Here is a 57,671-nt window from a genome sequence, read left to right on the forward strand (position 1 = left end):
CACTGGGGCAGGTCGGCCAGTTCATTGTTGCGGCCAATCCCGATTTTGATGCACGCAATTACGGCTGCGCGAAACTAAGCGAGTTGGTTGCCAGATCGGGCGCGTTTGAATTGCGGAAATCGTCAGGCAACAGTATGCAGTTGCGCCTGAAACCCTAGACATGGGGACACCGGCCCCTTATCTGCACTGACATGGCCAAGAAATCAGACCCGAATTACCGTATCATTGCTGAAAACCGCCGCGCGCGGTATGATTACGCCATTGAAGAAGACCTTGAATGCGGGATCATGCTGCACGGTTCCGAGGTGAAATCCCTGCGCGAAGGCAAGGCCAATATTGCCGAAAGCTATGCAAGTGTGGATGAAGGTGAATTGTGGTTGGTGAATTCCTACATCGCACCCTACAAGCAGGCCACCATCTGGGGCCATGAGGAACGCCGCCGCCGCAAGCTTTTGGTCAGCAAGCGCGAGATGGCACGACTTTGGGCGGCCACGGCCAAGGACGGCATGACGCTGGTGCCGCTGGTGATGTATTTCAACCATCGCGGGTTGGTGAAGATCAAGATTGCCATAGCCAAGGGCAAGAAACTTGCCGACAAGCGCGCGACCGAGGCCAAGCGCGATTGGGACAAGCAAAAGCGCCGCCTGATGAAGGAGTTGGGGTAACGCAGGTTACTGGAACAGCCCCAGTGCCCAAGGGGCCAGCAGCGCGGTCAGCATGGCGTTCAGCCCCATACCGATGCCCGCAAATGCGCCCGCCTGCGGATTGACCTGAAATGCGCGCGCTGTCCCGATGCCATGCGCTGCCACCCCCACGGCGAAGCCGCGCGCACGCCAGTCACGGATGCCCATCATGTTCATCATGGGCGTTATGACAATTGCCCCGATCATGCCCGTCAGGATAACCAGAACAGCCGTCAATGTGGGCGATCCGCCAAGGTTCTGGCTGATGCCCAGCGCCACGGGCGCGGTTGTGCCCTTGGGCGCAAGTGTGGCCAACAATTCGGGCGACAGGCCCATGGCATGGCCGATTGCCAGTGCCGACAACACCGCCATGCCGGACCCCGCCAGCAACGCAGCAACAATCGGTAGCGCCGCGCGGCGTACAGTTGGCCAGTTCAGCCAAAGGGGCACGGCAAGTGCGACCGTGGCAGGGCCAAGCAGGAAATGGACAAATTGCGCCCCCTCGAAATAGGTCGCATAGGTGGTATCCGTGACCCATAGCAGCGCTGCCAACAAGATAACGGCCACCAGAACCGGATTAACCAAGGGTGCGCGCCCTGCGCGCTGCGCCATATAATCCCCCGCCAGATAGGCAATGAGCGTTGCACTCAGCCAGATCAGGGGGGACTCGGCCAGATAGGACCATATTTCGGCGAAATCACGCATCTTCGCCCCCTTTCGCGCCAGTCAGCCGTGCCACCAGCACGAATGTCAGCACACCCGCCCCAATCGCCAGCACGGTTGAGGCAACAAGAGCCACCCCCAATGCCAGACCGTTTTCCCCCAACTGGCGCAAATGCCCGACCACGCCCACACCCGCAGGCACGAACAGAAGCGACAGGTGGCGCAAAATCCCCTCGCCCGTGGGGCGCATGAAATCGCCCAGCCGCGGCACTGTCAGCATCAGGACGAATAACAGCACCATCCCCAGCACAGGGCCGGGGGCGGGCAGTGCGAACAAACGCGACAGGGCTTCGCCCGCCAGTTGGCACAGCAGAATCAGGGCAAGGGCGTGAATCATTGGAAAACCTTTTTGTTGGCCTGCCCATTAGGCCCGATCCGCGCAAAAATAAAAGGGCCGCGTGATGCGGCCCTTTTTATCGGTCATGACGCGGGGTTATTCTGCCGGCACAGCGGTGGCATTCTTCGGTGTGCCGAAATGGCGGCGGTTCAACTGCCAGACCAGCCAGATCATTGCGAACTGCGATACCAGCGCGACAGCCGTGATGGCCCAATATCCTGCACCGAATTTCACGACCAAGCCCGCATCAACAAGCCCCTTGTTCAGCCAGAAATGGGTCAGCACCGCAAACCCCACGCCAGGGCAGACCAGTGCATAGGACCCCGGCGAATTTTCAGCCCCGAAGATGAACCGCTGCGCATAGCCCTGACGGATGAGCACCAGACCCGCAAACAGCAAGAACAGGATCTGCACCGACAGGAATTTTGTCAGCATGGCCAGCGTTTCGCCTGTCATCTCGGGCGACCCGAAATGCGCACTAAGACCGTGGCTTTGGCGCAAGCCCAGAATGCCCAGCACCGCAAGCAGGGGCACGATGATGGACAATGTCGGCGCAGTTTCGGGATTTGCGCCATGCTCCATCATGGACCGCAGACCCAGCACCATGGCAACAACTGCGATAATGCCCGCTGTCATCAGAAAGAATGTGGACAGCACAAGGCCCAGTCCCGCCACCGCGGGCAGCGTGCTCATGGCAGCAGGTGCGGCCAGTCCGACACCGACCATGGCGAAGGCGAAAGCGGGCAATATCTGGCCAAAATTGTTATTGGCCGCACAGTTGAAACCGCCCTCGGTCAGGACACGGCCCAGAAAACCACCATAGAGTTTGAACGCATAGGCCCCGATGGCCACAAACGCGATCAATGCCAGCGGAAACAGGTATTCCACCACCGACCACAACCCCGGCACGAAGACCATGCCCAGAATGAACATGACATTTATCGACATGGCCAGCGCCAGCGGCAGTGCCAGAACCTGACTTTGGGCATTGGTTTTGGCAAATTTGGTATATGCCTCGGTTCTCGTCCAGCCCCTGAAACTGCGCAGGTTCCAGACCAGAAGTTTCAGGTTCAGGAAGGCAAAGATTGCAATACCAGCCATTGCCAGAACGATCATGCCTTGGGTTACTGCGCCACCAGTGGTGAAGGCGGCGGAGATATCCTCGAACACCGGCACCGTTTTGCCAGGATGTGGCAGCCAATGCATAAGCCACATGAAAAAGGTGACCGCCAGCCCACCGGCCCCAAGCGAGGCAAGAAAGTAAAGCGGCGAATAGGTGTCTGCCGGACGTGCGGGAGTATGGGACATGGGTGTCTCCTTTCTTTCATATACACAATCATGAATATGATTATATGTTTGCAAAATACACTGTGGTGCAATGTCGCAGGCGGCGCGCACCAGACTCAACATCTTGTGGATAACTTCCGGCCAAGGGCGACATGCAGCGCAACGGCCTTGACTCTGGGCTGGGCTTGCGGCCAGACTGGACCGGATTGACCCAAAGGTTCACCCACTCGTGCAATTTACCCGCCTGCGCCTGAACGGCTTCAAAAGCTTCGTAGACCCTACGGATCTGGTGATCCAGCAGGGCCTGACAGGCGTGGTTGGCCCAAACGGTTGCGGCAAGTCCAACCTGCTGGAAGCGTTGCGCTGGGTCATGGGTGAAAACCGCCCCACAGCCATGCGCGGCGCGGGCATGGAAGATGTGATCTTTGCCGGAACCGACCAGCGACCTGCCCGCCATTTTGCCGAAGTCACCCTGCAACTTGACAACCGCGACCGCGTGGCGCCTGCTGCGTTCAATGATGCCGACACACTGGACGTTGTGCGGCGGATCACACGCGATGCGGGCAGCGCCTACAAGATTAATGGCAAGGAAGCGCGCGCGCGAGATGTGCAGATGCTGTTTGCCGATGCATCCACCGGCGCGCACAGCCCCGCACTGGTGCGGCAAGGCCAGATTTCAGAACTTATCAACGCCAAGCCCAAGGCCCGCCGCCGCATACTGGAAGAAGCTGCCGGGATTTCCGGCCTGTATCAGCGCCGCCACGAAGCCGAATTGCGTTTGCGCGCGACCGAAACGAACCTTGAACGCGTCAGTGATGTGATCGACCAGCTTGCCCAGCAACTGGCGCAACTGTCCCGACAGGCACGGCAGGCCGAACGCTATCGCCAGATCGGCACACGGTTGCGTCAGGTGGAAGGGCTGCTGCTGTACCGGCGCTGGCGCGAGGCGGATCAGACCCGACTTGACGCCGAGACGGCATTGCATGCCGCCCTGATCACCAGCGCCCAGACAGAAACGGACGCGCAGCAAGCCAGCCGCGCCCGTCAGACCGCCGAGGACAGCCTGCCCCCCTTGCGCGAAGAAGACGCCATCGCAGGTGCCGTGCTGCAACGCTTGCAGGTCAGCCGTGACACCCTGACCGCCGAGGAATCGCGCGCACAGGAAACAATCCGCACGCTACAGTCCCGCGTGCTTCAACTGGCGCAGGATATTGACCGCGAATCCGGCCTGAACCGCGATGCGTCCGAAACGATCGGACAACTGGAATGGGAACAGGAACAGCTTGCCCGTGCCGCGGACGGGCATGAGGAAAAGCTTGAAGCCGCGGCAGCCACCGCCGCCGAGGCAGCACAGCTTCTGGCAGACCACGAAGCAGACCTGACGAGTGCCACCGAAGATGTGGCGCGTCTGGCCGCGCGGCACCAATCCGCCGAACGCCAGATCAGCGAACTGGAAGGCGCGCTTGCCAAAGCGCAGAACGCGAGCCTGCAAGCGGCAGATGCCCATGCACAGGCGCAAGCCGCCCTGCAAGCTGCCGAGGATGAGCTGGCACAGGCCCAAGAGGAACTGGACGCAACGCAATCGCTGACCGAAGACGCCGAATCCACCCTGCAAGAGGCCGAGGAGGCCCGCCAGCACGCCCAGTCCGAAGAAGCCAATGCCCGCGGCGCCCTGTCCGAGGCCGAGGGCGAGGCAGGCACCTTGCGCGCGGAAACGGCAGCCTTGTCGCGACTGATCGACCGTGACAGCGGCGACGGCACCCAGCTTCTGGACCTGTTGCGCGTGGCAGACGGGCATGAACTGGCAATCGGCGCGGCATTGGCCGACGATCTGCGCGCGCCCCTGTCAGATGGCGGTTCAGGCTGGGTGGCATTGCCGGGCTATGATGATGCAGCCCCCCTGCCCCATGGCGCGGCAGCCTTGGTGCCCCATGTGCAGGGACCGGATGCCCTGTCGCGCAGGCTGTCACAGACGGGCTTGATTGATGCCGCCGACGGCGCCCGATTGCAGCCTGCGCTGCGCCCCGGTCAACGACTTGTCACATTGACAGGCGATCTGTGGCGTTGGGACGGGTTGCATGTTGCCGCACAGGACGCACCCAGCACCGCTGCGCTGCGGTTGCAGCAAATCAACCGTCTGGACAGGCTGAAGCGGGATCTGGAACAGGCCGAGGCACGCCTGCACAGCGCCCGCGACGCGCATGGCGCATTGAAGACACGCCTCGACGCCCTGACCGCCGCCGAACGACAGGCGCGCGATGCCCGTCGCGCCGCCGACCAGCGCCTGACGGAAATGGGCCGTGCATTGTCGCGCGCGGAAGCTGCACGCGATAGTGCACAGGTCCGGCTGGAAAATACAGCGGCCCAGATGGCGCGTTTCGCCGATGATGTCGAGGACTTGTCGGACACATTGTCTGCCGCGCGCGAACAGCTTGACGAACTGCCGGATCTTGATCAGGCACGCAGGGCAACCGACACATTGCGCCTGACTGTCGAAGCGGCGCGCATTACCATGATGTCGCATCGTGCGCAGGCGGATGAGTTGCGACGTGACGCAAAAGCGCGCATGACACGCGGGCAAGAGATCACGAAATCCCTAAGCGGATGGCGCCACAGGTTGGAAACTGCCGAAACGCGGATTCGTGATCTGGAAACCCGCAAAGATACGACCGAGGACGAGTTGGCAGAGGCCAGCGCCGCCCCCGAGGAACTGGCCGAGAAACGCGCCGAGCTTGCCGATGAAATCACCCGCGCCGAAGCCCGCCACGCGGCAGCGCGCGACCAGCTGGCCGCCGCAGAAACCGCCGCGCGCGATGCCGCAGACAGGGAACGCGCCACCGAACGGGCCGCATCCGATGCCCGAGAGGCGCGCGCGCGCATCGAAGCGCGTCGTGACGCGGCCCGCGAGACTGTGAAACTGGCCGAAACCCGCATCGCCGAGGAGATGGAGACAACCCCGCAGGCGCTGCTGGAACAGCTGGACACCGACCCCGACACCATGCCGGATGCAACCGCACTGGACGAGGAACTGACCCGCCTGCGTCGCGCCCGTGATGCGTTGGGGGCCGTGAACCTGCGCGCCGAGGAGGACGCCCGCGAGGTGCAGACCGAACATGATCTGCTGGTTCAGGAAAAAGCGGATCTGGAAGCGGCCATTGCAAAATTGCGGTCCGGCATAAACGCATTGAACCGCGAAGGGCGCGAACGCTTGCTGATCGCGTTTGACAAGGTGAATGCCAGCTTCTCGACGCTGTTTACCCATCTGTTCACGGGTGGCGAGGCGAAACTTGTGCTGGTTGAAAGTGACGATCCGCTGGATGCAGGGCTTGAAATCATGTGCCAGCCACCGGGCAAGAAACTGTCCATCCTGTCACTGCTGTCGGGGGGCGAGCAGACCTTGACCGCGCTGGCGCTGATTTTCGCGGTCTTTCTGGCCAATCCTGCGCCGATCTGCGTGCTGGACGAAGTGGACGCGCCGCTTGATGATGCCAATGTCGCGCGGTTCTGCGACCTGCTGGATGAAATGTGTCGCCGGACCGAAACCCGCTATCTGATCATCACCCATAACGCACTGTCGATGGCGCGGATGGACCGTTTGTTCGGGGTCACGATGGGCGAACGCGGCGTCAGCCAGCTGGTCAGTGTGGACCTGAAACACGCCGAGGCACTGGTCGCGTAACCGCTTGACGCAGCTTTCGGAATTGAACATGTTAAGCGCATATTTCTGAGAGCACCCGCCATGTCCCATGCCCCCCGCGCGCCGCTGATGACCCCTGTGCTGATCGGGGGCTGCATTATCATCATGATCAGCTTTGCCATCCGCGCCAGTTTCGGTGTGTTCCAGATTCCCATTGCCGAAGAATTCGGCTGGCTGCGGGCTGAATTTTCACTGGCCATTGCCATTCAGAACCTCGCTTGGGGCATTGGCCAGCCGATTTTCGGCGCAATTGCCGAACGCTTCGGGGACCGCCGCGCAATCTTTCTGGGTGCACTGGTCTATGCGGCGGGGCTTGTATTGTCATCCTTCGCGGTGACGCCCGGCGCGCATCAGATGCTGGAAATCCTTGTGGGGTTCGGGGTTGCAGGCACGGGATTCGGGGTCATTCTGGCGGTGGTCGGGCGCGCCGCATCCGATGAAAATCGCAGCCTTGCCTTGGGCATTGCGACGGCGGCGGGCAGTGCCGGACAGGTCTTCGGGGCACCATTGGCCGAAATCCTGCTGTCGTTCTATTCATGGCAAAGCGTGTTTGTCATTTTCGCGGCACTGGTGCTGCTAAGCCTGTTTGCGCTGCCGATGATGCGCAGCCCTGCCCCCGCCAGTCGCGCGGAACTGGAACAAAGCATGGGTGCCGCGCTGAAACAGGCGTTTCGCGACCCCAGTTTCACGCTGATTTTTCTGGGCTTCTTTTCCTGTGGCTATCAGCTGGCCTTCGTTACCGCGCATTTTCCCGCGATGGTCACTGAAATGTGCGGCCCCATCAACCCCGACGGAATGCTTGCAGCCTTTGGCATTACCACGACATCGGCATTGGGCGCTGTTGCCATTTCCCTGATCGGGCTGGCCAATATTGCGGGCACTCTGGCAGCGGCATGGCTGGGCAAACGCTATTCCAAGAAATACCTGCTGGCATCAATCTATATGGCGCGGACAGTGGTTGCGGCGGCCTTCATCCTGTCGCCCATCACGCCGGGTTCGGTGCTGTTGTTCTCGATTGTCATGGGGGCGCTATGGCTGGCCACAGTGCCTCTGACATCAGGGCTGATCGCGCATATCTACGGGCTACGCTATATGGGAACACTATACGGGATTGTGTTTTTCAGCCATCAGTTGGGCAGTTTTCTGGGGGTTTGGCTGGGCGGGGCGTTGTATGATCTGCATGGGGATTACACGCTGGTCTGGTGGGTCGGCGTGGGTGTGGGGCTGTTTTCGGCCATTGTGCATTTGCCTGTGCAGGAACGCGCGCTGAACCTGCGGCCTGCATAGCAGCCGATGCGCCCATAGCGCATGTTCGGGAAGCTCAGAACCGGTTCCCGTTTTTGAGCGACATGCTCTGTTGCGGGCGTAGTATTTTGAGTATTTTTGGCAAGATGAAATCAGGAGTGCTGCGCCGCATGCCGACCCGCCCAATGCCCTGTGGCCAGACAGGCGGTCAGAAGATAGCCGCCAGTCGGCGCTTCCCAGTCCAGCATTTCGCCCGCCGCATAAACATTTGGCCAGTTGCGTATTTCCAGCCCGTCGGTCAGCGCGGACCGCTTGATCCCGCCTGCGGTCGAGATGGCCTCGTCCAGCGGTCGGGGGCCTTGCAGCGGGACGGGCAGCGCCTTCAGGCGTTTGGCAAGGTCGGTCGCGTCTGCTGGCAAGGGGCGGGCTAGTTCATGCACCAATGCAAGCCGCGCCCCTGACAACCCCAGCGCCTTGCGCAGCCGGTTGGCAGTGGACAGTTTTGCGGGTTGCGCCGCTAGACGTCCGGCAATGTCGGTCACGGTGCGGTCCGGGAATAGATCCAGCACCAGCGCCGCGCCGTCACGCAAGGGACGCGACAGGGCATAGATTCCGCCCCCCTCGACGCCACGCGCTGAAATAACGAATTCCGCACGCACGGAATGCGCAGCCGCGCGAAGCAGCACGCCCTTGACCGGTGCGCCGAAATGGGCGCGCATGTGACCGGACCAATGCACAATGAACCCCATATTGGCGGGTTGGAACGGTTCAAGCGGCACGCCGCGCGCCGCAAGTTCGGCCACCCAGCGCCCGTCGGAACCCAGCCGCGCCCAGCTTGCCCCGCCCAGCGCCAGCACGCATGTTCGCGGTGCCAGATGACGTGGCCCGTCCGGGGTCGCGAAGTCGAACGCCCCCCCCTGCCAGCGCCACCCCCTGCGCAGGCGGACACCCGCATTGTCCAGCCGCGCCAGCCATGCCCGCAATAACGGAGAGGCCTTCATCACGCGCGGGAACACACGGCCAGACGAGCCGGTAAACAGATCCGCGCCCAGATCATTGGCCCAATCCCGGATCTGGTCAGGCCCGAAGGCGCGCAGCACCGGGTCCAGCCATCCGGCGGCGGCCCCGTAGTGCCCAATTTGCTGTTCAAGCGGGGCCGCATTGATCAGGTTCAGGCCCGACTTGCCTGCCATCAGGAATTTCCGCGCGGGCGATGGTTTGGCGTCGCAAATCACGACTTTGCGGCCGGACGCTGCCAGCACCTGCGCGGCCATCAGTCCGGCCGGACCAGCCCCGATGACCAGCGCATCAATCGCCTCGAAGCGGGTCATGCTTGTGCCTTAACGAATTCTTGAGGACATCCGGCTATTGTGAAACACTCCTCGCAATCGCATATATAGTCCATGTTGTATTCAAACCCCAAAGGCCAATGTCCGATCTGATTGTCAGTTCCTACAATATTCACAAGGCGGTCGGAACCGATATGCGACGTGATCCGGCACGAACTGTTCGGGTAATCCGCGAATTGGGGGCTGATATTGTTGCGCTGCAAGAGGTAGATCGCCGTTTTGGCGACCGCAAGGGGGTGCTGGACCCTGATATGTTGCGCGATGAGACGGGTTTGACCGCAGTCACCCTGACCGACAGGCTGGGCACGCGCGCACATGGCTGGCATGGCAATTTACTGTTGCTGCGCGGCGCCGAAGTGCAACAGGCCCGCGCCATCTCGTTGCCCGGTCTGGAACCGCGCGGCGCGATCGTGGCCGATATTATGCTGAACGGACAGCCCTTGCGATTGATCACCGCACATCTGGGACTGCTGCACCAGTCCCGGTTGCTGCAAGCCCGCCGCCTGTCCGAAGAAATTGACGGGGGGGACGGGCGCCCGACATTGGTTATGGGGGATTTTAATGAATGGCGTCTGGGCACGCGATGCTCCCTCATGCCGATGCGGCGCGAATTGCGCGCGGTGAAGCGGTCGGCCGCGACAATCGCCAGTTTCCCCGCACAAATGCCGGTCCTTCCACTGGACCGCATCATCAGTTGTCGTCAGGCGCTTGTCAGCGATTTGCGCGCACATGATACGGAACTGGCCCGCAAGGCATCCGACCATTTACCAATTCGTGCAATGCTTACCTTGCCGCAGGTCGCAAGCGCGGCTATCTGACCGGCTTGAGGGTTGGGCGCGTTTACGGTATGGCCACGCAATCCCGATAAAGCGCGGCAAGGGGGGCCAATGGCCGACACCAGAAAACTATTCATCAAGACCTATGGCTGCCAGATGAATGTGTATGACAGCGAACGCATGGCGGAAGCGCTGGGCGCATCCGGCTATGCGCTGACAGACCGCGCAGATGACGCCGATATGATTTTGCTAAACACCTGCCATATCCGCGAGAAAGCCGCCGAGAAGGTCTATTCCGAACTGGGCCGGCTTAAGCCGCTGAAGGCAGCGAATCCCGATCTTAAAATCGGGGTGGCCGGCTGCGTGGCCCAGGCCGAGGGCGAGGAGATCATGCGCAGGCAGCCGCTTGTCGATCTGGTGGTCGGGCCGCAGACCTATCACCGGCTGCCTGCCATGGAGGAAGCAGTGCGCAAGGGCGCGCGCGCGGTGGACACCGATTTCCCCGAAGAAGACAAATTCGAGCATCTGCCCGAACCACCCCGCGCAATGCGCGGCCCGACCGCGTTTCTGACGGTGCAGGAAGGGTGCGACAAGTTCTGTGCCTTCTGTGTGGTTCCCTATACCCGCGGGGCCGAGGTTTCGCGCCCCGTCGCCCGCATTCTGACAGAGGCACGCGATCTGGTTGCGCGCGGGGTGCGCGAGATCACGCTGCTGGGGCAGAATGTCAACGCCTATCATGGCGCGGGCGATGGCGGCAGCTGGACGCTGGCGCGCCTGATCCGAGAGTTGGCGCGCATCGACGGGCTGGAGCGTATTCGCTTTACGACATCGCACCCCAATGACATGGATGATGACCTGATTGCCGCGCATGGGGATGAACCCAAACTGATGCCCTACCTGCATTTGCCGGTGCAATCTGGCAGCGACCGGATTTTGAAAGCGATGAACCGCAAACATACGGCGGAAAGCTATTTGCGCCTGATCGAACGGCTGCGCAATGCCCGTCCCGATTTGCTGCTTTCGGGTGATTTCATCGTGGGCTTTCCGGGCGAAACCGATCAGGATTTCGAGGATACGATGACACTGGTGCGACAGGTCGGGTACGGTCAGGCCTATAGCTTCAAGTATTCCGCGCGGCCCGGAACACCTGCGGCCGAACGTCCATGCGTGCCCGATGATGTGTCCAGCGAACGCCTGCACCGCCTGCAGGCATTGCTGACAGACCAGCAGCGCGCGGCACAGGTTGCCATGGTCGGGCGGGACGTGAATGTCCTGTTTGAAAAGCAGGGCCGCACCGCCGGACAGATGACGGGCAAGTCGGACTATTTGCACGCCGTGCATGTGACCGACCCGAGTGTCGAGAGGGGCCAGATCCGGCGCGTCAGAATCATCGAGAGCAACACCAACTCCCTTGCGGGCGTTCTGGTTTAACGCATCGGGATTTGACGCGCCCGTATTGTCGCACAGGCGGTATTATCAGGCAGAATAACTGGGGCATTGTCACATCTGCGCTACATCTGGTGCGTAAAACAGCAATGCATCGCCGATATCGTGTGGCATGGGGTCCATCCCTACAAACAATCCTTGCCAGCGGACAACGCAATTGGCAGCATGAAGAAACACCGTCGCAAAAACCCGCGATCATTATAGGGAGAACTTCTTGGGCATAGACGCCTTGACCCCGTCACACACCCCGCTGGACACAGCGCAGTCGCATATGGAATTTTCCGACAACCGCCTTCTGGTTGATTTATGCGGCGAGTATGATCGCAACCTGACCCATCTTGAAAGTCAGCTTGGCGTGCAGATCCTGCGGCGCGGCAACCAGTTGACAATCATTGGTGCGGAAGATGTGCGTGCATTGGTCGCGCAGGTTCTGGGCACGCTGTATCAAATGCTGGAAGAAGGTCGCCAGATCGAATCGGGCGATATTGCTGCGCTTATCCGAATGGGCCGCGCAACCCCAGCGGATGACGGACCACAGGAGCAGTTGGAAATGTTCCGCACCGGCAAGCTGGAAATCCGCACCCGCAAGAAAAGCATCATCCCCCGCACCGAAGCGCAACAAGCCTATGCACGCGCATTGCTGGAACATGAGATGAATTTCGGCATTGGCCCAGCGGGCACCGGCAAAACCTATATTGCTGTTGCCGTGGCAGTGCAGATGTTTTCAGACGGCCATGTCGACAAAATCCTGCTGTCACGCCCTGCCGTAGAGGCGGGCGAGCGTCTGGGCTTTCTGCCCGGCGACATGAAGGAAAAAATCGACCCCTATATGCAGCCACTATATGATGCGCTGAACGATTTCCTGCCCGGCAAACAATTGCAGAAGCTGATGGAAGAACGCCGCATCGAAATTGCGCCGCTGGCCTTCATGCGTGGTCGCACGCTGTCCAACGCCTTCGTGGTGCTGGACGAGGCGCAGAACGCGACCGAGATGCAGATGAAAATGTTCCTGACACGTCTGGGCGAAGGGTCGCGCATGGCGATTACAGGTGACCGCAGTCAGGTCGATCTGCCGCGCGGCATGCATTCGGGCTTGCGGGCTGCGGAACGTATCCTTGAAGGCGTCAAGGGCATTGGGTTCAGCTACTTTACATCGGCGGATGTGGTGCGCCACCCGTTGGTGGCCCGCATCATTCAGGCCTATGAACGTGACGAAGAACAGCATGGCTGACACCACACCGCTGGTCGATCTGGTTATCGAGGATGATCGCTGGAATGCTGCCGCACTGGAAGAACTGGCGCAAAACGCGGCCAATGCGACCCTGCGAAGTTTGGGCTTGCCGACCACAGGCTTTGAAATTGCGTTACTGGCCTGCGATGATACCCGGATTGCAGCGCTGAACGGCCAGTTTCGGGGCAAACCGCTGGCGACCAATGTTCTAAGCTGGCCAAGCTGGGATCTGGCGGCGGAACAGGACGGTGGCACCCCCGAGCGCCCCGAACAAGGCGACCCTAATGATGCCGAATCGCTGGGCGACATCGCAATAGCCTATGAAACCTGTGCCCGAGAGGCACAGGAGCAAGGCAAGGCATTTGGCGATCATGTCACGCATCTGGTCGTGCATTCGACGCTGCATCTGTTGGGATATGACCATATCCGTGACAAAGATGCCGCCCTGATGGAAGAAATCGAAATCCGTATACTTGCATTATTGGGGGTGGCAGACCCATATGCGGACGGGGCAGAGATGCCACATTAGCACTGGAAAGGACCCATGGGCGACACCACAGACGGATCTATAGCAGCGCAGCGCGCGCAGGATGATCCAAAAGACAGCGAAACCCGCGGCCTGTTTGGCCGCCTGTTTGACGCATTTTCCCCCGATGACACCCAAGACGACGACAGCGGGACAAACCGTTTAGGTCCGGCCCTGCCCGGATTGGCAAACCTGTCCGCGATGCGCGTCGAGGATGTTTCCGTTCCCAAAGCCGAGATTGTTGCCGTTGAACAAGACGCGCCGCTTGCGGAATTCGTGCAGGCCTTCCGCGAGTCCGGATATTCACGCATTCCCGTTTATGCCGAGACACTGGATAATCCGGTGGGCTTGCTTTTGCTGAAGGATCTGGCGCTGCATTACGGGTTCAACGGCCATCATGATCTTGATCTGGCCCCGCTGTTGCGGCCGATATTGTATGTTCCCCCATCCATGCCGCTGGGCGTTTTGTTGCGCAAGATGCAGGCTGAACGCACGCATTTCGCCCTGATGATCGATGAATATGGCGGCGTCGACGGGCTGGTCACCATCGAGGACCTGCTGGAGCAGGTCGTGGGCGAGATCGAGGATGAACATGACACCGCCGAGGAAGCCCATATCCATGAGGAAAGCCCCGCAACATGGCTGGCGGACGCACGAACCCCGCTGGAGGAACTGGAGCTGCGTCTGGGCTTCCCGCTGACATCCGAGGATGAGGATGAAGAGATCGACACGCTTGGCGGGTTGGTGTTCGTGCTGGTCGGGCGCGTGCCGGTGCGTGGGGAACTTATCACCCATGACTCTGGTCTGGAATTCGAGGTGATTGACGCGGGGCTGCGCCGGATAGAGCGTGTGCGCATACATATTCCGGAAGCCCTGCGCAAACCCGTGACACCATGACGGGCAACCGCCCTTCCCCGTCCAAAGCTGCGCGCTGGTCCTTGCTGCTTGGATATGGCGCAATCGGGACCGTAATGGCGGCAGGTCAGGCACCGCTGGGGTGGTGGTGGGCCACGATTTGCGCGGCCGCACTCTTGTTTTACAGCCTGCCGGTGCATGCCACGCCCAAAGAGTGGGGCTGGCGCCTATGGGCGGCGGGCACGGGGTATTTCGGCGCAAGCCTGTTCTGGATTGTGGAGCCGTTTTTCATCGAACCCGAACGCCATGGCTGGATGGCCCCGTTTGCGCTGGTGCTGATGGCGGGCGGACTGGCGCTGTTCTGGGCCGCATCCGGATGGCTGGCTGCACGGCTGGCATATGGGCGCGGCCGCCTGCCTGCATTGGTGGGGGGCATTGTCGGGTTTGAATTGTTGCGCGGCTGGGTTTTCACCGGTTTCCCATGGGCGATGCTGGGTCATGTTCTGGTGGGCACACCATTTATGCAACTTGCGGCATTGGGGGGCGCTGGCGCGCTGAGCCTTCTGGTGCTTGTGGTGGCCCTGCTGCCCGCACTGGGATCACGATTGCCCCAGCGTATGGGGGGCTTCGCTGCAAGCGTGGTGCTGATGGCGGGCCTTTGGGTCTGGGGCAACGCGCAAACCGATCTGCCACCACCCCAAGACCATGTGATCCGCCTTGCGCAACCCAATGCACCGCAGTCCGAGAAATGGCAGGGCGACAATCCGCAACGGTTTTTCAACCGTCTGCTGGACCAGACTGCCGCCCCCGCCGACCCCGCACCTGCGTTGGTTGTATGGCCGGAAACAGCCGTCCCGTTCTTTCTGGAATATGCGGGCGACGGCCTGATGATGATGGCGCAGGCGGCGCATGAACACGGACCCGAAACACAACTGGCATTCGGGGTTCAACGCTATGACGGGGCGCGGTATTTCAACAGTCTGGCCGTTCTGGATATCACCGCGCAGGTCACGCAGGTCTATGACAAGCACCATCTGGTGCCCTTCGGGGAATATGTGCCCTTGTCGGAATTCCTGCTGGGCACGGGACTTGCGGGTTTTGCCGCGCAGGTCCTAAGCGGCTACAGCGCGGGTCATGGCCCTGCATTGCTGGATATGGGACCGCTTGGGCAGGCCCTTCCGCTGATCTGCTATGAATCCATTTTCCCGCGTCATCTGCGGGGAACCGAACGACCTGACTGGGTGCTGCAAGTCACCAATGATGCATGGTTTGGCGAACTGACCGGCCCCTTCCAGCACCTTGCGCAGGCGCGGTTGCGCGCGGTCGAACAAGGGCTGCCCGTCTTGCGCGCGGCCAATACCGGCGTATCGGCCGTGATTGATGCGCGCGGTGGTCTGGTGGCGGAACTGGGATTGGGTGAAACGGGTTTCATTGATGCGCTCCTGCCCGGTGCTTTGCCTGCGACACTATATGCGCGCTATGGCGATATACCGGTCTGGGGACTGGTGGTCCTCATCCTGTCGGGCGCTGGTGCGGCACGGCGCGCGCGGCGCATGGAATCAGGGGTCAACACACGCTGAAATCAGGGGCAACGGTGCGGGCGCGGCGTCCCCAATCGTGCAGGCACGCAAAAAGGTTGCAATCGCATCATCCGCATGGACGGCGTCTGCAGCATGGATGCGCACCAGCGTATCGCCCTGTTCCAGCCGTGTTCCGACAGGGACAATGTCCGAAAACCCGACGCGCGGATCGATCCTGTCTGACGCTTGCCGCCGCCCGCCACCCAGTGTGATGACCGCCACCCCGATGGCCCGCGTATCATAGCCGGTCACCACCCCTGACACAGGTGCGGGAACGGACCGGACAACCGGCGCGGCAGGCAGATAGGTGGCGGAATTTTCCAGAAAATCCGTTGGCCCGCCCAAGGCCGCAACCATATGCCCGAAACATTCTGCGGCCTTGCCGGACCTGAACGCAGCTTCCAGCAGGCCCCGCCCGTGGTCCGGATCCTGCGCAAGCCCTGCCAGTGTCAACGCCTGCCCCCCCAATGCGCAGGTCACGTCCCAAAGCCGCGCCTCAACCGCGCGTCCGGTCAGGAAATCAACGGCAACGCCCAGTTCCAGCGCGTTTCCCGCAGCACTGGCCAAGGGCTGCGACATGTCACTTATCAAGGCCATTGTGCGGCATCCCGCCCCGTTGCCCACATCAACCAGTGCGCGCGCCAGTTCCCGCGCCGCATTTTGGTCGGTCATGAAAGCGCCATTGCCGCATTTCACATCCAGCACCAGCGCATCCAGCCCCGCCGCCAGCTTCTTGGACAGGATGGATGCCGTGATCAGGTCCAGCGACTCAACAGTGCCGGTAATGTCACGGATCGCGTAGAACCGCTTGTCGGCGGGGGCAAGGGCTGCTGTCTGCCCGACAATGGCGCACCCTGTCTGCGCAACGATTTTCCGCAGACGCGCCGCATCTGGCGCAATGTCATAGCCTGGGATCGATTGCAATTTGTCCAATGTGCCGCCCGTATGCCCCAAACCACGCCCCGCAATACTTGGCACCACAGCCCCGCAGGCAGCCAGTGCGGGGATCAGCATCAGGGACACAGCATCCCCCACGCCGCCGGTCGAATGCTTGTCAATGACGGGGCCATGATCCCATTGCAGCACGTCGCCAGAGTCGCGCATCGCGGTTGTCAGGGCCACACGCTCCGTCAGGTCCATGCCGCGCAACAAAACCGCCATTGCAAATGCACCAAGCTGCGCATCGCCCATGCTGCCATCGCAAATGCCTGCGACGATTGCCGCAAGTTCTGCCGCTGACAGCGTGTCACCATCGCGCTTGCGCCGGATAAGTTCCTGATACAACATGGCCGTGCCCCGAATATGAATGCCCGCGCAGGTCGCTACCAGCTGCCCGCCGCACATGCCAGAAACCGGAGTTCGTGCCATGATTGATCCGCGCATCGCAGACAGTTTCGCCCGACAATCCATGATGGCCAGCCTGAACGCGGAATTGCAAGCGGCCATGCAGGGGCGCTGCATCATTCATGCCCCGATCCTGCCCGCATTCGGCCAGCAACACGGCGCGGCACATGCAGCAGTCGCGTTTGCACTGGGCGATTCCGCCGCAGGCTATGCCGCGCTGACATCCATGCCGGCGGGGCAGGAAGTGATGACCGCAGAAATGAAGATCAACCTGCTATCCCCCGCAATTGGCGACAGGCTTGAGGCCACTGGCGAGGTTGTCCGCGCAGGCCGCAGGCTTGTTGTTGTGCGCGCCGAGGTGGTGGCCATAGCGGGGGACGCCCGCAAGGTCGTTGCCGTGTTGCAAGGGACCATGATCGGGGTGTAACGCCCCAGCAGCCCACATAAGGCAACGCACTGATCCGGTTGAAACTGGTCTGAAGCGGTCGCTGGGTATCGTCCCAAGGCGCGGAGCCAAGGCCGCAGGCCGCCGATGGCGCGGGCTTTATTCAGGTGCGAAGGGCCACCTAAGGCCAACCGGAACACTAACCCAGTTCTTCTGACGCAATCACAGGAAAAAACACCCCGCCAGACCAAAGCCCGAACCAGCGCCCGTCCGCATGGTGTTCATGGGTGCACAATTCCACCAGCCGGTAAAAGCTTTTGCGGTCGATCAGCGCCTCCAGCCCGCTGCGGATCATGACATAAGGCGCAGGCTCGCCCGAGCCTTGATCGCGGGTGACGCGAATAGGGTGATCGGCACCGGCAACAGCTTCGTCCCCGACATTGGTGACAAACACCAGCCGCTGGTCCCGCCCACTGCCTTCAACGCGGAAATCCACGGCCACGAATGGTGCGTCATCCACGGTAATTCCAACCTTCTCGACCGGAGTGACAAGGAAATACTTGCCTTCCTCCAACTTCAATATGCTGGAAAACAGCCGCACCAATGCGGGCCTGCCGATGGGTGTGCCCTGATAAAACCACGTCCCGTCGCGGGCGATACGCATGTCCAGATCGCCGCAGAATGCCGGATTCCATAGATGCACAGGCGGCAGGCCAGTGCCTTTGGCTGCGGCACTGGCGGCTTGCGCAAGCGTATCTGCCGACGGGGTCACGCTATTTTGTTCATCAGGTGTTTTTGTCATTGGCCGCCTATGCGATAAGTCACTACATAACAGATAGTCTTTTAGGACGAAAATTCACCCCGAAGGAGCGCCCGGATGAGCACAGAAACAGACCTGATTGCCGCAATCGAGGCTTTGGGCGATAAACTGGCGCAGGCGCGCGCCAGCATCAACCGTCGTTTCATCGGACAGAAAAACGTGGTTGACCTGACACTTACGGCCATGCTGTGCGGGGGTCACGGCCTGCTGATCGGCCTGCCCGGTCTTGGCAAGACACGCCTTGTGGACACCGTATCGACCGTCATGGGCCTGAAGGGCAACCGCATTCAATTCACCCCCGACCTGATGCCCGCCGACATTCTTGGGTCCGAGGTTCTGGACATTTCCGAGGATGGCAAGCGCGCCTTTCGCTTTATTGAGGGGCCGATTTTTTGCCAGCTGCTGATGGCCGATGAAATCAACCGCGCCAGCCCGCGCACGCAAGCCGCCCTTTTGCAGGCAATGCAAGAAGGCGAAGTTACTGTCGCGGGGGCACATCACCAACTGGAACGTCCGTTCCATGTGCTCGCCACCCAGAACCCGATTGAGCAAGAAGGCACCTATCCCCTGCCCGAAGCACAGCTGGACCGGTTTCTGGTGCAGATCGATGTCGTCTATCCCGATCGCGACACGGAACGTGATATCCTGTTGGCCACAACAGGGCTGGAGGACGGCGCGGCCCATCAGGTTTTCACTGCCGCCGAATTGCTGGAAGCGCAGGCGCTTTTGCGCCGCATGCCGGTCGGGGCGGGCGTGGTGGATGCCATTCTTGATCTGGTGCGCGCCTGCCGCCCGAACGAGCCGGAAGCCCATGAGGCGGCGCGCGAAGCTGTCAGCTGGGGGCCCGGGCCACGCGCGGCACAGGCACTTATGCTGACCGTGCGTGCGCGGGCGCTGCTGGACGGGCGGCTTGCACCATCACTGGAAGATGTCGCCGCCATGGCACGGCCTGTGCTGTCGCATCGCATGGCCCTTGGATTTGCCGCAAGGGCACGCGGTGAGAACCTTGGCGACATCATCGACCGCGTCGCCGCAACCGCCACCCGTCTGGAGGATGCTGCTTGACCCGAACCGACGCAGCCCTGCACGCGACCCTTCGCAGCCGCGCAGAAGGGCTTGCGGCCCCCCTGCCCGCGCTACTCGCGCAGGCCGAGCATCTTGCGGCCTCGGTTCTGCCGGGGGCGCATGGACGCAGACGGGCGGGAACGGGTGACGAATTCTGGCAATACCGGCCCGCAACCGCATCGGATTGGGGCGCAAGAATCGACTGGCGGCGTTCCGCACGGTCCGATGCGCATTTCGTGCGGGAAACCGAATGGCAGGCCGCACAGGCTGTGACCCTTTGGGTGGATCAATCACAGGCAATGGCCTTCTTCGGGCATAAGTCACGCCCGTCAAAGGCCGATCGCGCGAAGGTGCTGGCACTGGCACTGGCGGTGTTGTTGCTGAAAGGCGGCGAACGTGTCGGACTTATGCCGGACCTGCCGCCGCGCGCGGGACGCGCGCAGCTTGATCCGCTGGCCGCACGGCTGGTCGACACTGCGTCCGGCGACGATTACGGTGCACCGCCCATGATCGTCTTGCCCCCGCACAGCCAAACTGTTTTTCTGTCGGATTTTCTGGGCGACCAGACGGCGCTGCAAGATGCGGTAGGGCGCGCCGCAGATCAAGGCGTGCGCGGGACGCTGGTGCAGGTGCTGGACCCTGCAGAAGAAGAGTTTCCCTTTCAGGGCCGGTCCATCTTCACCTCGATGGGGGGCAGGCTGCGCCATGAAACCTTGCGGGCCGCAGATCTGCGTGCGCGCTATCGGGACCGACTGGCCGAACGCAAGGACATGCTTGCGGGGCTGGCCCGTGCGACCGGCTGGCATATGCTGACCCACCACACGGACCAACCCGCGGGGCTGGTGCTGATGTCGCTGTGGCAACAGCTGGACGCAAGGCGGGTGGTGTGATGTTTACACTTGGCCCGATAGGCTTTGCGGCACCTGCGCTATTGCTGGCCCTGCTGGCGCTGCCGCTTCTGTGGTGGCTGTTGCGCGCGGTCCCGCCTGCCCCCGTCATCCGGCGCTTTCCCGGTGTAGCATTGCTGATCGGCCTGAAGGATGCGACGTCGGAAACCGACAGGACACCATGGTGGCTGCTGGCGCTTCGGGCGCTGGCTGTGGCGGGACTGGTTATCGCCTTCTCCGGCCCTGTGCTGAACCCGCAACCTGCGCGCGACGGCACCGGCCCGCTGCTGGTGCTGAGTGACGCAAGCTGGGCCAGTGCGCGCGACTGGCCGCAACGACAGGCAAGGATGCGCGATATCCTGACCGAGGCAGGCCGCACAGGCCGCCCTGTCGCGGTGGTCGCACTGACCGACCTGCCCGCAGACGCGATCACCTTTCGCGCGGCGGACCATTGGCTGGACCGCCTGCCTGCATTCGCCCCAGCGCCTTTTACCGCAGATGCAGGCGATGTGCGTGAATGGATATCGGGGCTGGAGGATGATTTTGACAGCTACTGGTTGTCGGACGGGCTGTCACATCCCTATCGGTCGGACGTTCTGGACGCGTTGCAACAGCGCGGCACAGTCACTGTATTTGAAACGTCGCGCCCCGCCATGGCACTGGCACCGCCGGTTTTGCAAGATGGCGTCGTGCAGTTGACAGCACATCGTGCTACCGGTCTGCCCGCACAAGAAATCGAGATTTCCGCCACCGGCCGCGACCCGTCAGGGGTGGAACGTATTCTGGCCAATGGAAGCGCCAGCTTTTCGGAAAACGGCACCACAGCGTCACTTGATCTGACCTTGCAGCCCGAATTGCGCAACAGGATCACCCGTTTCCAGATCGCGGGCGAACGCAGCGCGGGCGCAGTTGCCCTGACCGATGATGCGCTGCAACGGCGCAAGGTCGGCCTGCTGACAGGACGCGAGGGGCGCGAGGGGTTAGACCTGCTTTCACCCTTCCTGTACCTTCGACAGGCCCTTGGGCCGGTGTCGGAACTGATTGAAAGCGCGTCGGTTGACGACCTTCTGTTAACCGCGCCTGACGCGTTGATCCTTGTCGATATTGCCCAGTTGTCGGAAGTGGAAACCGCGCAAGTTCTGGATTTCGTCAATGATGGCGGATTGCTGCTGCGCTTTGCGGGGCCACGGCTGGCCGCAAGTGATGTCGCGCGCAGCGACGAGGACCCGCTGTTGCCTGTGCGCCTGCGCATCGGTGGACGCACGGTCGGGGGTGCCATGAGTTGGGGTGAACCCCGCAGCCTGCGCGACTTTGCGCAGGAATCGCCCTTCGCGGGGCTAAGTATCCCGCAAGATGTCACCATCAGCGCACAAGTTCTGGCCCAGCCCGACCCAGGCTTGGGGGAACGCACGATTGCGTCGCTTGCCGATGGCACACCATTGGTCACACGCAAATTCAGCGGCAGCGGGCAGATTGTTCTGTTTCATACGACTGCGAATGCGGACTGGTCCAACCTGCCCTTGTCGGGACTGTTCGTTGACATGCTGGAACGTCTGGCCCTGTCGACCCGCCCCGCCGCGCCCAGCGCACAGGATCTGGCGGGCATGGACTGGCAACCGCAGCGCGCCCTTGACGGGTTCGGGCAGGTTCTGGACGCAAGTTCGGCACCAGTCATTGCGGGCCGCGCCCTTGCAGACCGCGCCTTCGGCCCGAATGTCCCGCCCGGCGTCTATACCAGCGCGGCAGGCAGTTTTGCACTGAATATCGGCGATCATGATATGGAATTACTGCCCAGCAACTGGCCCGCATCTGTCACGATCGAGCGCGACAGCATGGCCCAGGAACGCGACCTGAGGGCCTTGTTCCTGCTTATCGGCTTCGGGGCATTGACGCTGGACATTCTTGCGGCACTGTGGCTGTCGGGCAGGTTGCGGCGCGCAGGTGGGGCGCGCGGGGCAACCACGGCACTTCTGGCCGCGGCTGTGCTGGTGTTTTCCGCCCCGCAGCTTGCGCAGGCAGATGATGACCGTCTGGCACTGGCGGCAACATCGGATGTGGTTCTGGCGCATGTCCTGACCGGCGATACGCGCATCGACACTGTGGCGCAGGCCGGGCTGCGCGGTTTGGGACGGGTGCTGTTCCAGCGCACATCGGTCGAACCGGCAAGCCCTATTGGCATTGATCTGGAAGGCGACGAATTGACCTTCTTTCCATTCATCTACTGGCCCATCACGGAAAACACGCCCATCCCGTCAGACGCGGCTTATGCGAAACTGAACCGCTATTTGCGCGGCGGTGGTATGATCATGTTCGACACGCGTGATGCGGAACTGGCCGGACTGACACGAACCACACCCGAAGCGCGCCGCCTGCAAGCCATCGCGCGCCCGCTGGACATTCCGCCGCTGGAACCTGTGCCCGAGGATCATGTGCTGACGCGCACCTTCTACCTGCTACAGGATTTTCCGGGCCGGCATACCGGCCGCGATGTCTGGGTCGAAGCCGCACCACCAGATGCCGAACAAGCCGAGGGCATGCCCTTCAGAAACCTGAATGACGGGGTCACGCCGGTCATCATTGGCGGGCATGACTGGGCGTCTGCATGGGCCGTCAATGAAGGTGGCCAACCGATGTTCCGTATCGGCACAGGGGTTACGGGCGAACGGCAACGCGAAATGGCCTACAGGTTCGGCGTGAACCTGATTACCCATGTCCTGACCGGCAATTACAAATCCGATCAGGTGCATGTGCCCGCCCTGCTGGAAAGGTTGGGACAATGACCGGCGCGCAGGATATCGTTTTGTCACCATTGGTGCCCGTGCTGGTGCTGTGGGGGCTGGCCGGCTTGGCCGCAGCAATGGTTGCACTTGCCCTGTGGCAGGGGTTGCGGGGGTGGTGGTTGCGCGGGCTGGCCGCATTTGCCGTGCTGGCGGCGCTGGCCAACCCGTCCCTGCAACATGAAACCCGCGAGGCGCTAAGCGATATCGCGCTGGTCATGGTCGATGATACGGCGTCGAACCGGATCGGGGGACGTGATGCGCAAACCGAAGCCGCCCTTGCCCATCTGGAGGACGAACTTGCTGAACTGGCGCTGGATACACGCGTTGTCACAGTATCGGACGGCACCGGCAATACAGGAACACAACTGAATACAGCCCTGACCGAGGCACTGGCAGATTTGCCCCGCGACAGGCTGGCGGGTGTTTTCGTCATCTCCGACGGTCAGGTGCATGATGCGGATATGCCGGTATCTGTGCCTGCCCCCGCCCACCTGTTGCAAACCGGACGCGCCAGCGACTGGGACCGCAGGCTGATCATTCGCAACGCCCCTGCATTTGCCATCATCGGCGAACCTGTCACCCTGACCTTGATGGTCGAGGACCAAGGCGCTGTGCCCCCTGACATGTCGCGCTTCACGACACTGCGCTATGCAATCGACGGCGCGGATGAACAAACGGCCATGGTGCCCATCGGCGAAGAGCTGGAAATCACCGTCACACTGGATCGCGGCGGCATGAATGTCCTGCAATTCGAATTGGATGAGGCGCCGGGGGAACTGACCACACGCAACAATGCGGCCATTGTGCAAATCAACGGGGTGCGCGACCGGCTAAGCGTTCTGCTGGTTTCGGGCGAACCGAATGCCGGACAACGCACATGGCGCAACCTGCTGAAATCCGATCCGGCCGTAGATCTTGTGCATTTCACCATTCTGCGCCCGCCGGACCGTCAGGACGGGGTTCCCGTGGACGAGCTGTCGCTTATTGCCTTTCCCACGCGCGAATTATTCGTCGACAAGATTGACGAATTCGACCTGATCATCTTTGACCGCTATCGCCGTCGGGGCATTCTGCCGAACGCCTATTTCAGCAATATCGCCCGCTATGTCGAAGAGGGCGGTGCCCTGCTTGTCGTGGGTGGCCCCGAACTGGCAGGGGCAGAGTCGATCTGGCGTTCACCCTTGGGCGATATCTTCCCTGCACGCCCCACATCGCGCGTGATAGAGCAAGGGTTTCGTCCCGCAATCACCGAACTGGGCCAGCGCCATCCGGTCACCAGCGGGCTGCACGCGCAGGCGCCCGTGTCCGACGATGGCAGCCCTGCGTGGGGACGCTGGTTTCGCCAGATTGAACTGGACCCCCAACGTGGACAGGTCGTGATGACCGGCGCGAATGATCGCCCGCTTCTGATGCTGGACCGTGTCGGCGGTGGACGGCTGGCGCTACTGGCATCGGACCAGACATGGCTTTGGGATCGTGGCTTCGAGGGGGGCGGCCCTCAACTGGAACTGCTGCGCAGGCTTGCCCATTGGATGATGGGCGAACCCGAACTTGAAGAAGAAACCCTGACAGCAACAACCGAAGGCAACCTTGTCACCATTTTGCGGCGCAGCTTGCGCGACGAGGTTGGCGCGGTCACGGTGCATGCACCCGATGGCAGTGAAACAGTTCTGGACCTGACCGAGGACGCGCCGGGCGAATACCGCACACAATGGCAGGCCCCCGAAATCGGGCTGTATCGGTTGTCCGACGGCGAATTGGAAACTGTCGTGGCCTTAGGGCCAAGTGCGCCGCGCGAGTTTGAGGAAACCATTGCAACCCCGAACCATCTGCGCCCGATCATCGACGCGCAACGCGGCGGGGTTATAACGCTGGAATCGGGACTGCCCGATCTGCGGACGGTGCGCGAAGGCCGGACCGCCGCCGGACGCGGCTGGCTGGGTGTAACCCCGCGCGATGCCTATATGACAACCGAATTGCGCAGCGCCGCCCTGTTGCCCGGCTGGCTTTGGCTGTTGCTGGCCGCAGGGTTTGCCTTGGGGGCATGGCTGCGCGAGGGGCGCCAATGAAATCTGCCGCAGATGCGCCCGTATCCGTCCCCTTTCACCTGCGCGATGCACAAATCGCCGGACAGTCGTGCCGCGTTGTGCCTTAACAGTCACATTCCCCTGTCTGGCACGACCTTTGCGCGTGCTTGGGCATGGCCGTAGCATCATGCGAACGCTATATGCCTTGGAAACAAGTGCAGAATCGTGGTTTCAGTTATTTATCAAGGGGCGTTCATTTGGCCGATAAGCAGCCCATAGGTGACACAGCGCATACCGGCAGCGCTGGCCCCGAATTCGGGCTGGAACAACAGGGCGACATCTGGCTTCTGCATGGCGAACTGACGGTGCGCAGTCTGGGCGTGGCACTTCCCCGCCTGCTGGCCCTGAAGGGCGCGGATATCGCTTTGGACTTACGCAATCTCCAACGCTTTGACACAGCCGGCGCATGGGCATTGCTGCAACTGCGTGGCCAGCAGCAAAACACCGGACAAACCCTCTCGCTACAAGGCCAGACGGACGAGCATACGGCCCTGATTGACCGCGTCGAACAGGCCATTCCAACCGCGCCGCAGGACAATAAGGAACGGTTCGGCATTCACGACCTGTTGGCCAGTGTCGGCAAGGCTGTCGTTGGTGTGGGCCGTTTTCTGGCCGAGATTCTGGCAATGCTGGGCGTTTTTCTGGCAAGGTTACTGTATCTTGCCCGCCACCCGTCGCAATTCCGGCTGACGGCGCTGGTATATCACGCCGATCAGGTGGGCTGGCGCGCAGTTCCCATTGTGTCGCTGATGGCTTTTTTGATCGGGGTGGTACTTGCCTTTCAGGGGGCGGTGCAATTGCGCCAGTTCGGTGCGGAAATCTTCGTTGTCGACCTGATTGCGATTTCCATTTTGCGCGAGTTGGGCATTTTGCTGACGGCCATCATTGTCGCGGGGCGCACCGCGTCCAGCTTCACTGCCGCCATCGGGTCCATGAAAATGCGCGAGGAAATCGACGCCATGAACACGCTGGCCATCGATCCCGCAACAGTGCTGTTTGTTCCGCGGATTCTGGCGCTTCTGATCACGCTGCCCATTCTGGGGATGATCGCCAATATCATGGGCTTGTTCGGTGGCGCGTTGATGTCATGGATTGAACTGGGCATATCCCCCGCCATGTTCATGACACGCCTGATCGAAGACACCAGCATGGACCATGTAATTGTGGGCTTCGTCAAGGCGCCGGTATTCGCCCTTATTATCGGCGTTGTGGGCTGTCATGCAGGCATGCAGGTCGGCGGGAATGCCGAAAGCCTTGGCAAGCAGACTTCCTCGGCGGTGGTGCGTGCCATTTTTGCCGTGATTGTGGCCGATGCGCTGTTTTCAGTGTTCTTTGCGATGATGGGTATCTGATGGGACATGATACAGTCATCCGCCTGCGGGGCATTCGCAACCAGTTTGGCACTCAGGTCGTCCATGACGACCTTGAACTTGATGTTTATCGCGGCGAGGTGCTGGGCGTTGTTGGCGGATCGGGCACGGGCAAATCGGTATTGCTGCGCTGTATCGCGGGCCTGCGTCCGCCACAGGCCGGCAGTATCGAGATATTCGGACAGGATGCGCTGAACTGCACTGAACCGGCACGCCGTGCCATTGACCAGCGCATGGGCGTCATGTTTCAGGATGGCGCATTGTTTTCCAGCCTGACCGTGCGCGAAAATGTCGAGGTGCCCATGCGCACTGTCCCGGGGCTAAGCGCCGCAATGCGCCGCGATCTGGCGGACCTGAAGATTTCCATGGCGGGCCTGCCCTATATTGCCGGTGACAAATTCCCGTCCGAACTGTCGGGCGGCATGCGCAAACGCGCGGGTCTGGCGCGGGCGCTGGCGCTGGATCCGGAAATCGTATTTCTGGACGAACCAACGGCCGGGCTTGACCCGATTGGCGCATCGGCCTTCGACGAGTTGATAAACGGCCTGTCCCAAAGCATGGGGCTGACGGTGTTTCTGGTAACGCATGATCTGGATACGCTTCATGCAACCTGTGACCGGATTGCCGTTCTGGCCGAAAAGAGAGTGATGTATACCGGCACAATGTCCGATATGCTGAATGTCGATCACCCTTGGGTGCACGAATATTTCCACGGGCCGCGCGCACGCGCAGCACTGGACACGAAAGAAAGGATCGCCTGACGCATGGAAACGCGGGCAAATTACGTTCTGATCGGTGCATTCGCCCTGGCGGGTTTTTTCGGTATCATGGGCTTCTTTCTGGTCTTCAGCAAATACCAGTTTGACAGGCAGTTCGCCTATTACGAAGCCAGTTTTGATGCCGTTTCAGGCCTGTCGCGATCTGCCGATGTGCGGTTTGCGGGCCTGCCGGTCGGACAGGTGCTGGATGTAAGCCTTGCGCCCGATGGCCGTGTGCGCGTCATGCTGGAAGTGGACCGCGCAACGCCAGTGCGCGCGGATTCGGTCGCGATTGTGGACAGTTCCGGCATTACCGGCGTGGCTTTCGTGTCGATTTCGCCAGGGTCGCAGGACGCGGCGCTGATCAATGACCGTGATGATGTGCCACAACTTGATGTCGGGCGCTCGACCATCCAGTCCTTGACCGAAACTGCCCCGCGCATTCTGGAAGAAGCGCTGACTGTGGTGGAACAGGTCAATCAACTGCTTGGCGCTGAGAATCAGGGCCGCGTTGCCGCGATTCTGGACAATATCGAACGCTCCTCGGGGGATTTGTCAGCGGCGCTGGACAGTTTTGCAGGGTTTACCGAAACCGTTGATGCGGCAACCGAAACCTTTACCGAATTCAGCGACAATCTGGCCCCTATTCTGCGACAGGCGGAAAACACGCTGGAAAGTCTGGAATTCGCAATCGACGAAATCGCCCTTGTTGCCACCGAAGCCCGCTATACCTTCGAGGCTGGCACCCAAACCCTGAACACCGCAGATGCCTTCGTGGCAGGCGATTTGTCAGTTCTTGTCACCGAATTGAGCGATGCCGCTGCATCTGTTCGCAACGAGCTGGAAGAATTCAGCCGCGAGGCGCAGGTCATGTTCGGCGAATTCACCCGCACCAGCAGTGCGGCAACGCAACGCATCGAAGCATTGGACCCTGCCCTTGCGCGGCTGGACCCGTTGCTTGCACGCGCCGACACCACCTTGCAAACCGTCGAACGGATGTCGGATAATATTGACGGGCTGGTCACAGGTGACGGGGCTGCCCTGATCGCCGAGGCCCGCGACATGGTCGCCATCGCGCGCGATGCCACAACATCCATCGCGCGCGCGGCCGAAACCGACCTGCCCCTGATCATGGCCGATATTCGCGCCGCAACCGAAGAAATCCGCGGCGTTGTCGCAACGGTTGGCGAAGACCTGTCCAGCGCTTCGGGCCAGATTGATGCCGTATCGGATGCCGGACTGCGCGCGCTGGATCAAGTCACCGGCACATTTGCCAATGCCAATACAACGCTGGATGCCATCAACCGTGCCTTGGTTACAGGCGAAAGCACCCTGCAGGCGGCAGAACGCGCCTTCGTGGGCGCAGACCGTGTCATCAACGAAGATATAGGCCAGATCACGGAAGATTTGCGCGATGTCCTGGGCCGGTTGGGCCGCGCGGTAGATTCCGTTGCCGATGACATTCCCGAAGTGACCGCCGACCTGCGCCGCACCGCCGAAAGCGCGGCACGCGCATTTGATGACCTAAGTGCAATCATTCGTGACAGTGGCGCACCTGTTCGCGAATTCACGACAACCGGCCTGCCCAATATCAGCCAGCTTGCGCGGGAAACGCGCGGTCTGATTTCAAACCTGGACCGGCTGACGCGCCAGATCGAACGCGACCCGACACGGTTTTTCCTGAACCGTCAGACACCGGAGTTCAGAAGATGACAGTTTCACGCAGACATATGATGACCACGCTGCTGGCGCTGACAGCCCTGTCGGGTTGCGGGGCCGTTTCCGCGCTGAATCAGGCAACGACACCGCTGGATGCGTTCGAGTTGCGCGCCCCGCGTGATCTGCCGCAAGCGGGCCGCATGCTGGCACGATCCCTGAGTGTGGAGCCGCCGACCACTTCGGGCGCGCTGGATACCGACCGCATCCTGATCAAGCCCAATGCCGTACAATCCCTTTACCTGCCCGGTGTTCGCTGGTCCGAGGATGCGCCGCAAATGATGCAGACGCTTGTGCTGCGCGCCTTTGAAGACACTGGCGCATTGTCTTATGTCGGACGCCGCCCCTTGGGCGGGTCGGGCGATTTTGCCCTGATCAGCGAGATCACGGATTTTCAGGCCGAGCTGGGACCGGATGGCGATTCCGTATCAACACGCATCCGGATCACGGCACGGATGGTGCGCGAGTCCGATGCGCGCGTCCTTGCAAGGCGCAGCTTTACCGCGACAGCGCCAGCTGCGTCAAACAGCGCGCTGGATATTGTCGAAAGTTTCAACCGGGCGTCAGATGTCGTCGTCACGGATCTGGTTCGCTGGGGGTTGGAGAGTATCGGTCTGCGCCTGCCCGCAACCTAGCGCTTATTCAAGCCTGCGTGAGGGCTGCCTGCCCCCACACCCCCGGGGATATTTTCACCAGAATGAAAGATAGGATCGCCCGTGCTGAAGTCACTTTATGACTGGACCCTTTCACTGGCGCGACACCCACATGCACTATGGGCGCTTGCGCTGGTGGCATTTGTGGAAAGTTCTGTTTTTCCAATACCGCCGGATGTGTTGATGATTGCCATGATCGTGGCACGCCCGTCGCGGGCATTCGTCATTGCGGGGGTTGCCACAGTCGCGTCGGTGGCAGGCGGGATGGCGGGCTATTTCATAGGCTATGGCGCGTTCGAGACGCTGGGCCGGCCGGTGTTGGAGTTTTACGGCAAGGACGCGTATTTTGAACAGTTTCAGGAACGGTATAACGAATGGGGCGCATGGGCGGTGCTGATCGCTGGCGTGACCCCCTTCCCCTATAAGGTTATCACCATCCTGTCAGGCGCGACCGGATTGTCCTTGCCGGTGTTCATTGTTGCATCCGTTATCGCGCGGGCAATACGCTTCTTTATTGTGGCGGCATTGCTGTGGAAGTTTGGTACACCGATCCGTGATTTCATCGAGCGGCGGCTGGGTCTTATGTTCACCTTGTTCATGGCGCTGCTTTTGGGCGGGTTTCTGGCGGTAAGGTATCTTTAATGCGGCGGAATATACAGCTTCTGGCGTTGACAGGGTCGATCGGGCTTTTGCTGGGGGCACTGGCGTTTCAGTATATCGGCGGCATGGCGCCATGTGCGCTGTGTATCTGGCAGCGCTGGCCACATGTTGTGGCCCTGCTGGGGGCTGGCGCACTGGTCCTGCCAAATCCGGTTTTTGCGATGCTTGGCGCGGCAGGGGCTACGGGGTCCGGAGCAATCGGGATTTATCACACCGGGGTAGAGCGCGCGTGGTGGGAAGGGCCGTCCAGCTGCAGTGCGGGCGGCGACCTGTCGGGGCTGAGCGCGCAGGAATTGCTGGACCGGATCATGGCCGCACCGGTCGTGCGTTGTGACGAAGTGCCATGGGAAATGTTGGGCCTGTCGATGGCAAGCTGGAATGCGGTAGTGTCCTTCGCCATTGCGGCACTGTGGCTGGCAAGCCTGCGCCTGCGCTAAGGCTAGCGCAGGCGTCGGGCAGGAAACTCGCCGATCCTGAATTCCCCCACCACATGGCGCCATTCACCCGCGCGCAGCTGCTTGCGATGTGTGAAGCGCACAGAATGCAGGGGGCCATCGATACTGCCCTGCCAGAATTCGATGAATTCGAACAGGCGCGGATAGTCGGGCGCGAGATCGTATTCCTGCCAGACGAAGGTGTTCAGCACATGAATATGGTCGGGCATGCGATAGATCATTTCGGCAGTGGTCAGGCCGTAGCCCTTGAGCATAAGTTCGGCGGGGGATGCATCCATTTCAGACCTCAGGTTTCTGGTGGTTCTGAAATCATGCCAAGAGAATAATAATAATCAATGAAAACATGCTGTTGTCACTTATGAGGGACGGCTGCCAAGGGGGGCGGCTTTGCGGCATTGCACCCCATATCATGGTTCTGGTAAGGTGGCACCGACGAGATATAGTGAAGACCCAAACCGCGCGAGGATCAGGTGAGCGATAGCCCCGAAACCCCTGAAAACATTGACGAAACACCACCATCCGGCCCAAGCGGACCAAGTGTTTCGATCACGCAGGAAATGCGCTCGTCCTATCTTGACTACGCGATGAGCGTGATTGTCAGCCGTGCCATTCCCGATTTGCGCGACGGCTTGAAACCTGTGCACCGGCGTATTCTTTATGCAATGCACGACACTGGCAACACCCATGACAAGCCGTATCGCAAATCTGCCCGTGCCGTGGGCGAGGTGATGGGCACCTATCACCCGCATGGCGACAGCGCGATTTATGACGCGCTGGTGCGCATGGCGCAGCCCTTTTCCATGTCGCTGCCATTGCTGGACGGCCAGGGGAATTTCGGGTCCATGGATGGCGATAATGCCGCGGCAATGCGTTATACCGAAGTGCGCATGGACAAGGCCGCAGGCGCGCTGCTGGCCGATATCGACAAGGATACTGTCGATTTCCAGTTGAACTATGACGGTCGCGACAAGGAACCGACCGTGTTGCCCGCGCGCTTCCCCAATATGCTGGTCAACGGCGCGGGTGGTATTGCCGTGGGCATGGCCACGAATATTCCGCCGCATAACCTGGGCGAGGTGGTGGATGCAACGCTTGCGCTGATAGACGACCCCGACCTGTCCTCAGAGGCGTTGATGCAGTATGTGCCCGCCCCCGATTTCCCCACGGGCGGGTTGATTTTGGGCCGCGCAGGCGCGCGCAAGGCTTATCTGGAAGGGCGCGGGTCTGTTGTCATCCGCGCCAAGACCCATATCGAGGAACTGCGCAAGGACCGTTTCGCGATCATCGTGGACGAAATTCCCTATCAGGTGAATAAATCGACCATGGTCGAGAAGATCGCCGACGCCGTGCGCGAAAAGAAGATCGAGGGCATTTCTTCTGTCGCGGATGAATCCGACCGCATTGGCGTGCGGGTCGTTGTGGAACTGAAGCGCGATGCCACGCCTGATGTGGTGCTGAACCAGTTGTTCCGCTTCACGCCCATGCAGACCAGTTTCGGTTGCAACATGCTGGCGCTGAATGGCGGGCGGCCCGAACAGTTGATGCTGCGTGATTTCCTGACCGCTTTCATCGGATTCCGCGAAGAAGTGGTCACCCGCCGCACGGCCTATGAACTGAACAAGGCGCGCGAACGCAGCCATGTGCTGTGCGGTCTGGCCGTGGCCGTGTCCAATGTCGACGAGGTTGTGGCCACCATCCGGTCGTCGGCAGACCCGGCCGAGGCGCGCGAGAAGCTGATGACGCGGCGCTGGCCGGCAATGGATATTGCGCCCTATATCCGGCTGATTGATGATCCCAGCCATACGATGAACGAGGACGGCACCTATAACCTGTCGGAGATTCAGGCACGCGCCATTCTGGACCTACGCCTGCAACGCCTGACCGCCATGGGCGTCAAGGAAGTCACGGATGAATTGGAAAGCCTTGCTGCCAAGATCAAGGATTATCTGGATATTCTGCGATCCCGCGCACGCGTGATGGAGATTATCGGAACCGAGTTGCGCGAAGTGCGCGAAGCCTTTGCGGTGCCGCGTCGCACCGAAATCGTCGACTGGGCCGGCGATATGGATGACGAAGACCTGATCGAACGTGAAGATATGGTCGTGACCATTACCAGCGGCGGATATATCAAGCGCACACCTTTGGCCGACTTCCGCGCGCAGCGCCGTGGCGGCAAGGGGCTGTCGGGCATGGCCACCAAGGATGATGATGTCGTCACGCAGTTGTTTGTGGCCAATACCCATACGCAGCTTCTGTTCTTCACCACCGACGGGATGGCCTACAAGCTGAAGACATGGCGCCTGCCACTGGGCGGGCGCACGACACGCGGCAAGGCAATGGTCAATATCCTGCCCATCGCGCAAGGTGTCAGCATTGCGGCGATCATGCCGGTTGAACGCCCCGAGGACGAGTGGGAAAACCTGCAAATCATTTTCGCCACATCGGACGGGTCGGTGCGGCGCAATGCGTTGTCGGATTTCGTGAATGTGAAATCCAATGGCAAAATCGCGATGAAACTGCCCGAAGGCGTCAGCATGGTGAACGCGCGCATCTGCGATGAAGATGACGACGTCATGCTGGTTACCGCATCTGGCCGCGCAATCCGGTTCCGCACCACAGATGTGCGTGTGTTCAAGGGGCGCGACTCGACTGGCGTGCGCGGTGTCAGGCTGGGCGATGGAGACAGCGTTGTGTCCATGGCCGTGATCCGCCATTTTGAGGCCAGCCCCGAAGAACGCGCAACATATCTGAAAATGCGCCGCGCCATGGCGGGCGTCACCGATGATGACGGCGATGACGAAGAAGACACCGCCGAAGGGGCATTGTCGCCTGAACGCTATGCGGAAATGTCCGCCTGTGAAGACCTGATCCTGACCATTTCGGAAAAGGGTGCCGGAAAACTGTCCTCCAGCCACAATTACCCTGTGCGCGGACGGGGCGGCATGGGTGTCGCGGCAATGGACCGCGCCATGCGGGGCGGCGCGCTTGTGGCCTGTTTCCCTGTGGATGCGAATGACCAGATCATGCTGGCCACATCCAAGGGCCAATCCATCCGCGTGCCGGTGCAGGGCATTTCCTTCCGCTCCAGATCGGCTGGCGGGGTGAAGGTATTCAACACCTCAAACGGTGAGTTGGTGGTGTCAGTCGCACGCGTGGCCGAGACTGGCGACGAGGCAGACGCCACGGATATTGCGCAGGGCAGCGAGGATGCTTCGGAAACTTGAGGCCGCGCTGGCAGATTGTGCAGCGCGGCACATCACGGTGACTTATGCGCAGATGGCCGCGAGGATTGGGCTTGAAGGGCCGGGGCGCATAGCGAAACTGACCGATGCGTTAGAAACCCTGATGGAACAAGACGCACAGAGCCGCGCCCCCCTGCGCGCAGCGCTGGTTGTCGGGCGCAGCGCAGGCGGGTTGCCTGCGCGCGGTTTTTTTATGAAAGCCGCTGAACTTGGTCTGGGCGCAGGCCAGACACCGCAGGCGTTTCATGCCAGCCAGGTGGCGGGGGTCTTTGCCATGGCGACGAATTCGGCCGCCGACATATAAAACTTCAATAAAATCCTATAAAACCTGCACCACACTGACCTGCCAACGCCGCAAAGGTGACATGATGCGCGTGCTTTTACTGTCTGATTGGCACCGTTCACATGGTGTCGGGGCAATTAGAAAGGCTAGCGGATATGCGCGACGGATACATAAAGGATTTCTTGGTGTCGGAATGCGGCGCGGTCACGGTTGACTGGGTTGTCCTGACAGCCGCAATCGTCGGGCTGGGTGTCTCTGTCGTTGCCTATGTTTCGACGGGCACGCTGGATCTGGCTGAAAAAATTGAAGACGCGCTTACGCCCGCAGACTGAGTATCCCACGCACCAAGGGGATTTATCGGATTCAAGATTTGTTAGGAACTTCATGCCATTTCTAGTGCATGTTGCTCAAAAGTGGGAACCGGTTTTGAGCTTCTCGAACATGCAAAACCAATAAGTTAAAGCATGTCGAGTGAATGCGAATGAACGCGACATGCTCCAGTGCGCGCATAGGAAAAGACCCATGAACCAGTATATATGTATGATCGACCTGAAACCGAATGCACACCCGCTGGCATTTGCGCGCGCAGCGGAACAGTGGTTTGAAGGGCTGAAAACCGCCGGAAAAATCTCGGGCTGGACATTGCTGCGGCGCAAATTGCGATTGGCAGGCCCCGGATACGGGGATTTTATCGTGATCGTGGAAGTGGTGGATCTTGCGCAGCTTGATTTGGCCTTCACCCATTTGGCAGACGGCGATCACGATGCCGCGCGCGATTATGACCAGATCCATGGCATGATCGACACAGTTGATGTGGGGCTGTACCGCCCCTACCCGGACGATGCACAGGTTGAACGTCTGGCCCTGATCTAAAACAATGTCAGCCGAACATATGGCCGCCGGTATTGCATGGCGGGAAAGCGCGGCATATTCACGCCGCCACGTTCTGCCGGTGCAGGATGCGTCAGGCAGTACTGCGCGGGAAACGGGCCGTCAAAACCGCGACGCCGCATGATCATTTGCAAATTGTCGCGCGACCAGCCAGCTTGCACATGCCATTCCCCCGGCGGTTGCAAGGCATAATGGCAAGCCCCCCAACTGGTAGCTGACCCCGGACAAAAGCGTCCCCAACAACCGACCTGCAGCATTGGCCATGTAGTAGAACCCGACATCGCGCGTGATCCTCTCTGCCGTGCCGAACGCGAGGATAAGGTAGGAATGCACGGAAGAATTCAGCGCAAACACAAAACCGAAGACCAGCAAGCCCACAACCAGGACGCCCGTAAGCCATGCTTCCGGCCCACCGGCAAAGGCGGCAGCAGCGGCCAATACCAATGGAATGGGCACCAGCACCCCAGCCCAGAAAATCGCCTTTTGTGTGATCGCCTGTTCCGACTGCCCCTTGCCACCGAGCAGCCGCGGGGCAAGGGCCTGAACCGCGCCATACCCAATGATCCAAAGCGCCATGAAACCACCAACCAGAAAGAAAGCCTCGCGCCGGCCCTCGGCAGTCCCATCGGACAAGACGGCCTGAAAATAGATCGGGATGCCCACGACAAACCACACATCGCGCGCACCAAACAAAAACATCCTAGCAAGGCTCAGGCGGTTCACGCGCGCATCGCCAGAGCGCCAGCCCGACCATTTATCCGCGCCCTTCATGCGACCGGGCAGCCCGTCGGGCAGAAACACAAGCACTGCCAGCAATATTACCGCCAGAACCCCCGCCATGCCCCATATTGCGGCCTGAAACCCGACTACGGCCAACAACGCCGCCCCCAGCAAGAAACCCGCACCCTTGACAGCATTTTTAGATCCTGTCAGCGCCGCGACCCACTGGAACAACGCCCCTTCGCGGGACGGGGCGAGAATTTTCACAGCGGATTTCGACGACATCTTGGCCAGATCCTTGGCAACACCGGACACGCCCTGAACCGCCATCACGAATATAACAGAGGCGGTGATTGTCCAGGACGGGTCAAGCTGCGCAAGCGCAACAAGCGCCGCAATCTGCAAGCCAAGCCCCGCATATAATGTGACAGCCAGGCCAAACCGCGCGGCAAGCCAGCCCGCAGCCAGATTGGTGATAATCCCGGCCACTTCATAAAGGACAAACAACCATGCGAGTTGCACCGGCGAAAAGCCCAGCGCATTGAAATGCAACAACACCAGCATGCGCAATGCGCCATCCGAGAGCATGAACGCCCAATAGGCCGCAGTGACCGCCATATAGGCGCGCAAGGGGGAGGCAGCGTTGCTCATGGTGGTATAGCCTGTTCCTGATTGGACAAGGTGGGGGGCTGTCTGCCCCCCACACCCCCCGAGGATATTTGGACCAGAATGAAGGGGGCAGGGGCGCTAATGTGTTGTCGCGATCATGCGGGTGATGTCACCGAGGCGGCAGGCATATCCGAATTCATTGTCATACCAGGCATAGAGTTTGAGTTGGGTACCGTTCACCACCATGGTCGATGGTCCATCGATGATGCCCGAGCGGGGGTCATTGGTAAAATCGCTGGATACAAGGGGGCGATGCTCGAAGCCCAGAATGCCATTGAGGGCCCCATTCGCGGCAGTTTCAAGCAGGCCGTTGACATCCTCGCGGGTGGTGGCCTGATCGAGTTCGAACACACAATCGGTCAAGGAGGCATTCAGAAGCGGAACCCGCACAGCGTGGCCGTTCAACCGCCCCTTGAGTTCGGGATAGATCATGGTGATTGCCGTAGCGCTTCCGGTTGTCGTGGGGATCAGGTTCATCAGCGCCGATCGCGCGCGCCGCATGTCCTTGGCCGGACGGTCCACGATGGTCTGGGTATTTGTAACGTCATGGATTGTGGTGATTGAACCATGGCGGATGCCAAATGCCTCATGGATGACCTTGACCACCGGGGCCAGACAGTTTGTTGTGCAGCTTGCCGCCGTGATGATGTCATGCTGTGCCGGATCATACAGGTGATGGTTGACGCCATAGACGAGGTTGAGCGCGCGCGCGTCCTTGACGGGCGCACTGACGATGACCTTGCGCACACCGGCGGTAGAATAGGGGGCGAGTTTTGCAGGCGTTTTGAAAGCGCCGCTGCAATCCACCACCAGATCAATACCCAGTTCAGCCAATGGCATATCTCCTATACGCCGAGCATGAGAGAGGGGAAGGCACTGGCCATCAAGGATGAGCGAGCCCCCCTCATGCGATATATGCCTGTGCCACCGGCCATGCACGCTGTCGAATTCCAGCAACAGCGCGTGTTGTTCGGCCGAACCGACCGGATCGTTCAGCAGCGCGATATCACCACCCGAGCCGTTGTCGACAAGGTCACGCAGCACAAGTTTTCCGATACGCCCAAGGCCGTTAATTGCGATGCGGGGACGAGAGGGGGATGGCATGTGTCAGGCACTCATTCAAGTTCAGGCATCTACGCCAATTGCATCGATGCGGGTTTGTAGGGAAAGCTGGTCCAGCGCAGTGACCGGCAGGGCAAGGAACGCTTCGACCTTGCGGCGCAGGCAGGCATAGGTCTGCACGAAAGCAGGATGGTCCGCATCAGGAGAGGCCTGATTGCCAACCGGATCCGGCAGCCCCCAATGACCGGCAATCGGATATCCGCGCCATGGCGGGCAATCTTCGGCGGCGGACCTGTCGCAGACGGTCAACACGAAATCCATCTGCGGGGCATCTGCCGCCTGAAACACCTGCAAGTGTTTGCTGCGCAAACCGGAAAGGTCATGCCCGTTGCGCGCCAATACGTCCAATGCTGCAGCATTCGGGCTGCGCGCGGGGGCTGTGCCCGCGGAAAAGGCCCGGAAGCGTCCGGCACCAAGATCGCGCAACAGCACTTCGGCCATGATCGAGCGGGCAGAATTCCCCGAGCAGATAAAGAGCACATTCAGACTGCGCCCCTTGTCCTGCAGCATGCCCGTTCTGCGGACCGGCACAACAGGCATAAGGTCAGGGCGCGCACGCCCGACATCCAGCGCCAGATATGCGACCAGCGCTTCGGCTGTTTGCAGATCGACCGCATAATACAGTGCACGCCCCTGACGTGTGACATGCACCAGCCCAGATGACACCAGATCACGCAAATGGTGCGACAGGGTATTTTGCTTCAGCCCCAGCATCAGGGCAATTTCGGTCGGCCGCTGCCCATGCGGCGCAAAGCGCATCAATAACCGAAAGACCGAGAGCCGGTCCGCATGACCGAGAATGGCAAAAATCTGTGACGCGTTTTTTATTTCCATAATTCACGAATAGTGGAAATGTAATCAGGCTACAAGTGATCGTTTTATGACAGACGGCCAGCGGCGCTATCACTCCAGCGACGTCACCCACAGGATTTCTGCATCCTCACGAGAGAGCGAAATGACATTATGCCCCATGGTCGCGTCATAGTACGCGCTATCGCCGCGCTTCATATCCACGGGCGCATAGAATTCTGTGAACAGCCGGATCTCGCCTGTCAGGACATACAGGAATTCTTCGCCCCCGTGACGCACCCAGCCGTCAAAATCCTGCATGTCACGCGCCCGTACACGCGCCTGATAGGGCAACATTTTCTTTGCGGTCAGTTGCGTTGCCAGCAAACGGTGGTCATATGTCGGGGTGGGATGTGCCGTGCCGTCATTGCGCAAGGTCAGCGCCATACGCCCGCTGGCTCGTGTAACTTCGGGGGGGGTGAAAAGTTGCGGAACCGAAATTTCCAGACCGCCCGCCAGTTTCTTGAGCGCGTCATAAGTGGGCGACATCTGGGCATTTTCGATCTTGGACAAGGTCGAGCGAGCCAGACCTGCGGCTTTGGCGGCCTGTTCCAGTGTCCAGCCGCGCGCACGGCGCAGGGCGCGCACCCGTTCAGCCAGATCAATGGGCTGGGCAGGTTCGACATCCCCGCCGGTGCGGGCAATTCGCAGGACATTCGCGTTTTCAGGATCACTCATGGCGGTTCTCTTTACGCAAGCATGCTTACACTTGCAACTGCCACAACGCAGGCATAAATCATGAACATGTTATCCATCACAGACACCGACATGCCCACGCCATGCCCTGCGCCATTCAACATGGCGCACTATGTGCTTGCGGCAGGGACGCAGACACCTGACAAGATCGCCTTGCAGATTGTGCGCGCCACGGGTGCGGAACGCTGGTCCTATGCCAGTCTGATCGCGGCAGTGCGCGGCACCGGGCAGGGTTTTCTGAACCGGGGGCTGAAACCCGGGGACCGTATCTTGCTGCGTCTGGGAAACAGTGTTGATTTCCCCGTTGCCTATCTGGGCGCGCTGGCTGCGGGGCTGGTGCCGGTGCCGACATCGGCGCAACTGACAACGCCAGAGGTGACACGGATCGCGCAACAGGTCACACCTGCGCTGGTTATAGCCGCCGAAGGGGTGGCGCTGCCTGACCATAGCGCGCCGGTTCTGCACCTTGCAGAGTTGAAAATGATGCGCGACCTGCCCCCCTGCGACTGGCATATGGGATCCCCCGACAGGGCGGGGTATATCATTTACACATCAGGCAGTGGCGGCAGCCCGCGCGCCGTTGTCCATGCACATCGCGCCATCTGGGCACGGCGGATGATGTGGGACGGCTGGTACGGGCTTCGGGCAGATGACCGTGTCTTGCATGCAGGTGCGTTCAACTGGACATACACATTGGGAACCGGCTTGATGGACCCTTGGGCCATCGGGGCGACTGCGCTGATCCCCGAAGCTGGTGCGCCGTTGGCATTGATGCTGAAACGCTTTGACGCGACACTGTTTGCGGCGGTTCCGGGGGTGTACCGCCAGTTGTTGAAGGACGGGCGCAAACTGGACCTGCCACGCCTGCGCCATGGCTTGTCCGCTGGCGAGAAACTGCCTGATGCAACACGCACCGCATGGCACGAGGCAACCGGAACCGCGATCTATGAGGCGCTTGGAATGTCGGAATGCTCGACCTATGTGTCGGCCAGCCCTGCGCGCCCTGCCCCTGCGGGAACGGCAGGCTATGCGCAGCGGGGCCGTCGGCTGGCCGTGCTGGGCACAGATAGCCAGCCCGTGCCGCGCGACCATGACGGCATGCTGGCAATCCACCGCAATGATCCTGGCCTGATGCTGGGCTATCTGGACGCGGACGGCCTGCCGCAACTGCCCCTGACGGGGGAATGGTTTGCCACAGGGGACAATGCCCGCATGTCCCAGGATGGCGCAATCACCTATGTCGGGCGCGATGATGATATGATGAACGCGGGCGGGTTTCGCGTCTCGCCGCTGGAAGTCGAGCGCGCCCTGGCCGAGCACCCCGGCATCATGGATATCGCCTGCACTGAAATTGACGTGAAACCCGGTGTCACAATCATCGCGGCATTTTACACCGGCGCAGCCCCCCTGCCCGCCGCAGAACTTGACGCTTTTGCGGCGGCCCGACTGGCGCGCTACAAGCAGCCGCGCCTGTATCACCATTGCGACAGCCTGCCCCGCGGGACCAATGGCAAACTGTCACGCCGCGCCCTGCGCGCCAGCCATAAGGCCCTGACATGATCACGCTGGACATCTACTCAGACCCCGTTTGCCCGTGGTGTTTTATCGGCAAGGCGCGACTGGATCGCGCCCTTGAAAGTCGCCCCGACCACCCGTTCGACATTCGCTGGCACCCGTTCCAGCTGAACCCTGACATGCCTGCCGATGGCATGGACCGGAACGAATACATGTCATTGAAGTTCGGCGACGCGGCTGCGGTTCTGGACGCCTACCGCCCGGTGATTGATGCTGCGCAAGACACAGGGCTGGTATTGGACCTGCCCGCCATCACGCGCACCCCGAACACACTGGATGCGCACCGCCTGATACACTGGGCGGGTCTGGAAGGACGGCAAACCGCAATGGTCAGCACATTGTTCCGCGCCTATTTCCAGCAGGGCCGCGACATTGGTGATACGGCAACCCTTCTTGAACTGGCGCAGTCGGTCGGGCTGGACCGCAACCTGATCGCACGCCTGCTTGACAGCGATGCAGACCGCGCCCTGATTGCCACCGCCGACCGTGATGCGCGCGCGCGGGGCATTTCAGGGGTGCCATTTTTCATTGTTGCACAGCAATACGCAGTTTCAGGCGCACAAACCGTCGAGACATGGCGCAATGTCATTGACGAAGTCGGGGCGCGCTGAATGCCCCCCTTCCCCCCGACCAAACCACTGCGTTTTGGCGAGTTCGTGGCGCTGATGGCGCTGATGACTGCCATGGTCGCCTTCTCGATTGATGCGATGCTGCCTGCCTTGCCCGTGATCGGGGCAGAATTGTCACCGGATGCGCCCACACACGGGCAACTGGTGATCCCCGCCTTCGTTCTGGGGTTGGGGTTGGGCGTTATGGTCTGCGGGCCGGTTTCCGACGCATACGGGCGGAAATCGGTACTGCTGGTGGGGCTGGTGCTGTATATCGGCGGGGCGCTTCTGGCGTCACATGCTGCCACTATCGAAACACTTCTGGGCGCAAGGCTACTGCAAGGGCTGGGGGCGGCGGCCCCGCGTGTGGTGGCAACCGCGATGGTCCGCGACCTGTATCAAGGCCGCGCAATGGCGCGCGTCACCTCGATCATCATGACGCTGTTCGTGTTGTTTCCGGCGGTTGCACCATCGATCGGGGCGGGAATAATCCTGTTGTCCGACTGGCGCGCTATTTTCTATGCTTTCGTCGCGTTCGGACTTGCAAGTGGAATATGGCTGTTTCTGCGCCAGCCTGAATCACTGCCACCGCAGCGCCGCCGCCCGCTAAGCCCGACCGCCATCGGAAATGCCATCGTAGAAATCAGCACAAACCGCGCCGTCATGGTCTATGTCGCCGCGCTGGTTTTTTCCTTTGCGCCGCTGTTCACATGGCTGTCCAATCTGCCCATGATCTTTGATGAGGTATATGACCGCGCATCCAGTTTCCATTTGTGGTTTGCTGCGACTGCGTTGATTTCCGGTAGCGCCAGTATGGTGAATGCCAAACTGGTTATGCGGTTTGGCATGCGAAAACTGGCAACTATTGCCTTCACATGGCAGGTGCTGGCATCTGCGGTGTTTCTGTTGATATTGCCGCTGGACCTGCCTGCACCGTGGGATTTCGGGGTCTTCTTCGCGTTTATGTGTTCGACTTTTTTCACCATAGGACTAACTTTCGGAAACCTGAACGCGCTGGCTTTGCAGCCCTTGGGCCATATTGCGGGAACAGGTGCCTCGGTGGTTATGTCATTATCGACGATTGGGGCCGTGGCAGTATCGGTTCCGGTTGCACTGGCCTATGACGGATCGCCACTGACGCTGGTGGTTGGCAATTTCGGGTTCGCAGGCTGCGCATTGGCGTTATTGCTGTATTCACGACGGTTTGCAGCCGCCGATATGGCTTGAAGACCGGCGCGTTTCGCGCGACGATCAACAAATGAACTGACACAAAAATATAGGCGGGTCTTATGGAACTCATTCTGGCGCTTGTCGTCCTTCTGGTCCTGATTGTTATCATGGGGCTGAAGATCGTGCCCCAGTCACGCAATCTGGTTATTACACGGCTTGGGGCTTATCACCGGACCCTGGATGCGGGCGTCAATATCATCGTGCCGTTTCTGGACCGCGTGCACGCCAATGTACCGGTGAATGATCAGGTTTTGAACGATATCGAACTGGAGGTTGTATCGGCGGATAACGTGGTGTTTGGTGCGCAGCTGCTGGTTGTCTACCGCATCGAGAACCCCGAAGCGGCGGTATTCCGCGTCAACAATATCGACAATCTGGTGGTCGGGCTGGTGCAATCGCTGGTGCGGTCCGAATTGGGCAAGGTTGAACTGGATGCTGTGCAATCCGATCGCGGGTCACTGAATGTTGCCTTGCTGGAAGCGTTGGAGGACGCGGGCAAGACCTATGGCATTCGCATCAGCCGGTCTGAAATCACTGATGTCCGCCTGAACGAGACGACACAGAAGGCCATGGCCGAGGTTCTGGCCGCCGAACGCGAACGCCGCGCCGCCATTACCCGCGCCGAAGGTCAACGCCGCGCGGCGGAATTGAACGCAGATGCGGAATTGTATGAAGCCCAGCGCCGCGCGGATGCGATCCGTGCCATTGCGCAAGCCAATGCAGAAGCCAACCGCGAGATTGCTGCATCACTTGAAGGGGCCAATGCCCAAGAAGCACTGGTGTTCCAGACCGCGCGCATGCAGGTCGAGGCGCTGGAGGGGCTTGCGAAATCCGACAATGCAAAACTGATCATGCTGCCCGGCGGTCCGTCCAATGCCTTCCGCGAGGCGGCGGCGATTATGAAAGACATTTAAGCAATGGACGCGCTTGGCCTGCCAGACTGGATAATCTGGGGCATTATTGCCGTGGTCCTGCTGATCGCGGAAATGATGACCACAGTGTATGTGGCCCTTGGCTTTGCATTGGCCGCCGTGGCAGTGGCTGTTCTGGTCTGGTTGCTGCCAGGATTGCCCGTGCTGGTGCAAGCACTTGTCTGGGCCGCGTTGGGACTTCTGGTCTGGTTGGGGCTGTCACGCTGGAACACGGCACGCCGCAAGAACCGGCGCGACATCAATGACTTCGACTCTCTCGAGTCATTGCCGGAATCGGATCGCAAAAAGCGAACACCACCGGGCGATGCACCAGACCAGTAGCGCCCCAATGGCCAACGGCACAGGCTGGCACGACGCCCCGCCTGTGCCCGAGGCGGCGCCGCATCAGACTTCGCCGTAAAGCCCCTCATAGATTGGTGTCAGGGTTTCAGTATCAAACAGGGACGATACTGACGTCCCTTTCCATGTGTTCAGAATGCCTTGGGCAAACATGGGCGCGGTCGGAACGATGCGAATGTTATGCGCAGATTTCACCGCTTCGGTCGGCGCTATGGAATCCGTAATGACAAGGGATTTCATGACCGAATTCGTGATCCGTTCCACCGCGGGACCAGACAGAACGCCATGGGTGATATAGCTGTGCACTTCCGTGGCGCCCGCCTCGACCAGTACTTCTGCTGCTTTGCACAGCGTTCCGGCAGTGTCGCAAATGTCATCCACGATGATACAGCTTTTGCCGCGCACATCCCCGATGACGGTCATTTCCGCAATCTCGCCGGGTTTTTCGCGGCGCTTGTCCACAATCGCCAGCGCACAGCCAATGCGTTTGGCCAGCTCACGCGCGCGCGCCACACCGCCAACATCGGGGGACACGACCGTTACATCCTGCAACCGCCCCTTGAAATGATGCAGCACATCCAGTGAAAAGACGGGCGCCGCGTAAAGGTTGTCCACCGGAATATCAAAGAACCCCTGAATCTGGGCCGCGTGCAGATCCAGCGTCAGAATACGCTCAATGCCTGATTGCGCGATCATATTTGCGACCAGTTTGGCAGAAATGGGCGTGCGCGCCTTGGTGCGGCGGTCCTGACGGGCATAGCCGAAATAGGGGATAACCGCCGTAATGCGCGACGCAGACGACCGCTTCAGCGCATCAGCAATAATCAACAATTCCATCAGGTTGTCATTGGCAGGATTCGACGTGGACTGGATAATGAACATATCCTCGCCGCGGACATTCTCATACACCTCGACAAAAACTTCCTGATCGTTGAAGCGTTCCACCCGCGCGTCAACAAGCCCCACACTCATACCACGATGCAACGACATTCGTCGCGCAATGGCCTTGGCAAGCGGAACATTCGCGTTGCCGGAAATCAGCTTGGGTTCGGTGCGGTCGATCATGGGACAATCCTTGACGAAATGGGGCCGGATGGGATTCGGACAAGATTGACACCGCTTACCACCCCGCTACGATCTTGCAAACCGCCAAGGCAAGGAGCCGCAAGAAATGCCGCATATTGACTACTACTTAACGCCCATGTCGCCTTGGACATATCTGGCCGGCAAACGCCCTGCACAAATTGCCGCGAAATCCGGCGCCAGCCTGCGCTACAAACCACTGGACCCGACAGCGCTGTTTGCCCGCACAGGCGGTCAGGTGCTGGCAGACCGCCATGACAGCCGCAAGGCATACAGGTTGCAGGAATTGCGCCGTTGGTCTGAACGTCTGGACATGCCGCTGAACCTGCGCCCCGCGTTCTTTCCGGCCAATCCTGCGCCTGCCTCTTATGCCATGATTGCGGCACAAGAAGCGGGCGGCGGCGATCTGGCGGAACTGCTGCACCGCCTGACGCGTGCCTGCTGGGCAGAGGATCGTAACATTGCCGATGACGATGTCATTCGTGATTGCCTGTCAGCGGCAGGTTTCGATCCGGCCCTTGCCTTCAGCGGCATGTTGCAGGGCGCGGAAATCTACCCCCGCAACCTTGAAGATGCGGTCGCGGATGGCGCTTTTGGCGTGCCGTTTTTTGTTGTCGGGCAGGAACGGTTCTGGGGTCAGGACCGGCTTGATTTTCTGGCCCGGCATCTTGGGGTCAGCCCCTGACCCCGTCCGGAAGCGAAAGCCGCAGGGGCGGGACACCATAGGCTGGAAAAACAAAATGCCCCGAACCAACGAGTGGTTCGGGGCATTTTGCAAATAACGCACGCGTGTTCAGGCAGCTTCCGCCTCGGCTGCGGCAGCGGCATGACGCCGTTCGCTTTCCTCGCGCGACAGGGCGACCGACGTGCGTACACCTTTGGCCACGAATTCCATCAGGCCCGACACAACACGTTCATTGGGGTCGATACCCGCGCAGCTTAGCACCTCGCGGCCATCACGGGACCGCGCCCAACGCGCGATTTGTTCCGGGCCGTTGCCATATTTCTTGTCATCCGCAATCGCATCATCAAGTGCAGCCAACACAACCGCTGCGAAAAGTTTGCGGGCGCGGGCCCCTTGCTCATGCGTGAAGGCCGTTCCATCCGCTGAATCGAACATGTTTCGTTCCTTATTCTTGCTCTTGCATTTACCGCTCGGGCCTGCATACGCGGTTTGCGCTGTGATTCGCTACGCTATTCATGCATACCAGCCATGCAATTTTTGCATGAATGCAATATTTCCGGCAAAGGATCGAGTTCTTGCCTAAATCCTATCTGCGCGATATAGGGGCAAAAACCCATTATTCAAGGCGCAGCAAGGTATCCTATGCCCAAAATCAACGGTAACGAGATTCGCCCAGGCAATGTTCTGGAACATGATGGCGGGCTTTGGGCTGCGGTCAAGGTCAACCATGTGAAACCCGGAAAAGGCGGCGCATTTGCCCAAGTCGAGATGAAGAACCTGCGCGACGGGCGCAAACTGAATGAACGCTTCCGGTCCGAAGACAAGGTTGAGCGTGTGCGCCTTGAACAAAAAGACCAGCAGTTTCTATATGAAACCGATGGCCGCCTTGTTGTGATGGACATGGAAAGCTTCGAGCAGATCGAACTCGATGTCGAAATTCTGGGCGAGCGCCGCCCCTTCTTGCAAGATGGCATGACCGTCACGGTGGAATATTACGGCGAAGAAGCGCTGAACATCTCGATCCCGCAGAAGGTTGTCTGCAAGATCGTGGAAACCGAACCTGTCGTCAAAGGGCAGACTGCGGCAAACAGCTTCAAGCCTGCGGTGCTGGACAATGGCGTGCGCATCCTTGTTCCGCCCTTTGTCGGACAGGACGAAGATATCGTCGTGAACACGGAAACATTCGAATATTCCGAACGCGCCTGACACAGTCACAAGTTTTTCAGACAATATTGCAATGGTCGTTCTGCAATATTGCTTGTCCCGCAAGGTGTGTGTGCGTTAAGCCCTTGTAAATGGGCCGATACCGCAGGAGCATGCCATGCGCCTTTTTCTTGCTGTGATGACCGCGCTTGCAACGGGTGTGCCTGTTGCGGCGCGTGATATCACCGCGACGGTGCAATGGGATATGCCGACACCGCAAGGCGCTGAAACAGTCACTGTGGTTCTGAACAATGAAGGGCAGTTGCTGGCGCAACAACGCGTTGATGTAACGCCCGACAACAACACCGCCACACACAGCTTCGCGGCATTGCCACGGCAAGCCGGCAGTCTTCAGGCCGGGCTTGTGCTGGATGGGCAATTGCTGGCGCAAAGTTCACAGCTAAGTCTGGACGGGCGCGGCGCGGCGCCCGATCTGGTCTTGCATCCGATCCTTGCGCTTGGCTTCCGGTCATCCTGGGCGTGTGACGATGGCACAACCCTGATGCTTGCCCCTGCCGCGGGGGGGCTGCGCGCCATCACCCGGCAGGGAACGATGTTCTTTCACGATGACGGGCAGGGCCGTTTTTCTGCGGAGGATGGCACGGTACTGGATGATGACGGCCCAAGCATTACGCTGACGCCTGCAAACGGCCCCCAGCCCGCGACCTGTGCGCGCATTCCAGCGCAGCCGATCCTGCCAATCACGGCCCGTGCCGCCGACGAAAGCTGGCAAATCGAGCTGGGCCTGAACGAGGCGCTGATCACCCTGCCCCGACCGGACGGGGATCAGGATATACTTGACCAGATGACAGCGCGACGCACCGATGACGGGGCGCTGCTGTTCGAGTCTGATGCAATGTCGCTGCGCCTTACGGATGAGGCTTGCAAACTGGATGATGCAATCATCCCGTATCCGGTTTCTGCGGCGCTGACACGCCACACATCATCAGCGGTCAGTCACGGATGTGCAGGCGCGCCATTAAGGCTGCTGCAAGGCCGCACATGGTATGTCGATACGCTTTTTTCGGTCCCTCACCCTGCGGACATGCCCGACCTGACGCTGGAGGTCGCAAACGGCCAGATCAGCGGACGCCTTGCGTGCAACCTGTATGTTGGACAGGTCGCAATCGTAGACGGCGCGCTGTCCCTTAGCGACCTTGGAACAACACGGCTGGCCTGTCCAACAGCAAAGCGCAATCTTGAATTACGGCTTCTGGACGCATTGGAACACGCAGACGGGTTCGACATAGGCAACAAGGGTGAATTGATCTTGCGCAGCGGGTCGGTCACAACACTGACGGCGTCACGCCGGTAACGCATCAGAACACCGGCTGCTCGCCGGTTTCCTTGACTGCCTCCATCACGACATGTGTGGACGTGGACGTAATATAGGGCAGTCCGGAAATATGCTCGGCCAGCACGCGCCGGTAAGACGCGATATCGCGGCTGCGCACCTTCAGCAAATAGTCGAATGCCCCCGCAATAAGATGGCATTCTTCGATTTCGGGGACATTGCGCACTGCGTCATTAAAGGCCTGCAACGCGGTCTCGCGCGTGTCCGACATTTTCACTTCAACAAACGCAATATGCGCAGCATCAATCTGGTGGGGGTCGATCATTGCACGGTATCCGTGAATGACGTTCTGCTCCTCCAGCCTGCGCAGGCGCGCCTGCGTCGGGGATTTGGTCAACCCGATACGAGAGGCAAGTTCGGTCACACTCAGCCGGCCATCAACGGCCAGAATACGCAGGATCGCATGGTCAAAGCTATCCAGCTTCAAGCGGGTCATTGTTTTGCACCCTTCATAGAAAAAAGTCGTATTACCCGCGCTTACGGCCAATTAAGGCTGAATACAATCCGATTATCTGGAATACTGGTGATAATTCCTTATAAAGGCATGCAACATGACGATGCGAATGCGCCCTTGTGCCAAGATTACCCACCAAATCTTACGCGATGAAGCGGATGCTGTTGCGATTGCAACAAATATGGCTGCGCTGGACGCGGATGCGCGTGCGCAAATAAGCACACATGCGGCGGGACTTGTCCACGACATCCGCACCCAAGCCACACCCGGCCTGATGGAGGTGTTTCTGGCCGAATACGGCCTGTCCACTGACGAAGGGATCGCCCTGATGTGTCTGGCCGAGGCGCTGCTGCGCGTGCCTGATGCCGCCACAATCGACGACCTTATCGAGGACAAGATAGCGCCATCGGATTGGGGCAAACATCTGGGGCAGTCGTCCTCCAGTCTGGTCAATGCGTCCACATGGGCGCTGATGCTGACCGGACGTGTTCTGGATGATCGTAGCAAAAGCGCGGCACAGGTGTTGCGCGGGGCCGTCAAGCGGCTTGGGGAACCCGTCATCCGCACGGCGGTCGGGCGCGCAATGCGGGAAATGGGGCGCCAGTTCGTGCTGGGCGAAACCATTGGCACGGCCATGACCCGCGCGGCAAAAATGGAAGCGCGCGGTTATAGCTATTCTTATGACATGCTGGGCGAAGCGGCCCGCACCATGAATGATGCGCAACGCTACCACACGGCCTATCGCAGTGCCATTCGCAGCATTGGCGCAGCCGCAACCGGCAATGACATTCGCACAAATCCCGGCATTTCCGTGAAATTGTCCGCGCTGCATCCGCGCTATGAACTGGCACAGGCAGACCGCGTCATGGCCGAGTTGGTGCCACGGCTGCGCGAACTGGCACGGCTGGCAGCGGCGTTGGGCATGGGGTTCAATATTGACGCCGAAGAACAGGACCGTCTGGCCCTGTCGCTGGATGTCATCGCTGAAGTGTTGCGTGACCCCGCCCTTGAAGGCTGGGACGGGTTCGGGGTGGTGGTGCAGGCATATGGCCCGCGCGCGGCGGACGTGATCGACTGGTTGCATGAACTGGCCCGAACGCATGACCGCAAGCTGATGGTCCGGCTGGTCAAGGGCGCGTATTGGGACACCGAAATCAAACGCGCGCAAGTCATGGGGCTGGACGGTTTTCCGGTGCTGACCCAAAAACCGGCGGCGGATGTCAATTTCATCGCCTGCGCGCGCAAGCTGCTGGGCATGACATCGCGGATCTATCCGCAATTTGCGACACACAACGCGCATACGGTCGCAGCCGTGTTGCATATTGCCGCGCAAATGCAGATCAGCCCGCTGGATTATGAGTTCCAGCGCCTGCACGGTATGGGGGAATCCCTGCATGATCTGGTCCTGACGCGCAACGGCACGCGCTGCCGCATTTACGCCCCTGTCGGCGCCCATAAGGATTTACTGGCCTATCTGGTGCGGCGGTTGCTGGAGAACGGTGCCAATTCGTCATTTGTGAACCAGATTGTCGATGCGGATGTGCCCCCTGAAACTGTGGCTGCCTGCCCTTTTGCCGCACTGGATACGCTGCCGGAAGGGCGCAACCCGAAACTGGCTGTCGGGCCGGAACTGTTCGGCGCTGAACGGCGTAATTCCTGCGGCTGGGACTTGACCTGCCATGCCGATCTGGACGCGATTGACGGCGCGCGCACCCCCTACAGAACACAGACATTTCGCGCCGCGCCGCTGATCGCTGGTCAAGCGGAAGCTGCAAAAGGCCATGTCGCGCTTAATCCTGCCAACCCTGCCGACCAACTGGGCGAGGTGGCGCAAGCCACACAACAAGATGTTGGCGCAGCGCTAAGCGCAGCGCAGCCATGGGACGCAGATGTGTCCACACGCGCGCAGGTTCTGAACCGCGCAGCCGACCTTTATGAAGAACATTTTGGACAGATCTTCGCCATTCTGGCGCGTGAAGCCGGGAAAACCCAGCTTGATGCCGTAGGCGAGCTGCGCGAGGCTGTGGATTTCCTGCGCTACTACGCGCTGCAAGCGCAGAACCTGAACATGCCCGCGCGGGGAGTGATCACCTGCATCAGCCCTTGGAATTTTCCGCTGGCTATTTTCACCGGCCAGATTGCGGGCGCATTGTCGGCGGGCAATGCCGTTCTGGCCAAACCTGCCGAACAAACGCCCATCATCGCGCATTTTGCAACGCGCCTTCTGCACGAAGCGGGTGTTCCACGACATGTGCTGCAACTGCTGCCTGGCGATGGGGCCACAGTGGGTGCCGCGCTGACCTCGGACCGGCGTGTGGGGGGCGTGGCCTTCACCGGATCAACCGAAACCGCCCTTCTGATCCGGCGCAACATGACCGAAAACCTGTCACCTGATGCCCCGTTAATTGCAGAAACCGGCGGGCTGAATGCCATGATCGTCGACAGCACCGCCCTGCCGGAACAAGCGGTGCGTGACATTCTGGCGTCTGCGTTCCAATCGGCGGGGCAGCGCTGCTCGGCGCTGCGCTGTCTGTATCTGCAAGAAGACATCGCCGAAGGGGTCGAAGAAATGCTGTTCGGCGCCATGCAGGAACTGCGGCTGGGCGATCCATGGCATCTGGAAACGGATATAGGGCCAGTAATCGACAGCGACGCGCGCGACCAGATTGCGGCCTATATCGCGCAAGCCAGCGCCGCAGGTCGGTTACTGCACCAGATCGCGGCACCTGCCGACGGGCATTTCATTGGCCCGGCGGCATTGCGCGTATCCGGCATTCAGGACCTGACGCACGAAGTGTTCGGGCCGGTTCTGCATATCGCGCGGTTCCGTGCATCAGATCTGGACCGCGTGATTGATGATATCAATGCCCGCGGATATGGCCTGACCTTCGGGCTGCATACCCGTATCGATGCACGGGTGCAGCATGTTGTCGAACGGGTGCAGGTCGGCAACACCTATGTGAACCGTAACCAGATCGGTGCGGTCGTGGGCAGCCAGCCTTTTGGCGGAGAGGGGCTTTCCGGCACTGGACCGAAAGCAGGCGGGCCGCATTACTTGCACCGCTTCACGCGCACACCCGCCAGCACCACGACCGCCACACCTGCGCAAAACCTGCCTGTGGCCGCGCTGGAACAGGCGGTTGGCGCCCCACTTGCCGCCAGCGCGCCACTGCCGGCGGAACAGGACCTGCCCGGACCAACAGGGGAAACCAACCGCCTGCGCCATGCCGCCCGCCTGCCTGTCCTGTGCCTTGGCCCCACACTTGACCTTGCGCGGTCGCAGGCGAATGCGGTGCGCGCGCTTGGCGGCACGGCGGCCATACTGGACGGCATTCCCGCAGGGCTGGACCAGATGGGCGGCTTTTCGGCGGTCATGTTCTGGGGGCCGGACGATCAGGCGCGCCAGATCGCCCGCATCCTTGCGCAGCGCGACGGGCCGATTGTGCCCCTGATTACGGGCGCGCCAGATGCGGCCTATGTCCTGCTGGAACGGCACTTGTGTGTCGATACAACAGCGTCCGGCGGCAATGCACAGTTGCTGGCAGATGTCGGGGCATAAGACGCCCTAACGCGCGCAGGGGCGGACGTATGTCCGGCCCCCTGCGCGCTATTCGGCGGCTTGTTCCTGCGCGCTTGCGGCGTCAATTTCGGCAGCGCGGCGTTCTACCTGTTCAACGATATGCTCAATCATTTCGGCATTTGACAACTTGTGGCTTTGCTTGCCCGCCAGATAGACCATGCCGGACCCCGCACCCCCGCCGGTAAAGCCGATATCGGTCATCAGCGCCTCGCCCGGGCCATTGACGACACATCCGATGATCGACAGACTCATCGGGGTTTTGATATGGGCCAGTCGATCCTCCAGCGCGGATACAGTCTTGATCACGTCAAAACCCTGTCGCGCGCAGGACGGACATGAAATTATGTTGACGCCGCGATGGCGCAGGCCAAGGGATTTCAGAATTTCATAGCCGATCTTGACCTCCTCGACCGGATCAGCGGACAGGGACACCCGAATCGTATCGCCAATTCCCATCCAAAGCAGGTTGCCCAGCCCGATCGCGGATTTCACTGTACCAGAAATCATGCCGCCCGCTTCGGTAATTCCCAGATGGATCGGGGCATCCGTCGCCTCGGCCAGTCCCATATAGGCCGCAGATGCCATGAACACATCGGACGCCTTCACACTGATCTTGAAGTCATGGAAATCATTGTCCTGAAGAATCCGGATATGCTCCAGTCCGCTTTCGATCATGGCATCAGGGCAAGGTTCGCCGTATTTTTCCAGCAAGTGCCGCTCAAGCGACCCCGCATTCACGCCGATGCGAATCGAACACCCATGATCGCGGGCGGCCTTGATGACGTCGCGCACGCGCCCTGCATCGCCAATATTGCCGGGGTTTATGCGCAAACAGGCCGCGCCCGCTTCTGCTGCCTCGATCCCGCGTTTATAGTGGAAATGAATATCGGCCACGATGGGCACAGGACTTTCGCGCACCACCTCGCGCAGGGCCCGGCTGGCGTCAGTGTCTGGCACGGATACTCGCACAATGTCAGCGCCCGCTTCGGCACAAGCCAGAACCTGCTTGATTGTCGCGGGCGCATCGCCGGAATCGGTGTTTGTCATGGTTTGAACACTGATCGGCGCGCCGCCGCCCACCGGCACATTGCCAACCATGATCTGGCGTGACTTGCGCCGCTCTATGTTGCGCCATGGGCGAATATGGTTGTGATCCATGCGAATACCGCCCTTTGTCAGGAAATCATTGCACCAAAGATAGACCACATGGAAGCGCGCGGCAACCAACCGTTACCGCGCGCTGCTGATCAAAAAGCCGGTAGTTTAGTCTGCGACCTGCGCGTAATCGATGAAATTCAGCAATTCGCTATCCCCGCTCAGGTCAGCAAGGGCAAAGCGTTCGGACACTGCGTCAGGCGACAGTCTGACCTGATCGACGACCTGCGCACCTGGCGCTGTCGGGCCAAAGGGCTGCCCGTCAACCAGCATGTAGACCGATCCGGAATTACCGGCCCGCAGAATGGGCGGTTCTTCCGACTGCGGCACGACATAGCGTTCGCCTGCGTCCAGAATACGTTCAAACAGCACGGTCCCATCAGCGGCGCGCACGCGAATCCAGCTGGGACGCACGGCCAGCACCTCGACCTGCGGGGGGCCGTCACTGGTCACGCGAACCCCTGCTACGTCAACATTGTCAGCTTGCGCGATTCCACCCGACGCATCGGCCAAGGCACGTTCGATGGCGCTTCGGGTCTGGTCCATCAGGTCCGCATCATTGTCGCCCTCTCGCGGGTTGATTGCGGCAATCGGGCCGTCACGCGACACCATGACCGGCGAATCCAGCGCTTCGGGACGATAGGCGCGCACCACACCCTGCGCATTGGCAACGACGGACTCGTCGCGCCCGATGCGCAGATCATCTTCGCCAAGCTCGGCGATCCGCGGCGCGGCAGCCCCGCTCATGACCGGATCAAGGTCGGCCATCACTTCTGGCGGCTGGTCGGCAGGAACCAGATTCACGCGCTGGACTTCTTTCAGCACGGTCCATCCGCCATATCCAAGCCCGATAATCAGCGCCAGCAACACAGTGATTGACCCCAATGCGGCCATGTCCAACCTGCGCCAGAACGGCTCCGGCTCGGCGGCCAGTCGGGTACGCGACAACAGACCCGGTTGGAATTCGCGGTTAACAGCGACATCAGGACGCTTGGGCGCCAGCGCCTTCTGTAAGTCCGGATTGATGGAAAAATTCGTTTCGGCGCAGAATTTCGCATAGCACCAATCGGGGTCCATACCCAAATATCGCGCATAGGACCGGACATAACCGGCCACGAAGCTTGTCGCCTCGAATGCCGATAAATCGCCCGCTTCTATTGCAGATATATAGGTGGCGCGGATGTGCAGCTCTCGCTGAACATCTAGCAGGGATTTGCCCATGGTGGCGCGTTCGCCACGCATCAGGTCACCTAATTGCACCTCGAAATCATCAAAGCCCACAGCACCAGACTGTGTTTCAGCCTCAACCTCGGGTTTGCTGCCAAACCACTTCATTCCCGCCCCTTAACACAGATATTGTTGCTCAAATGCCACAAAATCGACACAGATTTCTTATGATCCATTGACGATTTGTTACAGTATACGGGTTTTCACATCGATTTGAAGCGTTAAGATTTGTCAGGCAGAAATTTCGGCACGATTTAGCGCACAATGCGCCCACAATCCGTCCATTGCGCGAACAAGGTCATCAATCATGCGTGGCTTGTGCACGGGTGACGGCGTGAAGCGCAAACGCTCTGTGCCGCGCGGAACCGTCGGAAAGTTGATCGGCTGCACATAAATTCCGTTTTCTGCCAACAACATATCCGATATTGCCTTGCAATGCACAGGGTTGCCGACATGCACCGGCACAATGTGACTGCCGTGATCGATGATCGGCAGGCCAAGGCCGCGCAGGCGCATTTTCAGAATACGCGCATTTTCCTGCTGTTTGTCGCGCAAATATTGTGCGGTTTTCAAGTATTCAACGGATGCCACTGCGCCAGCCGCCACAGCGGGCGGGATCGAGGTGGTGAAAATGAAGCCTGGCGCGTAGGACCGCACGGCATCACACATCTTGGCGGAGGCTGCGATATACCCGCCCATCACGCCATATGCCTTGGCAAGCGTGCCATTGATGATATCGATCCGGTCCATCAGGCCATCACGTTCGCACACGCCTGCCCCGCGCGGGCCATACATGCCCACGGCATGCACTTCGTCAATATATGTCAGCGCGCCGAATTCATCCGCCAGATCGCAGATTTCCTTGATCGGCCCGAAATCCCCATCCATGGAGTAGATCGATTCGAACGCAATCAGCTTGGGCGCATCGGGATCATCGGCAGCCAGCAATTCACGCAGATGCGCGACGTCATTGTGACGGAAGATACGCTTGGCACCCCCGTTGCGGCGCACCCCCTCGATCATGGAGGCGTGATTCAATGCATCCGAATAAATGATCAGGCCCGGAAACAGCTTCGGCAGGGTCGAAAGCGTGGCATCATTGGCAATATACGCCGAGGTGAACACCAAAGCCGCTTCCTTGCCATGCAAATCGGCCAAGGACGCCTCCAACCGCTTGTGATATACGGTCGTGCCCGAAATATTCCGCGTGCCACCTGATCCTGCGCCCGTCGCCTCTATCGCTTCATGCATCGCTTGCAGGACAACAGGGTTCTGGCCCATCCCCAGATAGTCATTGCCGCACCAGACGACGATTTCCTGCTGCTCGCCATCCGGACGTGTCCACATCGCGTGCGGGAACTGGCCCTGACGGCGTTCAATATCGATAAAGGTCCGGTATCGGCCTTCGTCATGAAGCCTTTGAATGGCGGCATCGAGCGCGGCGTTGTAGTTCAAGACCCTCTCCCTCGCGGCTGCTGGGTACATATTCATCTATATCGATTTGCTGCGTATTTTCAACAGGTCGATCCATCCCTGTTTACGCCAGGGGATTGGTGGTGCCTTTGACCTAAATCAAACCTGCTATTAGAACAAATAAAAATCGCAGCGACCGATTGTCGCGAACGCCAACAAGGCAGCGAGGCCCCTAGCGTGGTGCGATTTCCAGAACAACCTGACAAGCGCGCCCGCCACTGCGCAGATTGTTGCATTCCGCGATCGCCATTGTCCTTGCGCGGTCCATATCAGGCAATTCGGACATCGCAACCGCAGATTGCGCAGGCATACCATTGCGAATGAACCCGTCAGCAGGCGCAACGGCCAAGGCCCCGAACCCGCCGGCGCCTTCCGGCAAGAACAGCGCCAGCGCATCTTCGTTCTGGCCGACAAGGCGCAATGTCGCTGTTTCCTCTTCATTCAGGAAATCATGCAGGTGCAAGACAACCTGCGCATCTGCCAGTTCATACAATTCCGACTGCGCAGGGTTGGCATTGGCAGCCGCAATCGCACTGCCGGAAATTGCAGTGACCAGCACCATCAAGTTGCGCGCGTAAGGTAGTTTCATGTCGTCACCCATCCGAATCAGTCATAGAAGTCCAACTTGTTATATACACAGAAGCGGGGCTGGACAGCCCGACGCGCTTTGATAGGCTGCGCACGAACAGAAACCCGGAGAAGATGATGAAACCCGACCTGAACGCTGTCCTTGACCAGATCGACCAGGACCTGCCCGACGCGCTTGACAGGCTACAGGATTTGCTGCGCATTCCGTCCATTTCGACCGATCCGGCCTATGCACCAGATGTGGACCGCGCGGCGCAATGGCTGGTTAATGACCTGACTGCACTGGGATTTTCTGCCCGCAAGGACAAGACCCCCGGTCACCCGATGGTGGTGGCAAACGGCGGTGCACAGGATGGGGCGCATTTGCTGTTTTACGGCCATTACGATGTTCAGCCTGTGGACCCGCTGGAATTGTGGGACAACGACCCGTTCGACCCCAGGATCGAGGACACCGCCAACGGAAAAGTGATCCGTGGTCGCGGTGCATCTGATGACAAAGGCCAGCTGATGACGTTCATCGAAGCGTGCCGCGCATGGCTGAAGGTCCACGGGTCACTGCCTGTGAAACTGACCTTCTGTCTGGAAGGCGAAGAAGAAAGCGGCTCGCCCTCGCTTGTGCCATATCTGACCGAAAACAGTGACGCGCTGCGCGCCGATCTGGCGTTGATCTGTGACACAGGGCTGTTTGATGCGCAAACGCCGGCCGTGACCACCATGCTGCGCGGTCTGCTGGGCGAGGAAATCATCATTCACGGCCCTGAACGCGACCTGCATTCGGGATCATTCGGCGGGGCCGCCATGAACCCCGCGCGCGTTCTGGCACGCATTCTGGCGGATCTGCATGATGATCAGGGCCGTGTCACTGTGCCCGGTTTCTATGACGGGGTTCCCGAACTGCCCGACGACTTGCGCGCCCAATGGGACGGGCTGGGATTTGATGCTGATGCGTTTCTGGGGTCCGTCGGGCTGAAATACCCGGCAGGAGAGGCCGGACGCAG

General features: G+C 60.2%; 53 protein-coding genes (2 of these 53 running past the window's edge). 35 read left to right on the forward strand and 18 right to left on the reverse strand.

The annotated features are described in order from the left end of the window. A protein-coding gene (locus tag ACTIE1_RS05215) for an NYN domain-containing protein (RefSeq protein ID WP_439562320.1) crosses the window boundary here: on the forward strand, positions 1 to 158 show its end. It extends 547 nt beyond the left edge of the window; 158 of the gene's 705 nt are visible here — the last part of the coding sequence; its start codon lies beyond the left edge, outside the window; the stop codon is at positions 156 to 158. Between the two features lie 33 nt (positions 159 to 191). Next, positions 192 to 665, forward strand: coding sequence for an SsrA-binding protein SmpB (smpB, locus tag ACTIE1_RS05220; RefSeq protein WP_439562321.1), 474 nt, complete (start codon positions 192 to 194; stop codon positions 663 to 665). Between the two features lie 6 nt (positions 666 to 671). Here smpB and ACTIE1_RS05225 read toward each other — a convergent pair whose 3' ends face one another. The 3 genes from ACTIE1_RS05225 to ACTIE1_RS05235 all read right to left on the reverse strand — a co-directional run bounded on the left by ACTIE1_RS05225 (position 672) and on the right by ACTIE1_RS05235 (position 3,051). Beyond that, on the reverse strand, positions 672 to 1,388 hold the full coding sequence (locus ACTIE1_RS05225) for an LrgB family protein (RefSeq protein WP_439562322.1): 717 nt from the start codon (positions 1,386 to 1,388) through the stop codon (positions 672 to 674). Next, entirely contained in the window at positions 1,381 to 1,743 is a 363-nt protein-coding gene (locus tag ACTIE1_RS05230) for a CidA/LrgA family protein (protein ID WP_439562323.1), read from the reverse strand. Before ACTIE1_RS05230 ends, ACTIE1_RS05225 begins: the two co-directional genes overlap by 8 nt. A gap of 96 nt (positions 1,744 to 1,839) precedes the next feature. Further along, positions 1,840 to 3,051, reverse strand: a complete 1,212-nt coding sequence (locus ACTIE1_RS05235; RefSeq protein WP_439562324.1) for a TsoY family (seleno)protein — start codon at positions 3,049 to 3,051, stop codon at positions 1,840 to 1,842. Between the two features lie 208 nt (positions 3,052 to 3,259). Between ACTIE1_RS05235 and ACTIE1_RS05240 the strand changes: the two genes are divergently transcribed. Together ACTIE1_RS05240 and ACTIE1_RS05245 are read left to right on the forward strand one after the other, a co-directional pair. Then, on the forward strand, positions 3,260 to 6,709 hold the full coding sequence (locus tag ACTIE1_RS05240; RefSeq protein ID WP_439562325.1) for a chromosome segregation SMC family protein: 3,450 nt from the start codon (positions 3,260 to 3,262) through the stop codon (positions 6,707 to 6,709). Positions 6,710 to 6,769: 60 nt separating this feature from the next. Next, entirely contained in the window at positions 6,770 to 8,014 is a 1,245-nt protein-coding gene (locus tag ACTIE1_RS05245) for an MFS transporter (protein WP_439562326.1), read from the forward strand. Positions 8,015 to 8,124: 110 nt separating this feature from the next. Here the strand turns inward: ACTIE1_RS05245 and ACTIE1_RS05250 are convergent, their stop codons facing one another. After that, positions 8,125 to 9,285 (reverse strand): NAD(P)/FAD-dependent oxidoreductase, encoded by a 1,161-nt coding sequence (locus ACTIE1_RS05250; protein WP_439562386.1) that lies wholly within the window; start codon positions 9,283 to 9,285, stop codon positions 8,125 to 8,127. A gap of 116 nt (positions 9,286 to 9,401) precedes the next feature. Between ACTIE1_RS05250 and ACTIE1_RS05255 the strand changes: the two genes are divergently transcribed. From ACTIE1_RS05255 to lnt, 6 genes are all read left to right on the forward strand, one after another. Continuing rightward, positions 9,402 to 10,139, forward strand: a complete 738-nt coding sequence (locus ACTIE1_RS05255) for an endonuclease/exonuclease/phosphatase family protein (protein ID WP_439562327.1) — start codon at positions 9,402 to 9,404, stop codon at positions 10,137 to 10,139. Between the two features lie 69 nt (positions 10,140 to 10,208). Next, a complete protein-coding gene (miaB, locus tag ACTIE1_RS05260) occupies positions 10,209 to 11,528 on the forward strand; it encodes a tRNA (N6-isopentenyl adenosine(37)-C2)-methylthiotransferase MiaB (protein WP_439562328.1) in 1,320 nt (439 codons plus the stop codon). Between the two features lie 229 nt (positions 11,529 to 11,757). Further along, positions 11,758 to 12,774, forward strand: coding sequence for a PhoH family protein (locus ACTIE1_RS05265; protein ID WP_439562329.1), 1,017 nt, complete (start codon positions 11,758 to 11,760; stop codon positions 12,772 to 12,774). Next, positions 12,767 to 13,303, forward strand: a complete 537-nt coding sequence (ybeY, locus tag ACTIE1_RS05270; RefSeq protein WP_439562330.1) for an rRNA maturation RNase YbeY — start codon at positions 12,767 to 12,769, stop codon at positions 13,301 to 13,303. Before ACTIE1_RS05265 ends, ybeY begins: the two co-directional genes overlap by 8 nt. 15 nt (positions 13,304 to 13,318) lie before the next feature. Further along, on the forward strand, positions 13,319 to 14,197 hold the full coding sequence (locus tag ACTIE1_RS05275; protein ID WP_439562331.1) for a hemolysin family protein: 879 nt from the start codon (positions 13,319 to 13,321) through the stop codon (positions 14,195 to 14,197). Further along, entirely contained in the window at positions 14,194 to 15,735 is a 1,542-nt protein-coding gene (gene lnt, locus ACTIE1_RS05280; RefSeq protein WP_439562332.1) for an apolipoprotein N-acyltransferase, read from the forward strand. The genes ACTIE1_RS05275 and lnt overlap by 4 nt, the downstream gene beginning before the upstream one ends. Here lnt and deoA read toward each other — a convergent pair. After that, positions 15,715 to 17,022, reverse strand: a complete 1,308-nt coding sequence (deoA, locus tag ACTIE1_RS05285; protein ID WP_439562387.1) for a thymidine phosphorylase — start codon at positions 17,020 to 17,022, stop codon at positions 15,715 to 15,717. The two genes, lnt and deoA, sit on opposite strands and share 21 nt — an antisense overlap. Before the next feature lie 79 nt (positions 17,023 to 17,101). Here deoA and ACTIE1_RS05290 point away from each other — a divergent pair, with 79 nt between their 5' ends. Further along, a complete protein-coding gene (locus ACTIE1_RS05290) occupies positions 17,102 to 17,506 on the forward strand; it encodes a PaaI family thioesterase (RefSeq protein ID WP_439562333.1) in 405 nt (134 codons plus the stop codon). Between the two features lie 157 nt (positions 17,507 to 17,663). Here ACTIE1_RS05290 and ACTIE1_RS05295 read toward each other — a convergent pair whose 3' ends face one another. Then, entirely contained in the window at positions 17,664 to 18,266 is a 603-nt protein-coding gene (locus ACTIE1_RS05295; RefSeq protein WP_439562334.1) for a DUF1285 domain-containing protein, read from the reverse strand. Positions 18,267 to 18,341: 75 nt separating this feature from the next. Here ACTIE1_RS05295 and ACTIE1_RS05300 point away from each other — a divergent pair, with 75 nt between their 5' ends. From ACTIE1_RS05300 to ACTIE1_RS05345, 10 genes are all read left to right on the forward strand, one after another. Beyond that, positions 18,342 to 19,349: an AAA family ATPase gene (locus ACTIE1_RS05300; protein WP_439562335.1), complete on the forward strand. Its 1,008-nt coding sequence runs from the start codon at positions 18,342 to 18,344 to the stop codon at positions 19,347 to 19,349. Beyond that, positions 19,346 to 20,239 (forward strand): DUF58 domain-containing protein, encoded by an 894-nt coding sequence (locus ACTIE1_RS05305; protein ID WP_439562336.1) that lies wholly within the window; start codon positions 19,346 to 19,348, stop codon positions 20,237 to 20,239. The genes ACTIE1_RS05300 and ACTIE1_RS05305 overlap by 4 nt, the downstream gene beginning before the upstream one ends. Further along, entirely contained in the window at positions 20,239 to 23,016 is a 2,778-nt protein-coding gene (locus tag ACTIE1_RS05310) for a DUF4159 domain-containing protein (protein ID WP_439562337.1), read from the forward strand. Before ACTIE1_RS05305 ends, ACTIE1_RS05310 begins: the two co-directional genes overlap by 1 nt. Beyond that, positions 23,013 to 25,085 carry a hypothetical protein gene (locus ACTIE1_RS05315; protein ID WP_439562338.1) on the forward strand — a complete coding sequence of 691 codons (2,073 nt, stop codon included), beginning with the start codon at positions 23,013 to 23,015 and terminating at the stop codon, positions 25,083 to 25,085. The genes ACTIE1_RS05310 and ACTIE1_RS05315 overlap by 4 nt, the downstream gene beginning before the upstream one ends. 278 nt (positions 25,086 to 25,363) lie before the next feature. Next, complete coding sequence (locus ACTIE1_RS05320; protein WP_439562388.1) at positions 25,364 to 26,455, forward strand: ABC transporter permease; 1,092 nt, start codon at positions 25,364 to 25,366, stop codon at positions 26,453 to 26,455. Next, the gene (locus tag ACTIE1_RS05325) at positions 26,455 to 27,234 is read left to right on the forward strand and encodes an ABC transporter ATP-binding protein (protein ID WP_439562339.1); all 780 of its coding nucleotides are present in this window, start codon (positions 26,455 to 26,457) and stop codon (positions 27,232 to 27,234) included. The genes ACTIE1_RS05320 and ACTIE1_RS05325 overlap by 1 nt, the downstream gene beginning before the upstream one ends. A 3-nt stretch (positions 27,235 to 27,237) precedes the next feature. Beyond that, entirely contained in the window at positions 27,238 to 28,944 is a 1,707-nt protein-coding gene (locus tag ACTIE1_RS05330) for an MlaD family protein (protein ID WP_439562340.1), read from the forward strand. Beyond that, positions 28,941 to 29,582 (forward strand): ABC-type transport auxiliary lipoprotein family protein, encoded by a 642-nt coding sequence (locus tag ACTIE1_RS05335; protein ID WP_439562341.1) that lies wholly within the window; start codon positions 28,941 to 28,943, stop codon positions 29,580 to 29,582. The genes ACTIE1_RS05330 and ACTIE1_RS05335 overlap by 4 nt, the downstream gene beginning before the upstream one ends. 81 nt (positions 29,583 to 29,663) lie before the next feature. Next, positions 29,664 to 30,242, forward strand: coding sequence for a YqaA family protein (locus ACTIE1_RS05340; protein WP_439562342.1), 579 nt, complete (start codon positions 29,664 to 29,666; stop codon positions 30,240 to 30,242). After that, positions 30,242 to 30,697 (forward strand): disulfide bond formation protein B, encoded by a 456-nt coding sequence (locus tag ACTIE1_RS05345; protein WP_439562343.1) that lies wholly within the window; start codon positions 30,242 to 30,244, stop codon positions 30,695 to 30,697. Before ACTIE1_RS05340 ends, ACTIE1_RS05345 begins: the two co-directional genes overlap by 1 nt. Before the next feature lie 2 nt (positions 30,698 to 30,699). On the opposite strand, the gene ACTIE1_RS05350 is transcribed toward ACTIE1_RS05345, so the two are convergent. Then, positions 30,700 to 30,993, reverse strand: coding sequence for an usg protein (locus tag ACTIE1_RS05350; protein ID WP_439562344.1), 294 nt, complete (start codon positions 30,991 to 30,993; stop codon positions 30,700 to 30,702). Between the two features lie 192 nt (positions 30,994 to 31,185). Between ACTIE1_RS05350 and gyrA the strand changes: the two genes are divergently transcribed. The 4 genes from gyrA to ACTIE1_RS05370 all read left to right on the forward strand — a co-directional run bounded on the left by gyrA (position 31,186) and on the right by ACTIE1_RS05370 (position 35,113). Next, entirely contained in the window at positions 31,186 to 33,939 is a 2,754-nt protein-coding gene (gyrA, locus tag ACTIE1_RS05355; protein WP_439562345.1) for a DNA gyrase subunit A, read from the forward strand. After that, positions 33,923 to 34,261, forward strand: a complete 339-nt coding sequence (locus ACTIE1_RS05360; protein ID WP_439562346.1) for a hypothetical protein — start codon at positions 33,923 to 33,925, stop codon at positions 34,259 to 34,261. Before gyrA ends, ACTIE1_RS05360 begins: the two co-directional genes overlap by 17 nt. A 134-nt stretch (positions 34,262 to 34,395) precedes the next feature. Next, positions 34,396 to 34,572 carry a hypothetical protein gene (locus tag ACTIE1_RS05365; protein ID WP_439562347.1) on the forward strand — a complete coding sequence of 59 codons (177 nt, stop codon included), beginning with the start codon at positions 34,396 to 34,398 and terminating at the stop codon, positions 34,570 to 34,572. A 190-nt stretch (positions 34,573 to 34,762) separates the two neighbouring features. After that, positions 34,763 to 35,113 (forward strand): DUF6614 family protein, encoded by a 351-nt coding sequence (locus tag ACTIE1_RS05370; RefSeq protein ID WP_439562348.1) that lies wholly within the window; start codon positions 34,763 to 34,765, stop codon positions 35,111 to 35,113. Between the two features lie 120 nt (positions 35,114 to 35,233). Here ACTIE1_RS05370 and arsJ read toward each other — a convergent pair whose 3' ends face one another. The 4 genes from arsJ to ACTIE1_RS05390 form a co-directional block, all read right to left on the reverse strand. After that, a complete protein-coding gene (gene arsJ / locus ACTIE1_RS05375) occupies positions 35,234 to 36,502 on the reverse strand; it encodes an organoarsenical effux MFS transporter ArsJ (protein WP_439562349.1) in 1,269 nt (422 codons plus the stop codon). A 96-nt stretch (positions 36,503 to 36,598) separates the two neighbouring features. Beyond that, positions 36,599 to 37,624 (reverse strand): ArsJ-associated glyceraldehyde-3-phosphate dehydrogenase, encoded by a 1,026-nt coding sequence (locus tag ACTIE1_RS05380; RefSeq protein WP_439562350.1) that lies wholly within the window; start codon positions 37,622 to 37,624, stop codon positions 36,599 to 36,601. A gap of 21 nt (positions 37,625 to 37,645) precedes the next feature. After that, a complete protein-coding gene (locus ACTIE1_RS05385; protein WP_439562351.1) occupies positions 37,646 to 38,476 on the reverse strand; it encodes an ArsR family transcriptional regulator in 831 nt (276 codons plus the stop codon). 69 nt (positions 38,477 to 38,545) lie between these two features. Further along, complete coding sequence (locus ACTIE1_RS05390) at positions 38,546 to 39,169, reverse strand: helix-turn-helix domain-containing protein (RefSeq protein WP_439562352.1); 624 nt, start codon at positions 39,167 to 39,169, stop codon at positions 38,546 to 38,548. A gap of 60 nt (positions 39,170 to 39,229) precedes the next feature. On the opposite strand from ACTIE1_RS05390, the gene ACTIE1_RS05395 reads away from it, so the two are divergent. The 5 genes from ACTIE1_RS05395 (at position 39,230) to ACTIE1_RS05415 (ending at position 43,853) form a co-directional block, all read left to right on the forward strand. After that, positions 39,230 to 40,747: a class I adenylate-forming enzyme family protein gene (locus ACTIE1_RS05395; protein ID WP_439562353.1), complete on the forward strand. Its 1,518-nt coding sequence runs from the start codon at positions 39,230 to 39,232 to the stop codon at positions 40,745 to 40,747. Next, positions 40,744 to 41,373: a DsbA family oxidoreductase gene (locus ACTIE1_RS05400; protein ID WP_439562354.1), complete on the forward strand. Its 630-nt coding sequence runs from the start codon at positions 40,744 to 40,746 to the stop codon at positions 41,371 to 41,373. Before ACTIE1_RS05395 ends, ACTIE1_RS05400 begins: the two co-directional genes overlap by 4 nt. Then, on the forward strand, positions 41,374 to 42,597 hold the full coding sequence (locus tag ACTIE1_RS05405; RefSeq protein WP_439562355.1) for a multidrug effflux MFS transporter: 1,224 nt from the start codon (positions 41,374 to 41,376) through the stop codon (positions 42,595 to 42,597). It begins immediately after the preceding gene. Positions 42,598 to 42,659: 62 nt separating this feature from the next. Next, a complete protein-coding gene (locus ACTIE1_RS05410) occupies positions 42,660 to 43,514 on the forward strand; it encodes an SPFH domain-containing protein (protein WP_439562356.1) in 855 nt (284 codons plus the stop codon). A gap of 3 nt (positions 43,515 to 43,517) precedes the next feature. Then, positions 43,518 to 43,853: an NfeD family protein gene (locus tag ACTIE1_RS05415; RefSeq protein ID WP_439562357.1), complete on the forward strand. Its 336-nt coding sequence runs from the start codon at positions 43,518 to 43,520 to the stop codon at positions 43,851 to 43,853. A gap of 63 nt (positions 43,854 to 43,916) precedes the next feature. Here the strand turns inward: ACTIE1_RS05415 and ACTIE1_RS05420 are convergent, their stop codons facing one another. After that, a complete protein-coding gene (locus ACTIE1_RS05420; protein ID WP_439562358.1) occupies positions 43,917 to 44,936 on the reverse strand; it encodes a ribose-phosphate pyrophosphokinase in 1,020 nt (339 codons plus the stop codon). Positions 44,937 to 45,042: 106 nt separating this feature from the next. Between ACTIE1_RS05420 and ACTIE1_RS05425 the strand changes: the two genes are divergently transcribed. Continuing rightward, a complete protein-coding gene (locus ACTIE1_RS05425; protein WP_439562359.1) occupies positions 45,043 to 45,639 on the forward strand; it encodes a 2-hydroxychromene-2-carboxylate isomerase in 597 nt (198 codons plus the stop codon). A gap of 108 nt (positions 45,640 to 45,747) precedes the next feature. On the opposite strand, the gene ACTIE1_RS05430 is transcribed toward ACTIE1_RS05425, so the two are convergent. Next, the gene (locus ACTIE1_RS05430; RefSeq protein WP_439562360.1) at positions 45,748 to 46,074 is read right to left on the reverse strand and encodes a DUF6280 family protein; all 327 of its coding nucleotides are present in this window, start codon (positions 46,072 to 46,074) and stop codon (positions 45,748 to 45,750) included. 207 nt (positions 46,075 to 46,281) lie between these two features. On the opposite strand from ACTIE1_RS05430, the gene efp reads away from it, so the two are divergent. Both efp and ACTIE1_RS05440 read left to right on the forward strand, forming a co-directional pair. After that, the gene (gene efp / locus ACTIE1_RS05435) at positions 46,282 to 46,845 is read left to right on the forward strand and encodes an elongation factor P (RefSeq protein WP_439562361.1); all 564 of its coding nucleotides are present in this window, start codon (positions 46,282 to 46,284) and stop codon (positions 46,843 to 46,845) included. A 115-nt stretch (positions 46,846 to 46,960) separates the two neighbouring features. Further along, positions 46,961 to 48,157, forward strand: a complete 1,197-nt coding sequence (locus ACTIE1_RS05440) for an META domain-containing protein (RefSeq protein WP_439562362.1) — start codon at positions 46,961 to 46,963, stop codon at positions 48,155 to 48,157. Between the two features lie 4 nt (positions 48,158 to 48,161). On the opposite strand, the gene ACTIE1_RS05445 is transcribed toward ACTIE1_RS05440, so the two are convergent. After that, on the reverse strand, positions 48,162 to 48,632 hold the full coding sequence (locus ACTIE1_RS05445) for an Lrp/AsnC family transcriptional regulator (protein WP_439562363.1): 471 nt from the start codon (positions 48,630 to 48,632) through the stop codon (positions 48,162 to 48,164). A 115-nt stretch (positions 48,633 to 48,747) separates the two neighbouring features. Here ACTIE1_RS05445 and putA point away from each other — a divergent pair, with 115 nt between their 5' ends. Then, the gene (putA, locus tag ACTIE1_RS05450; RefSeq protein WP_439563289.1) at positions 48,748 to 52,209 is read left to right on the forward strand and encodes a bifunctional proline dehydrogenase/L-glutamate gamma-semialdehyde dehydrogenase PutA; all 3,462 of its coding nucleotides are present in this window, start codon (positions 48,748 to 48,750) and stop codon (positions 52,207 to 52,209) included. A gap of 48 nt (positions 52,210 to 52,257) precedes the next feature. Here putA and ispG read toward each other — a convergent pair whose 3' ends face one another. From ispG to ACTIE1_RS05470, 4 genes are all read right to left on the reverse strand, one after another. Continuing rightward, complete coding sequence (gene ispG / locus ACTIE1_RS05455) at positions 52,258 to 53,388, reverse strand: flavodoxin-dependent (E)-4-hydroxy-3-methylbut-2-enyl-diphosphate synthase (protein WP_439563290.1); 1,131 nt, start codon at positions 53,386 to 53,388, stop codon at positions 52,258 to 52,260. A gap of 105 nt (positions 53,389 to 53,493) precedes the next feature. Then, complete coding sequence (locus tag ACTIE1_RS05460; protein WP_439562366.1) at positions 53,494 to 54,720, reverse strand: helix-turn-helix domain-containing protein; 1,227 nt, start codon at positions 54,718 to 54,720, stop codon at positions 53,494 to 53,496. 123 nt (positions 54,721 to 54,843) lie between these two features. Then, on the reverse strand, positions 54,844 to 56,067 hold the full coding sequence (gene hemA / locus ACTIE1_RS05465) for a 5-aminolevulinate synthase (protein WP_439562367.1): 1,224 nt from the start codon (positions 56,065 to 56,067) through the stop codon (positions 54,844 to 54,846). 190 nt (positions 56,068 to 56,257) lie between these two features. After that, positions 56,258 to 56,674 carry a hypothetical protein gene (locus ACTIE1_RS05470; RefSeq protein WP_439562368.1) on the reverse strand — a complete coding sequence of 139 codons (417 nt, stop codon included), beginning with the start codon at positions 56,672 to 56,674 and terminating at the stop codon, positions 56,258 to 56,260. A gap of 113 nt (positions 56,675 to 56,787) precedes the next feature. Between ACTIE1_RS05470 and ACTIE1_RS05475 the strand changes: the two genes are divergently transcribed. Further along, a protein-coding gene (locus ACTIE1_RS05475) for a M20/M25/M40 family metallo-hydrolase (RefSeq protein WP_439563291.1) crosses the window boundary here: on the forward strand, positions 56,788 to 57,671 show its 5' portion. The gene runs 505 nt beyond the window's last position; the window shows 884 of its 1,389 coding nt (coding positions 1–884); it begins with the start codon at positions 56,788 to 56,790; its stop codon lies beyond the right edge, outside the window.

Source organism: Roseinatronobacter sp., from assembly GCF_051859525.1.
Lineage (GTDB): Bacteria > Pseudomonadota > Alphaproteobacteria > Rhodobacterales > Rhodobacteraceae > Roseinatronobacter.

Excerpts from the sequence above, each read along its gene's own strand:
- ACTIE1_RS05225 (WP_439562322.1), bottom strand. The coding sequence starts at position 1,388 with ATGCGTGATTTCGCCGAAATATGGTCCTATCTGGCCGAGTCCCCCCTG.
- ACTIE1_RS05345 (WP_439562343.1), top strand. The coding sequence starts at position 30,242 with ATGCGGCGGAATATACAGCTTCTGGCGTTGACAGGGTCGATCGGGCTT.
- ACTIE1_RS05460 (WP_439562366.1), bottom strand. The coding sequence starts at position 54,720 with ATGAAGTGGTTTGGCAGCAAACCCGAGGTTGAGGCTGAAACACAGTCT.
- arsJ (WP_439562349.1), bottom strand. The coding sequence starts at position 36,502 with ATGAGCAACGCTGCCTCCCCCTTGCGCGCCTATATGGCGGTCACTGCG.
- ACTIE1_RS05245 (WP_439562326.1), top strand. The coding sequence starts at position 6,770 with ATGTCCCATGCCCCCCGCGCGCCGCTGATGACCCCTGTGCTGATCGGG.
- ACTIE1_RS05425 (WP_439562359.1), top strand. The coding sequence starts at position 45,043 with ATGCCGCATATTGACTACTACTTAACGCCCATGTCGCCTTGGACATAT.
- ACTIE1_RS05295 (WP_439562334.1), bottom strand. The coding sequence starts at position 18,266 with ATGACAAAAACACCTGATGAACAAAATAGCGTGACCCCGTCGGCAGAT.
- ACTIE1_RS05350 (WP_439562344.1), bottom strand. The coding sequence starts at position 30,993 with ATGGATGCATCCCCCGCCGAACTTATGCTCAAGGGCTACGGCCTGACC.
- ACTIE1_RS05400 (WP_439562354.1), top strand. The coding sequence starts at position 40,744 with ATGATCACGCTGGACATCTACTCAGACCCCGTTTGCCCGTGGTGTTTT.
- ACTIE1_RS05430 (WP_439562360.1), bottom strand. The coding sequence starts at position 46,074 with ATGTTCGATTCAGCGGATGGAACGGCCTTCACGCATGAGCAAGGGGCC.
- smpB (WP_439562321.1), top strand. The coding sequence starts at position 192 with ATGGCCAAGAAATCAGACCCGAATTACCGTATCATTGCTGAAAACCGC.
- ACTIE1_RS05315 (WP_439562338.1), top strand. The coding sequence starts at position 23,013 with ATGACCGGCGCGCAGGATATCGTTTTGTCACCATTGGTGCCCGTGCTG.
- putA (WP_439563289.1), top strand. The coding sequence starts at position 48,748 with ATGACGATGCGAATGCGCCCTTGTGCCAAGATTACCCACCAAATCTTA.
- ACTIE1_RS05275 (WP_439562331.1), top strand. The coding sequence starts at position 13,319 with ATGGGCGACACCACAGACGGATCTATAGCAGCGCAGCGCGCGCAGGAT.
- ACTIE1_RS05405 (WP_439562355.1), top strand. The coding sequence starts at position 41,374 with ATGCCCCCCTTCCCCCCGACCAAACCACTGCGTTTTGGCGAGTTCGTG.
- ACTIE1_RS05330 (WP_439562340.1), top strand. The coding sequence starts at position 27,238 with ATGGAAACGCGGGCAAATTACGTTCTGATCGGTGCATTCGCCCTGGCG.
- ybeY (WP_439562330.1), top strand. The coding sequence starts at position 12,767 with ATGGCTGACACCACACCGCTGGTCGATCTGGTTATCGAGGATGATCGC.
- efp (WP_439562361.1), top strand. The coding sequence starts at position 46,282 with ATGCCCAAAATCAACGGTAACGAGATTCGCCCAGGCAATGTTCTGGAA.
- ispG (WP_439563290.1), bottom strand. The coding sequence starts at position 53,388 with ATGGATCACAACCATATTCGCCCATGGCGCAACATAGAGCGGCGCAAG.
- ACTIE1_RS05335 (WP_439562341.1), top strand. The coding sequence starts at position 28,941 with ATGACAGTTTCACGCAGACATATGATGACCACGCTGCTGGCGCTGACA.
- ACTIE1_RS05230 (WP_439562323.1), bottom strand. The coding sequence starts at position 1,743 with ATGATTCACGCCCTTGCCCTGATTCTGCTGTGCCAACTGGCGGGCGAA.
- ACTIE1_RS05300 (WP_439562335.1), top strand. The coding sequence starts at position 18,342 with ATGAGCACAGAAACAGACCTGATTGCCGCAATCGAGGCTTTGGGCGAT.
- ACTIE1_RS05440 (WP_439562362.1), top strand. The coding sequence starts at position 46,961 with ATGCGCCTTTTTCTTGCTGTGATGACCGCGCTTGCAACGGGTGTGCCT.
- ACTIE1_RS05390 (WP_439562352.1), bottom strand. The coding sequence starts at position 39,169 with ATGAGTGATCCTGAAAACGCGAATGTCCTGCGAATTGCCCGCACCGGC.
- ACTIE1_RS05235 (WP_439562324.1), bottom strand. The coding sequence starts at position 3,051 with ATGTCCCATACTCCCGCACGTCCGGCAGACACCTATTCGCCGCTTTAC.
- ACTIE1_RS05365 (WP_439562347.1), top strand. The coding sequence starts at position 34,396 with ATGCGCGACGGATACATAAAGGATTTCTTGGTGTCGGAATGCGGCGCG.
- ACTIE1_RS05470 (WP_439562368.1), bottom strand. The coding sequence starts at position 56,674 with ATGAAACTACCTTACGCGCGCAACTTGATGGTGCTGGTCACTGCAATT.
- deoA (WP_439562387.1), bottom strand. The coding sequence starts at position 17,022 with ATGTTGTATCAGGAACTTATCCGGCGCAAGCGCGATGGTGACACGCTG.
- ACTIE1_RS05415 (WP_439562357.1), top strand. The coding sequence starts at position 43,518 with ATGGACGCGCTTGGCCTGCCAGACTGGATAATCTGGGGCATTATTGCC.
- ACTIE1_RS05255 (WP_439562327.1), top strand. The coding sequence starts at position 9,402 with ATGTCCGATCTGATTGTCAGTTCCTACAATATTCACAAGGCGGTCGGA.
- lnt (WP_439562332.1), top strand. The coding sequence starts at position 14,194 with ATGACGGGCAACCGCCCTTCCCCGTCCAAAGCTGCGCGCTGGTCCTTG.
- ACTIE1_RS05410 (WP_439562356.1), top strand. The coding sequence starts at position 42,660 with ATGGAACTCATTCTGGCGCTTGTCGTCCTTCTGGTCCTGATTGTTATC.
- ACTIE1_RS05385 (WP_439562351.1), bottom strand. The coding sequence starts at position 38,476 with ATGGAAATAAAAAACGCGTCACAGATTTTTGCCATTCTCGGTCATGCG.
- ACTIE1_RS05310 (WP_439562337.1), top strand. The coding sequence starts at position 20,239 with ATGTTTACACTTGGCCCGATAGGCTTTGCGGCACCTGCGCTATTGCTG.
- ACTIE1_RS05395 (WP_439562353.1), top strand. The coding sequence starts at position 39,230 with ATGAACATGTTATCCATCACAGACACCGACATGCCCACGCCATGCCCT.
- ACTIE1_RS05360 (WP_439562346.1), top strand. The coding sequence starts at position 33,923 with ATGCTTCGGAAACTTGAGGCCGCGCTGGCAGATTGTGCAGCGCGGCAC.
- ACTIE1_RS05380 (WP_439562350.1), bottom strand. The coding sequence starts at position 37,624 with ATGCCATCCCCCTCTCGTCCCCGCATCGCAATTAACGGCCTTGGGCGT.
- ACTIE1_RS05445 (WP_439562363.1), bottom strand. The coding sequence starts at position 48,632 with ATGACCCGCTTGAAGCTGGATAGCTTTGACCATGCGATCCTGCGTATT.
- ACTIE1_RS05370 (WP_439562348.1), top strand. The coding sequence starts at position 34,763 with ATGAACCAGTATATATGTATGATCGACCTGAAACCGAATGCACACCCG.
- ACTIE1_RS05290 (WP_439562333.1), top strand. The coding sequence starts at position 17,102 with ATGATTGATCCGCGCATCGCAGACAGTTTCGCCCGACAATCCATGATG.
- ACTIE1_RS05420 (WP_439562358.1), bottom strand. The coding sequence starts at position 44,936 with ATGATCGACCGCACCGAACCCAAGCTGATTTCCGGCAACGCGAATGTT.
- ACTIE1_RS05325 (WP_439562339.1), top strand. The coding sequence starts at position 26,455 with ATGGGACATGATACAGTCATCCGCCTGCGGGGCATTCGCAACCAGTTT.
- miaB (WP_439562328.1), top strand. The coding sequence starts at position 10,209 with ATGGCCGACACCAGAAAACTATTCATCAAGACCTATGGCTGCCAGATG.